We start from the raw sequence: 57671 nt of genomic DNA, 5'->3' as shown, positions 1-57671 counted from the left end.
GGTAGGACAGCGGATCTGCCCGATGCGTTCCTGTACACCCCAGTCGACGATGGCGTCGAAGCTCTTGAGGTAGGCGCGTTTGTCGTTGCGAGCCCAGCGTTGGGCCATGGTTTGACGCAGCTCGGCTTGCTGGGGTTTGGGGAACAGCCGCTCGGCCAGGCCCTTGCCGACCGTTTCGACACTCAGGATGCGCGCCAGGCCCCAGCGCTTGAGCCACCAGATCCAGTCGCTGCGGGTACGGCGCTTGACTTCGGGGGCACTGTTGACGATGCACAGGCTGCGCAGCCATTGCGGATGATCGACAGCGAACTGGAAGCCGACCATGCCGCCCATGGACAGGCCGACGAAATGCACCGGCCCGGTCTGAAGGTGTTCGAGCAGGGCCAGCAGGTCGGCGCTGAAGGTGGCGATCTGGTAGCCGTCGCGGGGTTTGTCGGAGCGCCCGTGGCCCCGGATGTCCATGACAATCACGCGATAATGAAGGCTCAGCACGGGTACCTGCAGTTCCCAGTCCTGGCTGCTAGACCCCAGTCCGTGCAGCAACACCAGGGGGGCGCCCTGGCCATATTCCTCGTAATGCAGTGAGCATCCCTGGTGTTCGAAATAGGCCATGGGCGCGGTCCTCTCAGGCTTGTGGGGGGGCTGCGAAGGGCACGTCCAGTGGCGCGGTATCGAAGTTGCGCAGCAATTCGATGAGGATCTGCGTAGCCGGGCCCAGGGTCTTCTCTTTGCTCGAATAAAGGTAGAACAGTGGATGGCGGCTGCCACCCTGATCCAGTGGCAACGGCTTGAGCACGCCCTCACGCAGCTCCCGTTCGATCATGTGCCGTGGTAGCCAGGCGAAGCCCAGGCCGCTGCTGACGAAGGTCGCGGCGGTGCCCAGGCTGCCGACGGTCCAGCGCTGCTCGGCGCCCAGCCAGCCGACATCGCGCGGCTGGGCGCGCCCGGAGTCGCGGATCACCACCTGCAACTGGCTTTCCAGGTCCTGGAAGGTGATTTCCCGTCCCAGACGATGCAGGCTGTGCTCGGGGTGGGCGACTGCGATGAACTCCACCGCGCTGAGCTCGCTGCCCAGGTAACCACCGATGCTGTAGCTGCTGATGGCGAGGTCGGCAATGCCTTCATGCATGACTTCCTCGACACCGGACAGCACTTCCTCGCGCAGGCGCACCCGGCAACCGCGGCTCTGCGGCATGAAGGCGGCCAGGGCACGCACCAGACGAGCGCTGGGGTAGGCGGCATCGACCACCACGCGCACCTCGGCCTCCCAGCCTTGTTCCATGTGGTGCGCCAGGTCTTCGAGCTGGCTGGCCTGCTTCACCAGGTGGCGGGAACGGCGCAGCAGCACATTGCCCGCTTCGGTCAACACCGCCTTGCGTCCATCAATGCGCAGCAGGGGCACGCCCAATTGTTCCTGCATGCGTGCCACGGTATAGCTCACCGACGACTGCGAGCGGTGCAGGGCCTCGGCAGCCTGGGCGAACCCGCCGTGATCGACCACTGCCTGCAGGGTTCGCCACTGATCCAGGGTCACGCGCGGCGCTTTCATCTTTGGCTCCTGTTGTCCTAAGCTGCGCTCTTTCAAGGAGAGCGCCCCATGAAGAAATGTTGTGCGGCTTTACTGATGTGCCTGCCCCTCGGGGCCATGGCTTATCCCATCGACGTGGAGAAGGAACTGACGGGGGTCAAACTCGACTACACCGCCTACGACACGGCCTATGACATCGGTGCCATTACCCTGAACAACTATGGGCAGGTACCGGCGGCGTGCAAGGTGATGTTTCGCAATGGCCCGGAAGCGCCACGGGTGCGCCGGGTGAACGTTCCGGCAGGTAAAAGCGTGGATGTCACCGCCAAGTTCAACCGGGAGATCATCAAACTGCGCATCACCTTGGACTGCAACGCTCAATAAAACTGATTGTTCGATAGATTGCACCCACTTTTTACGCTTTTTTATCGATAGGTCAAGCCTTAATCTTCCCTCCATCGAATCGCAACCCTTTTTGCCGATGGAGGCACCCCATGTCCCGCGTACTGATCATCGAAAGCAGCGCCCGCCAGCAGGATTCCGTTTCCCGTCAACTGACCCGCGACTTCATTCAGCAATGGCAGGCTGCGCACCCCGCCGATGAGATCACCGTACGCGACCTGGCCGTGACCCCGGTGCCGCACCTGGATGCCAACCTGTTGGGTGGCTGGATGAAGCCCGAGGAGCAACGCAGCGCCGCTGAACTGGAAGCTCTGGCCCGTTCCAACGAACTGACCGATGAGTTGCTGGCCGCTGACGTGCTGGTGATGGCCGCGCCGATGTACAACTTCACCATCCCCAGCACCCTCAAGGCCTGGTTGGACCATGTGCTGCGCGCCGGTATCACCTTCAAATACACCCCGACCGGCCCGCAAGGCCTGCTGGCTGGCAAGCGCGCCATCGTCCTGACTGCCCGTGGCGGCATCCATGCCGGTGCCCTCAGCGACCATCAGGAACCTTACCTGCGCCAGGTGATGGCCTTCATCGGCATCCATGACGTGACCTTCATCCATGCCGAAGGCCTGAACATGAGCGGTGACTTCCACGAGAAGGGCATCAACCAGGCCAAGGCCAAGCTGGCCTCGGTGGCCTGAGTCGTAGCGCATTCCCAACCCTGACACCTTTGTTGCTCCTTTGGGTGTACCTGCCCGGCCTCGATGGCCGGGTTTTTTTTGCGCCCGTCATGACATTATCGTCGTTCGTCAGATCGAGCCCCCTCAGTTTCGGATCGTAGGCGTGAGCCTTACTCGCGATAGGCCGATTGACGCGCCCCCCTCAAGACCTGGGCCAGGCACCTTCCTCACATTCCTCATGGTTGAACTCACCGGCTGCAACCCGCTAAGGTCGCCGCCTTGATCCACGAGAGGCAACCATGGGCTACCTGATAATCGTCGCGCTGATCCAGGCGTTTTCCTTCAGCTTGATCGGCGAGTACCTGGCCGGACACGTCGACAGCTACTTTGCCGTGCTGGCAAGGGTCGTGCTGGCGGGGCTGGTGTTCCTGCCGCTGACCCGCTGGCGCCAGGTCGAGCCGCGCTTCATCCGCTCGATGCTGCTGATCGGCGCGCTGCAGTACGGCATCACCTACGTCTGCCTGTACCTGAGCTTTCGCGTGCTCACCGTCCCAGAAGTGCTGCTGTTCACCATCCTCACACCCCTGCATGTGACATTGATCGAAGATGCCCTGAACCGCCGCTTCAACCCCTGGGCGCTGTTTGCTGCCCTGGTCGCGGTGGCCGGTGCCGCAGTGATCCGCTTCGACACCATCAGCGGCGAGTTCTTCATCGGCTTCCTGCTGCTGCAATTGGCCAACTTCACCTATGCCACCGGCCAGGTGCTGTACCGTCACCTGGTTGCTCGACACCCTAGCGACCTGCCGCATTACAAGCGTTTCGGCTATTTCTACCTGGGCGCGCTGATCGTGGTGCTGCCCGCGTTCCTCTTGTTCGGAAATGCCCAGCACCTGCCTAGCACCGACGTGCAGTGGTTGGTGTTGCTGTTCCTCGGCCTGTGTCCGACCGCCTTGGGCCTGTACTGGTGGAACAAGGGCGCGTGCCTGGTTTCCGGGGCGACGCTGGCGGTGATGAACAACCTGCATGTGCCGGTGGGGCTGCTGCTCAACTTGCTGATCTGGAACCAGCACGAGCCGCTGGGAAGGCTGTTCATCGGCGGCGCGATCATCCTGGCCTCGGTATGGATGACTCGCCTGGGCGGGCTCCGCAAGGCGGTTCATCCCTGAAGAGGCGGTGAACGGGTGGGGGCGGCTTGGGTTTGCCCAAAGCCGCCCCCACGGTTTCAGGCGTCGCTCATTTCTCTCAGGCCGTGCACTGCCGGCGCCAGGTGGCTCCGAGCCGCCAGCCCTACCCGCATGTCAGTGCCACTGGGCTGCTGATAAAGGCTCAGGCCGAACTCCGGCAGCACGGCCAGGAGGTAGTCGAAGATGTCCCCCTGGATCCGCTCGTACTCGGCCCACACCGTAGTGGTGGTGAAGCAGTAGATCTCCAGCGGCACGCCTTCGGCAGTGGTCTGCATCTGACGGACCATGCAGGTCATGCCCTGGTGCACGTTGGGGTGATTCTTCAGGTAGGCCAGGGCAAAGGCGCGGAAGGTACCGATATTGGTCAGCTTGCGTCGATTGGCCGACAGCTCAGCCACCGGCCCCAAAGCCTCGTTCCAGGTTTGCAGTTCCTGGCGTTTTCCAGCCAGGTAGTCACCGAGCAGGCGTACCTGGGTCAGGCGCTGTTCTTCCTCGCGTGTCAGAAAGCGCACGCCGGCGGCGTCGATGAACAGGCTGCGCTTGATGCGCCGTCCACCGGATTGCTGCATACCCCGGTAGTTGCGAAACGATTCGCTCATCAGGCGCCAGGTGGGAATCGAGACGATCGTCTTGTCGAAGTTCTGCACCTTGACCGTATGCAAGGTAATGTCCACCACGTCACCATCAGCGCCGACCTGGGGCATTTCGATCCAGTCGCCCACGTGCAGCATGTCGTTGCTGGTCAGTTGCACGCTGGCGACGAACGACAGCAGGGTGTCCTTGTACACCAGCAGCAGAACCGCCGACATGGCGCCCAGGCCGGAAAGCAACAACAGTGGCGAGCGGTCGATCAGGGTGGCGACGATGATGATCACGGAGAAGATCCATAGCATCATCTTGGCCAGTTGCACGTAGCCTTTGATCGAGCGGGTGCGAGCGTGTTCGGTGCGGGCATAGATGTCCAGCAGCGCATCGAGCAGGCACGACAGCGCCAAGGTCATGAACAGCAGGGTGAAGGCCAGGGCGACGTTGCCGAGGAAGTGCTGGGCGGTGTCGGACAGTTCCGGTACCAGTTTCAGGCCGAACTGGATCACCAGCGAGGGGGTGGTCTGGGCCAGGCGCTGGAACACCTTGTTGTGGCGCAGGTCATCGAACCATCTGAGGGCACTCTGGCGCGCCAGCAGGCGTGTGGCGTGCAGCACGAAGAAGCGGGCCAGGCGACCAACCACCAGGGAAGCGATCAGCAACACCACCAGGCCGAGGGCGGCGTGGAGCATGGGGTGTTGATCGAGGGTGCCCCACAGATCGAGGGTATCGCGCCAGATTTGTTGAATATCCATAAGCGTACAAGCAGGTCTTTATTGCAAAACGAAGGGCCATTAGAACGCGCATGACCGCCCTGATGCCAAAAGAAATTCGGCTAAAACGGCAGAAAACGTTACCCTATGCAACTGAATTTCCCCGCACTTGCCTGAGGTTACCTCCGTGTTCTCCCAATTCGCCCTGCACGAACGCCTGCTTAAAGCCGTGGCCGAGCTTAAATTTGTCGAGCCAACTCCGGTGCAGGCTGCGGCCATCCCCCTGGCCCTGCAAGGGCGCGACCTGCGTGTTACCGCACAGACCGGCAGCGGCAAGACCGCCGCGTTCGTCCTGCCGCTGCTTAACCGCCTGGTCGACCTGCGTGCGCCTCGGGTGGAGATCCGCTCGCTGATCCTGCTACCGACCCGTGAACTGGCCCAGCAGACCCTCAAGCAAGTGCAGCTGTTCTCCCAGTTCACCTACATCAAGTCGGGCCTGGTGACAGGCGGCGAAGACTTCAAGGAACAGGCCGCGCTGCTGCGCAAGGTGCCAGACGTGCTGGTCGGCACCCCGGGCCGTCTGCTCGAACACCTCAACGCCGGCAACCTCGACCTGTCTCATGTGCAGGTATTGGTGCTGGACGAGGCCGACCGCATGCTCGACATGGGCTTTGCCGAGGACATGGAGCGCCTGTGCAAGGAGTGCGAGAACCGCGAGCAGACCTTGCTGTTCTCCGCCACCACTGGCGGTGCGGCCCTGCGCGATGTCATTGGCAAGGTGCTCAAGGACCCGGAGCACCTGATGCTCAACAGCGTCTCGCAACTGGCCGAGGGCACTCGCCAACAGATCATCACCGCCGACCACGACCAGCACAAAGAGCAGATCGTTCAGTGGTTGCTGGCCAACGAGACCTTCGACAAGGCGATCATCTTCACCAATACCCGTGCGCTGGCCGACCGCATTTACGGCCACCTGGTGGCCAAGGATGTGAAGGCTTTCGTCCTGCACGGCGAGAAGGACCAGAAAGACCGCAAGCTGGCCATCGAGCGCTTCAAGCAGGGCAGTTCCAAGGTCTTGGTTGCCACCGATGTGGCGGCCCGCGGCCTGGACATCGAAGGCCTGGACCTGGTGATCAACTTCGACATGCCGCGCAGTGGTGACGAGTACGTTCACCGCGTGGGCCGCACTGGCCGTGCCGGTGGCGAAGGCCTGGCGATCTCGCTGATCACCCACAACGACTGGAACCTGATGTCGAGCATCGAACGCTACCTCAAGCAGCAGTTCGAGCGCCGTGTGATCAAGGAAGTGAAAGGCACCTACAACGGGCCGAAGAAGGTCAAGGCATCGGGCAAGGCGGCTGGTACCAAGAAGAAAAAGGTCGAGAAGAAGACTGGCGACAAGAAGGCCGCTGCCAAACGCAAGCCGGCCGCCAAGCCGAAGGCCAAGGCACCGCTGGCCAGCAGCGATGGCATGGCGCCGCTGAAAAAGCGCAAGCCTGTGGCTGAGTAACGCGGCTGCACTGACCTCTTCGCGGGTGGTTGGCAGCCGCAATGCTGAACTGCCACGATCCTGATCAGTGCGCGTTTACGGTAGGAGCGTGTTTACCCGCGATGAGGCCGGCTCTGCCGGCCCCGACCGTTACGATTCAGCCTTGTTCTGCGCCTCCTTGAGCTCCTTGATCCGCTTGTCGATCAGCTGACATTTATCGGGCAAGTCCTTGCTCGCCGTGCCCAGGTCCATTCCCTGTAGCTCGTCATTGATCTCTTTGGCCTTTTGCGGGTTCTGTTCGGTCAATCGGCTGACCAGCCCGGCCAGTTCCTCCCGTTTCTGAGTCGCTTCTTCCGGTGTGCAGGCCCAGGCGGGCAGGCTGCAGAACAGGGCAGTCGCACAAACGATGCGCAGCAGCGGTTTCATCCTTTCTCCCTCCGGCGATGGTGGTGCCCGGTGGAGGTATCTGCGCGGCGTTTAGTTCAGCGTCAACGACCGGTGGGTGTGCAAACGGTTGCCTCGGCTGTGGAGCACCGCCACTGATGCAGATAGCCCAAGGTCGTTTTAAGGGTGGCATGAGCGACCATTGAAATCCGATAATCGGTCTTCCGTGTCCACTGCCGAGTTCGAATCCATGACTTTCACAGCAACAGGATCGCGCCCATGAGCGCGACCCGCAAGAATCCCGACGCCTTCGCCTTCCAGGTCATGCTGGGGTTGTGCCTCATCTGGGGCTGCCAGCAAGTGCTGATCAAGACGGCGGCGGTCGACATCGCCCCGGTGATGCAGGCCGCCATGCGCAACTTCATTGCCGCGGTGCTGGTTGGCTTACTGGTCTGCTGGCGTGGTGGCTGGGAGCAGTTGGGAAGCACCTGGAAAGCCGGCGCGGTGGCGGGTGGGTTGTTTGGCCTGGAGTTCCTGTTCATCGCCGAGGGGCTCAAGCTGACTTCGGCGGCGCATATGTCGGTATTCCTCTACACCGCACCGGTATTTACCGCGTTGGGGCTGCATTTCAGGTTGGCCAGCGAGCGGCTGCGGTTGTTGCAGTGGCTGGGCATCCTGTTGGCGTTCGGCGGAATAGCCACCGCCTTTGCCGGTGGCATGTCGTTCGAGCAGATGGATGGACGCACCTTGTTGGGCGACGCCATGGGGGTACTGGCCGGACTGGCTTGGGGCGCGACCACGGTGGTGGTGCGCTGCTCTCGGTTGTCGGAGGCGCCCGCGACCCTGACGTTGTTCTATCAATTGGCAGTCGGCTGTGTCGGGTTGGTGCTGATCGCCTTGCTCAGTGGGCAAATCGCGGCAGTGACGTGGACCCCGTTGGCACTTGGTAGTGTGCTGTTCCAGGGGATCGTCGTGTCGTTCATCAGTTACCTCACCTGGTTCTGGTTGCTGCGCAAGTACCTGGCCTCGAACCTGGCGGTGTTCTCGTTCATCACCCCGTTGTTCGGGGTGACATTCGGGGTGGTGCTACTGGGTGAGCCATTGAGTGCCAATTTTGTACTGGGGGCTGTCATGGTCTTGCTGGGCGTGATCCTGGTGAGTGCCGAGCCGTGGGTGAAGCTGCAATTGCGCAAGTGGGTCGGGTAGCGGTTGGCGGTACGGGCTCCATCGCCGGCAAACCGGCTCCTAGAGGTATTCCGACTCGGGTCTTAGGAGGCTGTCTGGGCCTTCGGCGGGCAGGATGGCAGACGCCGGCCCTCCATCAGCACCAGTACCCCCGCCAGGCCCAGCCCCGTCGCTGCCAGCACCAGTGCTGGCGCCAGGCTGGCGCTGTAGTGGCTGCTGACCGCTGCCAGCAGAGGTCCGCTCAACTGGCCCAAGGCGAAGCACGCCGTGAGCAGACCGGCATTACGCTGCGTCGCTTGCGGCGCCAGCTCGCGGGAACGTTGCATCACCAGTTGCATGCAGGCCAGGAACGGGGTGCCGCACAGCACCACGCCCAGTGCCAGGCCGATTCCATCGCCCAGCAGGCATGCAAGCACACCGAACCCCTGCAACCAAAGCGTGGCCGTTAGCCAGGCCGAGGTCCGCCCAGGGCGACGCAAGCTCACCAGCAGCACCCCCAGTGCCGCGGCCAGGCCGAACGCTGGCCAGAACAGGTCGGCCATCCAGTGTCCGCGAAACTGCTGGCTGGCCATTTGCGACAAGAAGGTGGCCGGGAGGATGTATCCGATGCCATACAAGGCATAGACCAGGCCGAGTCGGCCAATGCCAGCGCTGCGGTTGGCTCCTGGTTGAGGCACCGCGGGCGCTAGCGCCGGTTGCAGCGCCTGGGGTAGCCAGGGCCGGGCGGCCAGCAACATGATCAGCGCAGCCACGGCATAGATCATCCACAACGCTGCCGAACCGAGTCCCGACAGGTGCGCAGCCAGTGCCAGCAGACCGGTCAGGGCGATCCCCAGGCCTGGCCCTGCGAACACCAGAGCCCCGTACCGTTGCTGCCCGTGCGCATTGGCGACCTGTTGGCTGAGGCTGGTGATCATCACCAGCACCCAGGCGCTGGCCACGCCGGTACCAAAGCGCAATGCCAAGTGGCTCCAGAACCCATCGGCGGCCCATGAGGCCAAGGTCAGCAGCACGCACAGCCACAGCCCGCCGTGCAGGCGCAGGCGAACCTGTGCAGGCTTGCGGGCGAACATCGCATCCACCGCGCCGAGGAAATAGCCCAGGTAGTTGGCGGCGGCAACCAGCCCGGCGGCGGTGAGGTCGAACTGGCCTTCGGCGATCAGTTGCGGCAGTTGCGGGGTGAGGGCGAAGCGGCCAATGCCCATGGCCATCATCAGGGCCACGGCACTGGCCAGCAGTTGTACGAGCGGCGACATGAGGATACTCCTGCGCGAATGTAAGCGATGGATGGCAGGGTAGGGCTGATTGACTTTCAATAAAATTGAATAATGATGATGAAGTTATTCTGTTTTGGAGAATGCAATGGAGTTCAGCCAATTGCGCATCTTCCAGGCTGTGGCCGAGGAAGGATCGGTGACCCGTGCCGCCGAGCGTCTGCATCGAGTGCCTTCGAACCTGTCCACGCGCCTGCGGCAACTCGAGGAGCAACTGGGTGTGGAGCTGTTCCTGCGCGAGCGCCAGCGCCTGCAACTGTCGCCCGCCGGTAAGGTGCTGCTGGACTACGCCAACCGCCTGGCTGCGTTGCATGACGAAGCGCTGTCGGCGGTGCAGGGCGGGCAGCCGGCCGGCGACTTCGTGCTGGGGACCATGTACAGCACGGCGGCCACCCATCTACCGGCGCTGCTGGCCCGCTATCACCAGGCCTACCCGGCGGTGAACCTGCAGGTACGAGCTGCACCCAGTGGCGAGTTGTTCGAAGGACTGCTTAGCCATCGCCTGGACGCCGCGCTGGTAGACGGCCCACTGAACCTGGCCGGGTTGGACGGTATACCGCTGTGCGAAGAAGAGTTGGTGCTGATCACCAGCCCGGAGCACCCCGTGGTGCACACCGCCAAGGACGTTGCTGGCAAGGCGGTGTTCACCTTCCGCCAGGGCTGCTCCTACCGCATGCGGCTGGAGGCGTGGTATGCCCATGCCCACACGCCGATGGGGCGCGTGATGGAGATCGAGTCGTACCAGAGCATGCTGGCATGCGTAATTGCCGGGGCAGGGGTGGCCATGATGGCCCGCTCGATGCTCGACAGCCTGCCAGGGCGCGACCGTGTGCGGGTGCACCGCTTGCAGGCGCCATTCGATGAGGCGGTCACCTGGTTGATGTGGCGTCAGGGCATGCGCGGCGCGAATTTAGAGGCGTGGATCGATTTGCAACAAAGCGAAACGATTAACCAGTCGTCGGAATACGGCATTTCGGCTTGATCCGGGTCAAACTGGCCCTTATCTGTAAGGGCAGAGGCATGCGTAATACAGGACATCGGACTATGATCTGTATGAAACATCGCAAGATTTGAAATTGCCGTGAGGCTGACCCGTAAAAGGGGGCATTTATGAACGACCGACTTTACAACTGGCTCCACGACCTCGCTGTCGCCTTGGGCTTGCTCCCTCCGCCGCTGCAGCCAGTGCCGATCCCGACCGACGAAGAACAACGCAAGCGCCAACCGCGTCGTCGCTGAATGAAAAAAAGGCCGCTGCATCACTTGCCGATGCCGCGGCCTTTTTGATTCTGGGGGGGCGTGGTGTTCGTAGTGGCCGTGTCGCCGGTCCCTGCAAGCACCAACCTTGCAGGAACCGGCTTTCCGGCGATCGCGGCCAACCCGCGTTACAGGCTCACGCCAGCTTTGCCGCCGCCACCGACTTGCGCGACATCAGGCTCACCACCACGAAGCTCACCAGACCGACGGCCAGGCTGTAGTAGATCGGCGTGTTGGCATCCAGACCATCCTTGAACATGAAGAACAGTGCGGTGGCAAAGCCCAGCGACATGCTGGCGATGGCCCCTGCGGTGGTCGCACGCTTCCAGAAGATGGCACCGATCAGCGGGATCAGCATGCCGCCGACCAGCAGGTTGTAGGCCAGGGTCAGGGCGCTGATCACATCGTTCACCGCCAGCGCGATAGCCAGTACCACCAGGCCAGTGAGCAGGGTGAACAGGCGGTTGACGCCCAGGCTCGACTGCTTGCCACCACGCAGTTTAGGCAGCAGGTCCTCGGTCAGGGTGGTCGAGGCAGCCAGCAGGCCGGCACTGGCGGTAGACATCATCGCGGCCAGGGCAGCCGCCATCAGCAGGCCACGAATGCCATCGGGCAACTGGCTCTTGATCATTTCGGCGAAGGCGTTGTTCGGGTTCGCCAGGTCCGGCATCAGCACATGGGCGGCCATGCCGATCAGCGCGCAGGCCAGGCCGTACAGCACGCAGTAGACACCAGCAGTGGTACCGGCGCGCTGGCAGACTTTCTCGTCCCGGGCGGTGAACACCCGCTGCCAGATGTCCTGGCCGATCAGGATGCCGAAGAAGTAAATCAGGAAGTAGGTGATGATGGTGTCCCAGCCGATGGTGGTCCAGCTGAAGCTGGCTGCCGGCAGCTTGGCTACCAGAGTGTCCCAACCACCGGCCTTGTACAGGCACACTGGCAGCAGGATGAACATCAGGCCTACGGTCTTGATCACGAACTGGACGATGTCGGTCAGGGTCAGCGACCACATGCCGCCGATGGTCGAATACACCACCACCACGCCACCACCGAACAGCAGGGCCATCCAGAACGGCACGTCGAGCAGCACCTGCAACACGGTGCCCATGGCCAGGGTCGAGGTGACGCCGATCATCAGCGCGTAGGCCAGCATGATCGCCGCGCTGGCCTGGCGCGCCATCGGGTTGTAGCGGCGCTCCAGAACCTGGGTCACGGTGAAGATCTTCAGGCGCAGCAGCGGTTTGGCGAGGAACAGGTTCAGGGCGATGATGCCCAGGCCCAAGGCTGCACACAGCCAGAAACCGGAGATACCGTGGACATAACCCAGGCGTACGGTGCCTACGGTCGAGGCGCCGCCGAGAACGGTGGTTGCCATGGTGCCCATGTACAGGGTCGGGCCGAGGTTGCGCCCGGCCACCAGGTAGTCTTCGTGGGTTTTTGCACGGCGCATGCCGTACCAGCCCAACCCGAGCATGCCGGCGGCATAGATCAGTACAACGATGATGTCCAAGGCCATTGGGGGTCTCCCGATTATCTTTATTATGGCGAGATCGACCACGCGGGCGGGTTCACGGCGCCCGGCGGTCTTGTCTTGTGTTGGCGGGCCTCTATGGCCCTCCCAGATGGCTCCTGCCAGTTCTATCAGTCCATCGCCGCGTGCTGTCCGCTCCCACGATCCAGCAGTGCAGCGTTGATCAGCGACGCACGACGCCCGGCAGCACGCAGAGCATTTCGAACAGCAGGTTGGCACCGAGCAACGAGGTGTTGCCGGTGGTGTCGTAAGGCGGGGAGACTTCGACGAGGTCACAGCCGATCAGGTCGAGGCCGTGGCAGCCGCGAATGATCTCCATCGCCTGGATGGTGGTCAAGCCGCCGATTTCCGGCGTGCCGGTACCTGGCGCCCAGGCCGGGTCGATACCGTCGATGTCGAACGACAGGTACACCGGGCCACCGCCGACCTTTTCACGCACCTCGGCCATGAGCGGTTCCAGCGATTTGTGCCAGCACTCTTCGGCCTGCACCACGCGAAAGCCCTGGCGACGGCTCCAGTTGAAGTCGTCGGCGGTGTAGCCTTGGGCGCGCAGGCCGATCTGCACCACGCGGTCGCAATCGAGCAGGCCTTCTTCCACGGCACGGCGGAACGTGGTGCCGTGGGCGATCTTCTCGCCGAACATGTGGTCGTTGACGTCAGCATGGGCATCGATGTGCACCAGGCCGATCTTGCCGTGCTTCTTGTGCAGTGCGCGCAGGATCGGCAGGGTGATGGTGTGGTCGCCGCCCAGGGTCAGCGGGATGATGTTGTGCTCGAGGAGTTCGTCGTAGGCCTCTTCGATGATGCGCACGGCGTCAAGCAGGTTGAAGGTGTTGATCGCTACGTCACCGATGTCGGCCACCGACAGCGAGTCGAACGGGGCGGCACCGGTGGCCATGTTGTACGGGCGGATCATCACCGACTCGGCGCGGATCTGCCGTGGGCCGAAACGGGTACCGGAGCGCAGCGAGGTGCCGATGTCCAGCGGTACGCCGATGAACGCGGCATCCAGGCCTTCGGCGCTTTGCAGGTGGGGAAGACGGAGCATGGTGGCGATGCCGCCGAAACGCGGCATTTCGTTGCCGCCCAGTGGTTGGTGGAGAATCTTGTCCACGGTGGGCCTCATCAGTCGGTCGATTGTTCTGTTTGTTCGAACCTGTGCCGCCGCGCGCCTCGATAGTGTGGTTCTGCTGGCGGGCAGGGACATTTCGGCCAAGTCTGCTCAAGGCTGTGCGCGGGAAGAATCGCTACCGGCAAATACTTACTTCAGGAATTTCTGAACTAATGGCCGCAAGACCGGTTAGACTGCGCGAAAATTCTCCTGCGGAACCGTTGCACCATGGCCTCGACACTGCCCGACCTGAAACTGCTGCGCATCTTCGTGAGCGTCGTGCGCCACCAGGGCTTCGCCAATGCCCAGCGTGAGCTGAACCTGTCGACATCAGCCATCAGCACCTACATGAGCCAACTGGAAGGGGCGTTGGGGATCGTGCTGTGTCACCGCGGGCGAGGCGGTTTCAGCCTGACCAGCAAGGGCGAGCTGTTCCATCAGGAGACATTGCGCCTGCTGGCCGAACTGGATGGATTCGAGCAATACGCCGCCGCCCTCAAGGGCGAACTGCGTGGCACGCTCAACCTGGGGGTGATCGACTCGACCGTCGGCGATCGGGCGCTGCCGTTGGCCGAAGCGATCGGCGCCTACAGCCAGGAGCACCCGGCGGTCCACCTGCACCTGTCGGTTTCCAGCCCTTACGAGCTGCAACTGGGGGTGCAGGACAACCGCCTGGACCTTGCCATTGGCGCCTTTTCGTCGCGCATGAGCGGCTTGGTCTACCAGCCGCTGTACCGCGAGCAGCACTGGCTGTACTGCAGCAGCCGACATCCGTTGTTCGCCGAACGGCGCATCCCCGAGCAGGTGGTGACCCAGCAGCGCATGGTCGGGCGTGGCTACTGGAGCCAGGCGGAGCTGGCCCGCCATGGCTTCAAGCACAGTGCGGCAACGGTAGAGAGCATGGAGGCGCAGCTGATTCTGATTCTCTCAGGCGCCTACATCGGTTACCTGCCCGAACATTACGCCCAGGCCTGGGTGGACAAAGGCGACCTGCGGGTATTGTCGCCGGCGACCTTTGGCTATCAGGCGCCATTTTCCTTGATCATTCGTCGCGGTCGCAGCCGCGAACCCTTGATCCAGACGTTCCGTGACCTGCTCAAGAGCCAGCTCATCGTCGGCTGAGTCAGACGACATTTCGGACATTCCGTCGGGACGAGCCATTTTCCTGCACAACCTGGCCACTACCATGGTGGCGCTCTGTTAAACCTCTACTTGCTTTGATGATTTTCCCCTTCATCTACACAAGCAAGGATCGCCCAAGATGCGCATGAATTTGCCCGTCACTGAGCATGAAAGAACTTTCCCCAGCGAACAGCGCCTGATCTCCACCACGGACCTAAACAGCCGAATCACCTACTGTAACGACGCCTTCGTAGCCATCAGCGGGTTCACCTACGATGAACTGGTCGGGCAACCGCACAACTTGGTGCGGCACCCGGACATGCCGCCTGCGGTCTTCGGGCATATGTGGGACACCATCAAGCAAGGCAAGCCCTGGATGGGCGTGGTCAAGAACCGCGCCAAGAACGGCGATTTCTACTGGGTCAGCGCCTATGTCACGGCGATTTACGAAAATGGCCGGGTCAGTGGTTATGAGTCGGTGCGCTCGGTGCCTACCCGTGAGCAGATCCGCCGCGCCGAAGCGCTGTATGCGCGACTGCGCGCAGGCCGTTCGCCCGTGTCGTGGGCGGCGCGTTTGGGGCATGGGTTGGGGCATGGCTGGCCATTGATCGGAGCCGGCGTGCTCTCGGCTGCCGGTTACCTCTGGTTGCCCACCTACGCCGCATTAGGTGTTCTGATGGCCAGCCTGCTGGTTGCCTGGTACTGGGTCGAGCATCGACAAAACCTGGCCATACGCCGCACCCTGGACGAGCATCCCAAGGCCTTTACCAGCCCGTTGGTGGCGTTGACCTACAGTGACAATCCAGGGCTGCAGGGGCAGCTGGACCTGGCAATCATCAGCGAGGAGGCGCGCCTGCAGACCGCCTTGACCCGGCTGGTGGATGCCGGGGTCGGGGTCAAGTCACGGGCGGCCCAGTCCGCCGACCTGTCCGATGCCCAGGCGCAGATGCTCGACCGCCAGCGTAGCGAAACCGACCAGTCGGCCACGGCCATCGCGCAGATGGCCGCGACCATCCAGGAGGTCACCCATAACGTGCAAAGCACCGCCCATGCCGCCGGCGATGCCGACCAGCTGGCCCAACAGGGCAGCGAGCTGGCGCAGCAGAGCCTCAAGGCCATGGGCAGCATGAGCGTTGCGGTAAGCGACATCGGCCAGGCCGTCAATGCCCTCGCCGAGCAGACCCAGAGCATCGGCAGCGTGGTGGACACCATCACCTCGATCGCCGAGCAGACCAACCTGCTGGCGCTCAATGCGGCCATCGAGGCGGCCCGCGCTGGCGAGCAAGGCCGGGGGTTCGCCGTGGTGGCCGATGAGGTGCGCTCCCTGGCCCAACGCACGCGGTCGTCCACGGATGAAATCCACCACATCATCGCGTCGCTACGAGCTGGCGCCGAACGCGCGGTGAGCACCGCCAGTCGTGGCGAGCAAATTTCCCGTGACAGTATGCAGAGCGTCGAAGCGGTGCAGTCTGCGTTGGCCGGGATTGTCCAGGCGGTCAGCCGCATCACCGGTATGAGTCAGCAGATGGCAACCGCGTCGGAGCAGCAAAGCCACGTCGCCGAAGACATCAACCAGCAGATCGTGCGTATCGCCCAGTTGTGTGACCAGAGCGCCGGGCAGGCCAAGCAAGGTGCCGAGATCAGCCAGGACCTCGAACGCATGGCCGAATACCTGCACAGTCTGGCGGAGCGTTTCAACCGCTGAACCCACGACTCTCCCACAGGGATGTGGGCCTTTTATCGGGTGGCTATGGCACACTGGCGCCAGCCAGGAGAACCCGATGTCCAGACCCCGCTGCGAACGCTGCCTGCGTCCGCAAGACCATTGCCTTTGCTCACTGATCCCTCATCTCGACAGCCGCACCCGCGTCCTGGTGTTGCAGCACGCGAGCGAAACCACCCACGCCCTCAATACAGCCCGATTTGTCGCATTGGGGCTGGCGAACGCCCAATTACGGGTCGGCGAGGTGTTCGAGGATCTGGCCGATTTGCTCGCCACTCCCGGTTACCGGCCGGTAATACTGTTTCCAGGGGATGGCGCCGAAGCGCTGAGCGCCTATGGCGATGCACAGGACACGCCGCTGCTGCTGATCGTTCCGGACGGTACCTGGCGCAAGGCGCGCAAGCTGCTCTACCTCAACCCATTGCTGCAGGCCTTGCCGCGTGTGACGCTGGGGCAGGTGACGCCTTCACGCTACCGGTTGCGCAAGGCGCCGGAGCCTGGGGCGCTGTCGACCATCGAGGCGGTGGTGCAGGCGTTGAATGCACTGGAAGCACCAGAGTGTTTCGACCCGTTGCTGCAACCGTTCGAGGCACTGATCGAAGGGCAGATAGCTGCAATGGGCCGGGAGACATTCCAGCGCAACCATGGTCAAGACCAATAGGCCAGGAGCGCGCCTGAAGGCGCCGGCTTGCCGGCGATAAGCGGCCCACTTACTACTTGCATTCCAAGGCCTGTATTCCCTGTTTTGGTTCACGCCTTATTCAATACGCTACAACGAGCCCTTATTGAGTGCGTTTACCTTGACAACCTAGGTGAACCTGCACCGCGAGAGGCCACGGTTTGCGGGGTGGCGCCTGTTTCGGCATCGCTATTGCTAGGTAACGACTGCAGGGATAACAGTTGTACTTAGTGTGTGGGGAGTTGCGTATGCCTCGGGCCTTTTTCAATGAAATGTATGATGCGGCCGGTGAGTGTCGTCCGCATTATCAAGAGTTTGCGCGTTGGCTGGCGAATACCCCCTTGGAGTTGCTCGATCAGCGTCGTCGTGAAGCGGACTTATTGTTTCATCGCGCAGGCATTACGTTCACGTTGTATGGGGATGAACAAGGCACCGAGCGGTTGATTCCGTTCGATATCATTCCTCGCAGTATCAAGGCCAGTGAATGGCGAACCGTGGAGCGCGGTTGTATCCAGCGTGTCCAGGCACTGAACCTGTTCCTTGACGATATCTACCACGGGCAACGGATTCTCAAGGAGGGCATCATTCCACCCGAGCAGGTCCTGGCGAACGATGGTTACCAGGTGGCCATGCAAGGCCTGGATTTGCATCGCGGTATTTATGCCCACATCGCCGGCGTCGACCTGGTGCGTGATGGCGATGGCAGTTACTACGTACTGGAAGATAACTTGCGAACCCCAAGCGGCGTGAGCTACATGCTCGAAGACCGCAAGATGATGATGCGTCTGTTCCCCGAGTTGTTCGCTGCTCAACGCGTCGCAGCCATCGACCATTATCCCAACTTGTTGCTCGATACCCTGAAGAGTTCGAGCCCGCTGGATAACCCGACAACCGTTGTACTGACCCCCGGTCGATTCAATAGCGCCTACTTCGAACACGCTTTCCTGGCCCGTGAAATGGGTGTGGAATTGGTCGAAGGCGCTGACCTGTTCGTGCGCGACAACCATGTCTTCATGCGCACGACTTCTGGTCCGCGTGCGGTCGATGTCATCTACCGACGCCTCGACGATGCCTACCTCGACCCGCTGTCCTTCAATCCCGACTCCCTGCTTGGCGTGCCAGGGCTCGTTACGGCCTACCGTGCCGGCAATGTGGTGCTGGCCAACGCGGTGGGTACCGGGGTGGCTGATGACAAGTCGATCTACCCCTACGTCGACGACATGATCCGCTTTTACCTTTCAGAGGAGCCGATTCTCAAGAATGTGCCGACCTGGCAGTGCCGCAAGCCTGCCGAACTGTCCCATGTGCTGGCCAACCTGCCGGAACTGGTGGTCAAGGAGACCCAGGGCTCGGGCGGTTACGGCATGTTGGTCGGGCCGGCCGCGAGCAGAGCGGAGATCGAAGAGTTCCGTGCCAGGATCAAGGCCCGGCCGGAGGCTTACATCGCCCAACCGACGCTGTGTCTGTCGACCTGCCCAACCTTCGTGGAAAACGGCATCTCGCCAAGGCACATCGACTTGCGCCCGTTCGTGCTGTCAGGCAAGGAAACCCGCCTGGTGCCAGGCGGATTGACGCGGGTGGCCTTGCGCGAAGGCTCGCTGGTGGTGAACTCGTCCCAGGGCGGCGGCACCAAGGACACCTGGGTTGTGGAGGACTGAATCATGCTTTCAAGGACTGCCTCGGACCTGTATTGGATGTCCCGTTACCTTGAGCGCGCGGAGAACCTGGCGCGCATGCTCGAGGTCAGCTATTCGCTTTCGCTGATGCCCCAGGCTGGGCGCAGCGATGGGCGGCCTGAGCTGGCGATGTCATTGCTGGCAGCGGGCACGCTGGACGACTACAACCGCCGTTACGGCGAGCTCAATGTCGAGCACATGCTGCATTTCTTCGCCCTGGACGAGACCAACCCCGGCAGCATCTATTGCTGTCTGCGGGCCGCGCGCAGCAATGCACACGCGGTGCGTGGGCGAATTACCGCCGACATGTGGGAGAACATCAACGCCACTTGGCTGGAGATGCGCAACATCGCCAACAAAGGCCTGGCACGCTACGGTATCAACCACTTCTGCGAATGGGTCAAGGAGCGGTCGCACCTGTTCCGGGGTGCCACCGCTGGCACCATCATGCGCAATGAGGCCTATGGGTTCATCCGCCTGGGCACCTTCCTGGAGCGGGCGGACAACACCCTGCGTTTGCTCGACGCGCGCTACGAAATGTTCGGCGAGGAATCGGAAGAAGTCAGCGACAACTCCGCACGCGGCTACTACCAATGGAGCGCCTTGCTGCGCGCGCTGTCCTCCTTTGAAGCGTTCAACGAAATCTACCGCTGCGCACCGGCGGCCGAGCAGGTCTCCGAAATGCTATTGCTGCGCGCGGATGTACCACGCTCGCTGCATGCCTGCGTCGAGGAGCTGGCGCAGTTGCTGGCCGGTTTGCCGGGTGAAAACGGGCGTCCGGCGCAACGTCTGGCAGCCGAACTCAGTGCCCGTCTGCGCTTCACTGGTATCGAAGAGATCCTTGAGTCTGGGCTGCATCAGTGGTTGACCCACTACATCGGCCAGATCAATCACTTGGGACAGAACGTTCACGAATCCTACCTGGAGGTAGTATGAGACTGTCTATCCGCCACGACACCACCTACCACTACTCCAACGACGTGTGCATGAGCATCCAGTTGCTGCGCCTCACACCCAAGAGCAGTGAACGCCAGCAGATACTGGAATGGCATCTGGATCTGCCACGTCCGGTAGGTAGCCAGCTGGATCCCTATGGCAATGTCCTGCATTTGCTGACCATCGACGAACCCCATGACGCCCTGATGCTCAGTGCCCATGGGGACGTGGACATCGACCAGACGCTGGAAGTGGAGCACGACACGCAGTCCGCGCTGCCATTTCTGCGTTCGAGCAAACTGACCGCCATCGACGATGCACTGCGGGGCTTCGCCATTCGACACTGTGGCGCCAGACGCGACCGGACGGCGCTGATCGATCTGATGAACGGGTTGGCCGATCACATTGCCTACACCCCTGGCGCAACGGCGGTGGACACGGTGGCGGCGGAAGCCTTCGCCAACCGCGCCGGCGTCTGTCAGGACCATACCCATGCGTTCCTGGCCTGCGCGCGTAGCCTGGGCATCCCTGCGCGCTACGTGTCGGGCTACCTGTGCACCGAGGACGAAAGCCACCTGGCAAGCCACGCCTGGGCCGAAGCCTGGCTGGGCGATGGCTGGTACAGCTTCGATGTCACCAACCGCCTGGCCAGGCCGGAACGGCACCTGAAGCTGGCGGTGGGGCATGATTATCTCGATGCCTGCCCGGTGCGTGGCATGCGCCGTGGCGGCGGGGCGGAGTCGATGCTGGCGCGGGTGCAGGTCAGCTCGCTACCACAGGCACAACAGCAATGACCTATTGCGTTGCGATGCACCTGGCGGACGGGTTGGTCTTCATATCGGACTCACGGACCAATGCCGGAATCGACCAGATCTCCACGTTCCGGAAGTTGTTCGTGTTCAATGTGCCGGGTGAGCGCCTGATCGTGCTGCAAACGGCCGGCAACCTTGCGACCTCGCAGTCGGTGGTGAGTTTGCTCAGGCAGCGTTGTGACAGTGAGGGCGCGCATCTGTTGAACGTACCGACGCTGTACGACGCCACGGCGCTGGTGGCCGACACCATTCGAGAGGTGATCAACCGGGACTGCACCAAGCTGTCTGGCAAGGTGGACCTGAGCTGTTCGTTCCTGGTGGGGGGGCAGATCCTGGGCCAGCCCATGGGCGTGTACAACATCTATCCGCAAGGCAACTTCATCCAGGCAACGGAGGACACGCCGTTCATGCAGCTGGGCGAGAGCAAGTACGGCAGGCCGATACTCGATCGCAACCTGCTCTACCACACGCCGCTGGGCGAGGCACTGCGCTGCGGCCTGATCTCGTTCGACTCGACCATGCGCAGCAACCTGTCGGTGGGTATGCCGCTGGATCTGCTGGTGTACCGCAAAGACTGCCTGGATGAGGTGAAATGCCACCGTATCACGGCCCATGACCCTTACTTTCAGCGTATCCGGTCGCAATGGTCCGATGGCTTGCGGGATTTGCTCGCAGCGTTGCCGGACCCGCCTGCGGCATACGTCCAGTAGAGCCTGGGCCGGTTCCTGCATGCAGCGCTGTAGGAGCCGGCCTGCGGGCGACTCAACGCTCGCGCATCGCCTCTGTCCGCGCCTTGAGCACTGGCTTCAAGAGATAGTCCAGCACGCTTTTCCGGCCGGTGATGATGTCCACCGTGGCCACCATCCCCGGGATGATCCGCAACGGTTTGTTGTCCCTGCCGAGGTGATTCTGCTCGGTACGAACCTGGATCAGGTAGAACGCATTGCCCTTGTCATCGGTCACCGTGTCGGCACTGATCAGCCCGAGCTTGGCCTTCAACCCACCGTAAATCGTGTAGTCATAGGCACTGAACTTGACCATCGCCGGCTGCCCCGGATGCAGGAACGCCACATCCTGCGGCCGCACCCTGGCCTCGATCAGCAGGTTGTCCTCGACCGGCACGATCTCCACCAGGTCACTGCCCGGCTGCACCACGCCGCCAATGGTGTTGACCTCGAACGCATGGCCGAATACCTGCATAGTCTGGCGGAGCGGTTTAACCGTTGAGGCCGTTGGGGCTGCTTGGCAGCCCATCGCCGGCAAAGCGGGCCCAGCATATCGGCATATGGCAAAATACTCCGCCAACGGAGAACACCATGCCCAGACCTCGCTGCGAACGCTGCCAGCGCCCGCTTGACCATTGCCTCTGCCCACTGATTCCCAGCCTCGACAGCCGCACCCGCGTGGCCCTGCTGCAGCATCCCAGTGAAACCGACCACGCGCTGAACACCGCGCGACTGGCCGCCTTGGGCCTGGTCAATGCCGAGCTGCGGGTTGGGGAAGTGTTCGCCGATCTTGCCGAGCTGTTGGCCAAACCGGGCTATCGGCCCGTGCTGCTGTTCCCGGGCGAGCAGGCACAAGCGCTGGCAGCCTACGATGAAACGGACGATAGGCCATTCATGCTGATCGTCCCCGACGGCACCTGGCGCAAGGCCCGTAAGCTGCTGTACATGAACCCGTTGCTGGAGGCGCTGCCCAGGGTGACACTGGCCGAGGTCGCGCCCTCTCGCTACCGCCTGCGCAAGGCACCGGAGCCGGGCGCGGTGTCGACCATCGAGGCAGTGGCACAGGCGTTGAACGTGCTGGAGCAGCCAGCCAGTTTCGATGAGCTGCTACGACCATTCGAGGCGTTGATCGAAGGGCAGATCAAGGCGATGGGTGTTGATGTATTCGAGCGAAATCATGGTTGCTCAAGCAGCACGCCGCCCCGATCATGAAATGCGACTTCCCATGACAAGGACGGTCGTGCCTCTGGCTGACGGCCTCAGGGCATCATTTTTTCAATGCCAAGCTGATGCCTTCGTCGTCGCTCTCGTATCGGCAAATGATTGAGGTCGTGGTCTCTTTCTGATTTAGCAGTTTGAATTCATCGGCCTTCGATTCTTTTGCATTGGGTGTGAAACCCGACCATTGACCATCCTCATTCGTGGCGCTGTAAGCGATCCCATCCATGTCGTCTTGTGTATCAGCTTTTTGGCTGATGCTGGATGGCTCCGGACATGTAGCCGCAAGTGCGTTCCCCACAGCCAGAACGCCTGCAATACCTACAATCGCAAAAAATCGCATGTGATCTGCTCCTTCAGGTAATTGGAGCCTTCAGGATGTAATCCTTCGCCATTTGTTTCTACTGGCAAAAATGCTAGGCCTTCAGCAACACGACACGGCAGCAAGGCTGCCGTTATCAGGAGTGGAGAGGGCGAATTCCCACAGGTTTTGTGGCTAATAGAAGAGGACTTGCCGCTTGCGGTTCCCGGGCCAATCACTCCTGTGGAGGCTCCACTGTCCGCCGTGTTTGCTCGTTTCGATATTGAGGTGGGCGCAACCGCTTTTCATCAGTCTTCAGTCATGCATCAAGGCGGCCAGCCTAACTGGCACAGGAGAGACTCGCCCGAAACAGACTGTGGGAGCCTTGCTCGCGATGCTCTTTTTGTTCGCCGATATGGGGCCGGTGTAGGATCAAGCGCCGCTTACGCGACGCATCGCGAGCAAGGCTCGCTCCTACGGTTGTTTCACACCAATCAAGGTAGGGGCGGGCTTGCCCGCGATGCGCCGCGCCGGCGGCGCTCGATCTCACAGGCGCTGAAAATGTGGCGACATCACGCAATCCAAACCCTTCACCGCTCGCGTAGCGCCTCGGTCCGTGCCTTGAGCACCGGCTTGAGCAGATAATCCAGCACGCTTTTCTGGCCGGTGATGATGTCCACCGTGGCCACCATCCCCGGGATGATCAGCAACGGTTTGTTGTCCCCACCCAAGTGATTTTTGTCGGTGCGCACCTGGATCAGGTAGAACGCATTGCCCTTGTCATCGGTCACCGTGTCGGCACTGATCAGCTCGAGCTTGGCCTTCAACCCACCGTAAATCGTGTAGTCATAGGCACTGAACTTGACCATCGCCGGCTGCCCCGGATGCAGGAACGCCACATCCTGCGGCCGCACCCTGGCCTCGATCAGCAGGTTGTCCTCGATCGGCACGATCTCCACCAGGTCACTGCCCGGCTGCACCACGCCGCCAATGGTGTTGACCTTGAGCAGCTTGACGATACCACGCACCGGCGACACCACGGTGGTGCGGTTGACCCGGTCGTCGATGGCGATGCTGGTGGCGGTGATCTTCGACAGTTCAGTGCGTTTGTCGTTGAGCTCCTTGGCTGCTTCGGAGCGGAAGGTGGCGTCGGACTCCTGGATCTTGCTCTTGATTTCCGCCACCGCCGCCTCCGCCCGGGGAATGGCCAGGCTGGTGGCATTGAGCTGGCCGCGCGCCTCGACGGTACGTTGTTTCAGACGCAGGATTTCCACCGGCGAGATCGCCCCAGTGCCCACCAGCGGTGTCGACATGTTCAGCTCCTGCTGCAATAGGCCCAGGGCCGAGCGGTACTGTTCGACCTTCGAGCGGAATTCGGCGAGCTCCTGGGTCTTTTGCCGCAGCTGTTCGTTGAGCGTCTGTTTTTCGCTGGCCAGGCGCCGTTGGCGGGATTCATACAGCGCGATTTCGTCTTCGGCAACTTGCGGAGCCTTGGCCCGCACTTCATCCGACAGCTCGAAGGGGCGCCCCTCGGACTCGGCGGCGAGGCGCTCGACCTGGGCGGTCAACGCATACCGATCCGCTTCGCTCTCGCCTTTGTTCGACTTGAAACGGGTGTCATCCAGGCGCAGCAGGGTGGCGCCTTTCTCGACCATTTGACCTTCACGTACGAAGATCTCGGTGACGATACCGCCTTCCAGGTTCTGCACGACCTGTACCTTGCTCGACGGGATAGCCTTGCCTTCGCCTACCGTCACTTCATCGAGCACCGCCAGGCTGGCCCAGGCCAACGCCACCAGCAGCAGTGCGGCGGCCAGCCACACGGTCAGGCGCGACAGGCGGGGTGAGTCCTGCAAAGTGGCGCCGGCCAGCTCCGGCATATAGTCGCGCTCGGCTCGTTTGTCGTTGCCCTGGTTGCTGCGCACGCTTTGCATGAGAGGCATGGTGAACTCCTACATTGCCGCGCCAATGCGGCCTTTGCGCAGGGCGTCGATGACCGCGTCCTTTGGCCCGTCGGCGACGATCTTGCCGTTGTCCAGCACCAGTAGACGGTCCACCAGGCTGAGCATCGAGGTGCGGTGGGTCACCAGCAGTACCGTCTTGCCTGGCACCCAGGCCATCAGGCGCTGGCGCAGTTGTTCCTCGCTGCTGTTGTCCATGTGGCTGGTGGGTTCATCGAGAATCAGGATCGGGGGCTCCAGCAGCAGGGCCCTGGCCAGCAACACGGCCTGGCGCTGGCCACCGGACAGCAGCTGGCCTCGTTCGCCCACCGGGCGGTCGAAGCCACTGGGATGTTGCCTGGCCAGCTCGCTGACGCCGGTCAGTTCGGCCACTTCGAGCATGCGTGCATCGCTGACGTGACGTGCGCCGAGGGTGAGGTTATCGCGCAAGGAACCGGCCAGCAGCGGCAGGTCATGGGCCACGTAGCCGATCTGGCCACGCAGGTCGGCAATATCCAGTTGGCGCAGGTCGAGGTTATCCAGCAGCACCTGGCCTTCGTCAGGGTGATGAAAGCCCATCAACAGGCGTGCCAAGGTGCTCTTGCCCGAGCCGCTGCGGCCGATGATGCCAATGCGCTCGCCAGGGCTGAGGCTGAGGTTGACGTCATGCAGCGCGGCATGGGTTTGCCCTGGGTAGCGGAAGCTGACGTGGCTCAGTGCCAGGCCACCCTTGAGCGTGGTGTGCTCCAGCGCTTGCTGTTCGGCCTGGCGCTCCTGAGGCAGGGCCATCAGCGCGTCGGTGCTGCGCATGGTGAGCTGAGCCTGCTGGTAGCGGGTGATCAGCCCGGCGATCTGCCCCAGCGGTGCCAGCACTCGGCTGCCGAGCATGTAGCTGGCCACCAGGGCGCCGACACTGAGGTTGCCGGCGAAGATGCTGTAGACCCCGGCCACGATGGTGGCCATGCCGCAGAACTGCTGGATGAACAGGGTGCCGTTGCTGGCCAGGGAGGAGAGGTTGCGGGCGTGGGCATCGAGGCGGGCGATGGCGCCGTTGGTGTGTTCCCACTGGTACTGGCGTTCGCTTTCGGCGCCGCAGGCTTTGAGAGTTTCCAGGCCACCCAGGGTTTCGATTAGCAGCGCTTGGCGCACCGCGCCCAGGCTCAGGCTCTTTTGTACGGTGTCACGCAGACGAGCCTGGATCAGCAGGGCGAAGCCCACCGCAACGGGGAAGGCGATCAAGGGAATCAGCACCAGCCAGCCGCCGAGCAGGCCTATCACCAGAAGCATCAGGGCAACGAAGGGCAGGTCGATGATGCTGGTCAGGGTCACGGCGGTGAGAAAATCGCGTAGCCCCTGAAAGTCGTGGATGCTTTGGGCGAAGCCGCCAATGGTGGCGGGCTTGGCCTTCATCGCCATGCCGGTGATGCGCTCGAACAAAGTCGCAGACAGAATCAGGTCGGTTTTCTTGCCGGCTTGATCGAGCAAGTGGGCGCGGACCATGCGCAGCACCAACTCGAACGCAGTGCCAATGAACAGGCCAGCGACCAGTACCCACAGAGTCGATACAGCCTGGTTGGGCACCACGCGGTCGTAGGTCTGCATGACGAACAGCGGTACCATCAAGCCGAGCAAGTTGATCAGCAGGCTGGCCAACAAGGCATCGCCATACAGCCAGCGTGAGTGACGCAGTGTGTCGCGGAACCAGGCGTTGACCCTGGGTAGCAAGGGCGAGCGCAGGTCTTCCAGGGTGTGTCGGGGGCGAGCGAAAAGGGCGTTGCCACTGTAGGCCTGGTCCAGCGTTTCACGCTCGACCCATTGCTCACCGCCTTCGGCTTCGCAGGGCAGGATCAGCGCACGGCCGTCATCGCCCCAGCGCTGCAGCACGGCGCTGCGGCCGTCGTTGAGCAACAGCAACACCGGTAGGTTGAGGGGCGAAATGTCAGCCAGGCCACGGGGCAGGACGCGCGCCTGTAGGCCAGCCCTGGCGGCTGCTCGTGGCAGCAGTGCCGGGCCCAGGCGCTGCTGGGCCAGGGGCAAGCCGCTGCACAGACTGGCACGGCTGGCCGGGCGACCATGCAGGCGACACAGGATCAGCAGGCCATCGAGCAGTGGGTCATCGACATCCGGGCGCGGCTGCGCGCTTTGCATACTGGTCACGATGGACTACTCCCGCGACGTTGGATGGGGTGCAACGCCTTGCGAACCGGATCTGCCTGCGGCTGTACCTAGCGCATGTCGGGCAGTCTTGCCTCGTTGCGCACATCGCTCTTGGCAATGGCCTCTGGCGGCAGCGAGATGCGTTGCTTGCTCAGCAGTTCGCCCATGGTCGCCAGGACCCGATACATCGAGAACTCCTCGGTGTACCGTACTTCGGTGTAGCGGCGGTTGGCGTTGTACAGCTCGTTTTCGCTGTCCAGCACGTCCAGCAAGGTTCGCTGACCCAGGCCGAACTGGTCCTGGTAGGCGGCTCGTACTCGCTGGGTGGTTTCGGCGTATTCACGAGCGGTCGGGGCTTGCTTGCGGGCGTTGTTCATGGCGTTCCAGGCCAGGGCCAGGTTCTCGTTCAGCTCGCGTAGGGCATTGTTGCGGATGTCCATGGCCTGGTTGATCTTGTGCGCATCCGATTGCAGCCGGGCCTTGTCGCTACCGCCGCGGAATAGGTTGTAGCTGAGCTCTACGCCGGCCTGCCAGTCGTTGTTGCTGTGGCCTTTTTCTCCACCCAGGTTGTTATTGGCGCCGGTGGCCAGCACAGCGTCCAGGCGCGGATAGAAAGGCGACTTGGCCACTTCGTACTGCTGCTCGGCGGCATTCACATCGGCCTGGGCCGATTTCAGGTAGGGGTTGTTCTCCAGCAAGCCCTTGCGTGCCTCATCCAGATTGGCAGGTACCTGGCCCTTGATCGTGGACGGGGTTTCCAGTTCGTCGGGCATGCGACCGATGACGCTGTAGAAGTTGGCCTCGGCGTCCGCCAGGTCGACTTCGGCGGTGTCCAGGTTGTTCTCCGCCAACGCGCGACGGGCCCGGGACTGGTCGAGGTCGGCGGTGCTGCCGACGCCACGCTCGCTGCGCAGGCCGATCTGGTCGTTGACCCGCAGATGGGCCTGCAGGTTGTTTTTCGCCAAGGTCACCAGCTCACGGCGCTTGAGCACCTCCAGGTACACCTCGATGGCGCGTAGGGCAACCGTCTCGGCGGTGGCCTGGGTGTAGTAGGCCCGCGAGTTGGCCACCGCCTCGGTGCGGCCTACCTCGTTGGGGGTGTTGAAGCCATCGAACAGCATCTGCCGAAGACGCAGTTCCGACTGGGTGTAGTTGAGCGTTTCCTTGCGGTGGTTGCTGGTGCCGTCAGCGTTGAGTCCACGAGTATTGAGGTTGTCGGAACGTTGGCGGCCATAACCGGCCACCAGGTCGACAGTTGGGTAGTACCCCCCGCGAGCGAACTTCACATCCTCGTCTGCCGACAGTCGACTATTGCGGCTGGCGCTGATCTCGGGATGTTGGTCCACGGCGTTCTGGACGGCCTCGTTGATTGACATCGCCTGAACGTTGGCACACGCCATGGCCAACAGCACTGCACTGGTGATGGGGGTTAACACGCGCATGGGGTACATCTCCCTGGTCCAAAAAAGTCCTGCTTTTCGCCAAAAAAATGACGATATTTATGCTTCAAACCGTTTCAAGTTTGTAACAACAGAGCTAAGAACATTTAGGGCGCGAGCTAAGAAGATTTTTTCATAATACCTATGCGAAAAAAAACTTATGCGGTCTATGCAAACCAAGACATTGTTTCTTTCAGGTGAATTTGAAACTCGTGGTAGGCCACGGTTTTCAGGCATCGCGGTGAGTTCCAGATTTTTTACAGCTAAAGACGCAGGACGGTTAGGCAAAGGTGGTATTTGGCGACAATTTTTTGGCACAAAATGATGGCCAACTTACATTAATACTATCGCCAAAGTAGTCACCTGAAGGATCGATGCTCACCGCGACCACGCTTGAGCTCGACTCCTTGATCTGCGCTGCGCCCTGTCATTGGCTGTAAAAGCCTATCGGTTAGGGGAGGCGTGCGCTCATGGCTAAGTTAGTCGGTGTGGTCAGCAAGGTGGTCGGGCAGGTGTTCGCGGTCGGCAGCGACGGTGGGCGACGGCCCTTGGTGGAGGGCGACCGCCTGTTTGCCGGCGAGCAATTGGAAACTGGCGCAGCCGGGGCCGTGGCCGTGCGTTTGCACAATGGCGCCGAGCTGACCCTGGGGCGTGACAGCAGCCTGACCATGACCTCCGACCTGCTGGCCAACCAGGCGCCTCACGCCCAGGACCACGGCACGGCGCCGAGTGATGCGCAGCTCAGTGATGTAGAACGCATTCAGCAGGCCATTGCCGCAGGCGATGACCCTACCCAGTCCGCCGAAGCCACGGCTGCTGGCCCATCCAGTAGTGGCGCACCCGGCGCCCTGGGCGGCGGCCACAGCTTCGTGATGTTGACCGAGGTGGCCGCGCGGGTCGACCCAACGGTCGGCTTCCCAACGGCAGGTTTCAATTTAATTCCCGAGCTGGCCACGCGCGAGATTGCCGGGACGGATCCCAGCAGTGATGACAATGGTGATGTGCTGCGGCCCACGCCGCCGCAGGATGAGAACAATCCTGTCGAACTGCAGGGGTTGGATCTTGCACCGAGCGAACTGACTTTCAGCGAAGCCAACCTCGCCGACGGATCGGCCAGTGACCCTTCCGCGTTGACCCAATCCGGCAGTTTCACCGTGGTGGCGCAGGATGGCGTGTTCAATCTCAGTGTGGGTGGCATCAATGTCGTGACCGCTGGCGTTGTCACAGGCGTTGGCCAATCCATCATCACCGCTCAGGGGAACCTCCTGACCATTACCGGTTACAATCCTACCACCGGTGTGGTGACCTACAGCTACACCCTTACCGGGGCCGAGCAGCATGGCACTGGCGAAGGGGTTCGCACGGTGCACGAACATTTCCCGGTTCTGGTGAGTGACCGCGACGGCGACATTGCGCAAGGTTCGTTGGATGTGAACATCCGTGACGATGCGCCCAAGGCTCATGACGACAGCAACGCCGTCACTGCCACCGAGCAGCACACCGCGCTGACCGGCAACGTGCTGGGCAACGACGTGCAAGGTGCCGACCGTGTGGTCGGCGGCCCGGTCATCGCCGGTACCTTCACCGGTACCTACGGCACGTTGGTACTGGCCGCAGACGGCTCCTACACCTATACGCTCAACACCAACGACCCGGACTTCAAGAACCTGGGGGGTGGCGGTAATGGTCTCGAGCACTTCACCTACACGATCAAGGACGCCGACGGCGACACCAGTTCCGCGACTTTGACCCTGAACATCAGCAACCTCAACGACCCGGTGACACTCGATGGATTGGAGGTACAGGGTGGTGAGCTGAACGTCTACGAGAAACACCTGGGCGATGGCTCGGCGCCCAATGCGTCAGAACTGACCCAGCAGGGCACGTTCAAGGTCACGGCGCCGGATGGCCTGCAGAGCCTGAGCGTGGGCGGTATCGCCGTGGTCACCGGTGGCGTGCCTGCCGGCTTCCCGCAATCGGTGGTGACCCCGGAGGGGCATACCCTGACCATCACCGGCTATGATCCCGCTACCGGTGTAGTCAGCTACAGCTACACCCTGACGGACAATGAAAGCCACGCCAATGGCGATGGCACCAACAGCTTCAGCGAGCACTTCCAGGTCATCGCCAAGGACGTCGATGGCAGCACCGCCACTGGCAGCCTGGATGTGAACATCGTCGACGACGTGCCCAAGGCTTATGACGACAGCAACGCCGTCACTGCCACCGAGCAGCACACCGCGCTGACCGGCAACGTGCTGGGCAACGACGTGCAAGGTGCCGACCGTGTGGTCGGCGGCCCGGTCATCGCCGGTACCTTCACCGGTACCTACGGCACGTTGGTACTGGCCGCAGACGGTTCCTACACCTATACGCTCAACACCAATGACCCGGACTTCAAGAACCTGGGGGGTGGCGGTAATGGTCTCGAGCACTTCACCTACACGATCAAGGACGCCGACGGCGACACCAGTTCCGCGACTTTGACCCTGAACATCAGCAACCTCAACGACCCGGTGACACTCGATGGATTGGAGGTACAGGGTGGTGAGCTGAACGTCTACGAGAAACACCTGGGCGATGGCTCGGCGCCCAATGCGTCAGAACTGACCCAGCAGGGCACGTTCAAGGTCACGGCGCCGGATGGCCTGCAGAGCCTGAGCGTGGGCGGTATCGCCGTGGTCACCGGTGGCGTGCCTGCCGGCTTCCCGCAATCGGTGGTGACCCCGGAGGGGCATACCCTGACCATCACCGGCTATGATCCCGCTACCGGTGTAGTCAGCTACAGCTACACCCTGACGGACAATGAAAGCCACGCCAATGGCGATGGCACCAACAGCTTCAGCGAGCACTTCCAGGTCATCGCCAAGGACGTCGATGGCAGCACCGCCACTGGCAGCCTGGATGTGAACATCGTCGACGACGTGCCCAAGGCTTATGACGACAGCAACGCCGTCACTGCCACCGAGCAGCACACCGCGCTGACCGGCAACGTGCTGGGCAACGACGTGCAAGGTGCCGACCGTGTGGTCGGCGGCCCGGTCATCGCCGGTACCTTCACCGGTACCTACGGCACGTTGGTACTGGCCGCAGACGGTTCCTACACCTATACGCTCAACACCAATGACCCGGACTTCAAGAACCTGGGGGGTGGCGGTAATGGTCTCGAGCACTTCACCTACACGATCAAGGACGCCGACGGCGACACCAGTTCCGCGACTTTGACCCTGAACATCAGCAACCTCAACGACCCGGTGACACTCGATGGATTGGAGGTACAGGGTGGTGAGCTGAACGTCTACGAGAAACACCTGGGCGATGGCTCGGCGCCCAATGCGTCAGAACTGACCCAGCAGGGCACGTTCAAGGTCACGGCGCCGGATGGCCTGCAGAGCCTGAGCGTGGGCGGTATCGCCGTGGTCACCGGTGGCGTGCCTGCCGGCTTCCCGCAATCGGTGGTGACCCCGGAGGGGCATACCCTGACCATCACCGGCTATGATCCCGCTACCGGTGTAGTCAGCTACAGCTACACCCTGACGGACAATGAAAGCCACGCCAATGGCGATGGCACCAACAGCTTCAGCGAGCACTTCCAGGTCATCGCCAAGGACGTCGATGGCAGCACCGCCACTGGCAGCCTGGATGTGAACATCGTCGACGACGTGCCCAAGGCAGTTGCCGACTCTGCCGCCGTTCACGAAGGCGGCACGGTGACCGGCAACGTGCTGTACAACGACACTTTTGGCGCCGACACCCTGGGCGATGGCAAGTACGTGGTCGGTGTGCGCGCCGGCAGCGATACCTCCACCTCGGCCAGTGGTGGACTCGGTTCCAACATCAACGGCCAGTACGGTTACCTGACCCTGGATGCCAACGGCAATGGCGTCTACCACGCTTACCCCGACAGCGTGGCAGGCTCTGGAGCGACGGATACCTTCGTCTACACCATCCGCGATGCCGATGGCGATGAAAGCACTGCGACCATCACCATCAACGTGCAGGGCGTTTGCCTGGTGGCGTGCAAGGATGGCGACATTACGGTGTACGAAAATGCCTTGGACACCAGCAAGGACGGCAACGATCTTGCCCCCGGGACAGTCATTGGCAGCCATCCGAGTTCAACTGGTGAAACAGCATCCGGCACCCTGGTCGGCTCGGTCAGCGGTGGCATTGGGGCATTGACCTACAGCCTGGTTGGCAATGCGTCAGGGCAGTTCGGCCAGATCCAGATCAACCCGGACGGCACCTACACGTACACCCTGACGTCACCCGCCAATACGCCCGGTGCTGAGCAAACGGTCGAGCACTTCACCTACAAGGCTACCGACGCGCTGGGCAACAGCGTCACCAGCACTATCGCAATCACAATCGTCGACGACCTACCCAAGGCTTATGACGACAGCAACGCCGTCACTGCCACCGAGCAGCACACCGCGCTGACCGGCAACGTGCTGGGCAATGACGTGCAAGGTGCCGACCGTGTGGTCGGCGGCCCGGTCATCGCCGGTACCTTCACCGGTACCTACGGCACGTTGGTACTGGCCGCAGACGGCTCCTACACCTATACGCTCAACACCAACGACCCGGACTTCAAGAACCTGGGGGGTGGCGGTAATGGTCTCGAGCACTTCACCTACACGATCAAGGACGCCGACGGCGACACCAGTTCCGCGACTTTGACCCTGAACATCAGCAACCTCAACGACCCGGTGACACTCGATGGATTGGAGGTACAGGGTGGTGAGCTGAACGTCTACGAGAAACACCTGGGCGATGGCTCGGCGCCCAATGCGTCAGAACTGACCCAGCAGGGCACGTTCAAGGTCACGGCGCCGGATGGCCTGCAGAGCCTGAGCGTGGGCGGTATCGCCGTGGTCACCGGTGGCGTGCCTGCCGGCTTCCCGCAATCGGTGGTGACCCCGGAGGGGCATACCCTGACCATCACCGGCTATGATCCCGCTACCGGTGTAGTCAGCTACAGCTACACCCTGACGGACAATGAAAGCCACGCCAATGGCGATGGCACCAACAGCTTCAGCGAGCACTTCCAGGTCATCGCCAAGGACGTCGATGGCAGCACCGCCACTGGCAGCCTGGATGTGAACATCGTCGACGACGTGCCCAAGGCAGTCGCCGACTCTGCCGCCGTTCACGAAGGCGGCACGGTGACCGGCAACGTGCTGTACAACGACACTTTCGGCGCCGACACCCTGGGCGATGGCAAGTACGTGGTCGGTGTACGCGCCGGCAGCGATACCTCCACCTCGGCCAGTGGTGGACTCGGTTCCAACATCAATGGCCAGTACGGTTACCTGACCCTGGATGCCAACGGCAATGGCGTCTACCACGCTTACCCCGACAGCGTGGCAGGCTCTGGAGCGACGGATACCTTCGTCTACACCATCCGCGATGCCGATGGCGATGAAAGCACTGCGACCATCACCATCAACGTGCAGGGCGTTTGCCTGGTGGCGTGCAAGGATGGCGACATTACGGTGTACGAAAATGCCTTGAACACCGGCAGCAATCCGGCGTCGACCGCCGAAACGGCGTCCGGCAGCCTGGTCGGGTCGGTCAGTGGTGGTGTCGGCCCATTGACCTACAGCCTCGTTGGCAACGCCACCGGCCAGTACGGCCATATCCAGGTCAACCCGGATGGCACCTATACCTACAACCTGACGTCCCCTGCCAATACGCCCGGTGCCGAGCAAACGGTCGAGCATTTCACCTACAAGGCCACCGATGCGCTGGGCAATAGCGTGACGAGCACCATCGTCATCACTGTCGTCGACGATGTACCGAAGGCAGTTGCCGACTCTGCCGCCGTTCACGAAGGCGGCACGGTGACCGGCAACGTGCTGTACAACGACACTTTCGGCGCCGACACCCTGGGCGATGGCAAGTACGTGGTCGGTGTACGCGCCGGCAGCGATACCTCCACCTCGGCCAGTGGTGGACTCGGTTCCAACATCAATGGCCAGTACGGTTACCTGACCCTGGATGCCAACGGCAATGGCGTCTACCACGCTTACCCCGACAGCGTGGCAGGCTCTGGAGCGACGGATACCTTCGTCTACACCATCCGCGATGCCGATGGCGATGAAAGCACTGCGACCATCACCATCAACGTGCAGGGCGTTTGCCTGGTGGCGTGCAAGGATGGCGACATTACGGTGTACGAAAATGCCTTGAACACCGGCAGCAATCCGGCGTCGACCGCCGAAACGGCGTCCGGCAGCCTGGTCGGGTCGGTCAGTGGTGGTGTCGGCCCATTGACCTACAGCCTCGTTGGCAACGCCACCGGCCAGTACGGCCATATCCAGGTCAACCCGGATGGCACCTATACCTACAACCTGACGTCCCCTGCCAATACGCCCGGTGCCGAGCAAACGGTCGAGCATTTCACCTACAAGGCCACCGATGCGCTGGGCAATAGCGTGACGAGCACCATCGTCATCACTGTCGTCGACGATGTACCGAAGGCAGTTGCCGACTCTGCCGCCGTTCACGAAGGCGGAACGGTGACCGGCAACGTGCTGTACAACGACACTTTCGGCGCCGACACCCTGGGCGATGGCAAATACGTGGTCGGTGTACGCGCCGGCAGCGATACCTCCACCTCGGCCAGTGGTGGACTCGGTTCCAACATCAACGGCCAGTACGGTTACCTGACCCTGGATGCCAACGGCAATGGCGTCTACCACGCTTACCCCGACAGCGTGGCAGGCTCTGGAGCGACGGATACCTTCGTCTACACCATCCGCGATGCCGATGGCGATGAAAGCACTGCGACCATCACCATCAACGTGCAGGGCGTTTGCCTGGTGGCGTGCAAGGATGGCGACATTACGGTGTACGAAAATGCCTTGAACACCGGCAGCAATCCGGCGTCGACCGCCGAAACGGCGTCCGGCAGCCTGGTCGGGTCGGTCAGTGGTGGTGTCGGCCCATTGACCTACAGCCTCGTTGGCAACGCCACCGGCCAGTACGGCCATATCCAGGTCAACCCGGATGGCACCTATACCTACAACCTGACGTCCCCTGCCAATACGCCCGGTGCCGAGCAAACGGTCGAGCATTTCACCTACAAGGCCACCGATGCGCTGGGCAATAGCGTGACGAGCACCATCGTCATCACTGTCGTCGACGATGTACCGAAAGCCCACTGCGACACTGTCTCGGTGTACGAAGGTAGCTCGGTGACGGGGAACGTGCTGTGGAATGATGTAGTCGGTGCCGATACCTTGGGCGACGGCAAGTATGTGGTTGGCGTGCGTGCAGGCCACGATACCTCCACCTCGGCCAGTGGTGGAGTGGGGACCAACGTCAATGGCCAATATGGCTACTTGACCCTCGATGCCGATGGCAATGGCGTCTACCACGCCTATTCCAACAGCGTCTCAAAAGCCGGCGCTACTGACACCTTTGTCTACACCATCCGCGACGCCGACGGTGATGAAAGCACCACGACCATCACCATCAACGTACAGGACAAGAACGGGCAGGTGTGCGGGGATGAAGGCGTCCAAACGCTTGGCAATGGCTCGGGTCAAGACAAGAATGGCAACAACAGCCTGGTGTTCGAAAGCCAGGTCAAGGCTTTGGATCGCAGTGCGTTCATCACTACGCCTGGCGTCATGACCGCTGCACTGGTGGTGCTTGGCTACCTGGGCCCGGTTGGCAATGCTAACGCCGAAGATGTGTTTACCGTCAGCTTGCGCAAGGGCGAAACCCTGAAGCTGGACCATGACCGCCCGGACGGCAACTTGACCATGGAATGGAAGGATGCCGGCGGCAGCTACCAGCCTGTTGCCGACGGCGGCAGCTTTACTGCCAGCCATGACGGGGTTTACAGCATCCACCTGGTCAACCCATCCAACGCGTCTGGCAACAGCAAGGCGGCCGAAAATTACAAGCTGAGCCTGGTGGTCGACTATGCCAATGCTGAAAACGGGGCCCAGCACAGCGGATACACGATGAGCGAGCACCACGGCAGTGGTGCCAGCGGTACGCTCGACCTCACCTACCAGGGCAACGCGACGCACAATGGGTCGTCAGCCAACGATGTGTTGTTGGCCGGGGAGGGCAACAACACCCTGAACGGCAACAACGGGCACGATGTGCTGGTGGGCGGGGCAGGCAATGACAGTCTGTACGGAGGTAATGGCGATGACCTGTTGATCGGCGGCGCGGGCAATGACGTGCTCGATGGCGGCAATGGTATCGACACCGCCAGCTATGCCAGCGCTACCGGACCGATCACTGTGAACCTGAGCATGGATGGTGCCCAGAACACAGGTGGGGCTGGGGTCGATACCCTGGCGCGTATCGAGAACCTGATTGGCTCGGACTATGGCGATACGCTGATCGGCAGCAGCGGTGACAATGTGCTGGATGGAGGTTTGGGCAACGATATGCTCAACGGGGGCAGTGGCCAAGACACCCTCATCGGCGGCCCAGGCAACGACACGCTGACGGGCGGCATTGGCAACGACACCTTCGTCTGGCACAAGGGCGACGCAGGCCACGATACGGTCACCGACTTCACGCCGGGCAGTGACCATCTCGACCTGTCGCAGTTGTTGCAGGGCGAGCATGCTACTGCGGCGTCACTGGATGACTACTTGCACTTCAAGGTCAGTGGTACGGGCACGAATGTGGTTTCAACCATCGAAGTCAGCAGTGTGGCGGGGGCGCCACCCACCCAGACCATCGATTTGGCGGGGGTGGATCTGGCCCAGCATTATGGCGTGACAGCGGGGGCGGGCGGCGTGATTTCGGCGGGGCCGGACACAGCGACGATCATCAATGGCATGCTCAATGATCATTCGCTGAAGGTGGATACCGTGTGAAATGACTGGCGTGGTCGGATTGCTGGGGCCGTTTGGGTCCCACAGACAACAGTGCGGTGCTTGGCGGGCGCATTCGCTGTCGGTACGTGCGCGGCGGTAATGACGGGATGGTGGGCTTGGCTGTTTCTCGTGGGAGCGGCCTTGCGTCGCGAAAGGGAGCGCGCAGCGGTCCTCGGGAGCCAGCCACGCAGTCCTCAACCAGGCCGGCGCAGGGTCTTCTGTTTGAGGATGTACACGCTGACCAACACCGCGCTGGTCAGCATGAAAGCGCGTGCCCAGAACAGCGGTACCAGGTAACAGGACAGGCTGATGCTCGCCCACATCAAGCCGATCGCATAGACCTTGCCCTTGAGCGGAATGCCTTCGCCGCTCAGGTAATCTCGAATCCACGGCCCCAGCGTAGGATGGTTGATCAGCCAGTCGTGAAAGCGCGGCGAACTACGGGCGAAGCAGGCTGCTGCCAGCAGGAGGAACGGGGTGGTGGGCAGCACCGGGAGGAAGATCCCCAACACCCCGAGCGCAACGCTGAGCCAGCCAATGGCCAGCAGCAGGTAGCGCATGACCGACTCAGTGGTGGCGTGGCTTGAGCAGTGCCGGCTTCTCGTCAGGTGCGTGCAGCAGCAGGAACAATGCACTCAGCGCCTCGGGAATCTGCACGATCATGTCGTCCTGCAGGTTGGCGTTACTGGCAATGTCGCTGAACTCGGGCTGCTCGTCGAACAGGCCAGAGCCGACCATGATCGGCAGCAGCATCTCGCTGACTTCTTCTTCGGCGTTTTCGAACCAGGCTTCCTCGCGCAGGAAGACGCCTTCCATGAACCCGATGCACCAGCCACGCAGGTCGGAGTCATCCGGCTCATCGGTCAGGTCCAGGTCGCACGGCAGGTCGAACTCTTCGTCGCTGGCCAACTGGCGGGCGATGTGGGCCTTGAGTGCCACCAGGGTCGCCTCGATCTCGGTGCGCTGGGCATCGCTGGCGTAATGGGGCTCTTCGGCGAACAGCGCGTCGATCCATTCGCGCTCGGGCACTTCTTCCGAGCAGATCGACAGCGCGGTCAGGTAGCCATGGGCGGCGACGTAGTCCAGCGCTTCTTCGTGCAGCTCATCGGCGTCGAGGAAGGCTTGCAGGCGGGTCAGTTGCTCGGCGAAGGACATTACAGGGCTACCTTGGGGAATAAACGATAGTGAATTCTAGCACCTTGCAGCGGCGACGGTGCAAAGGGAACGTCTGTCACCAGGGCACCCTGTGCCACGATGCACTGCGGTATACTCCGCGATTTTTCATCCAGGGGCGGGTTTTCCCGGTCATCTGGCAAAAGCCGCTTACGCATTTGCTGTGTGCGCAGCGGGTTTTTCGTCCAGCCTGTGTCCAGGATGGTACGGCGATTGGTGGAGTTGCACATGCTCGAACAGGCTCAGCGCGTTCTCAAGGATATCTTCGGCTACGACAGTTTCCGCGGGCGTCAGGCCGCGATCATCGAATGCGTGGCCAAAGGTGGCGATGCCTTGGTGCTGATGCCCACCGGTGGCGGCAAGTCGCTGTGTTTCCAGGTGCCCGGATTGCTGCGCACGGGCTTGACTGTGGTGGTGTCGCCCCTGATCGCGCTGATGGACGATCAGGTCGCTACTCTCGATGAGCTGGGCGTTGCGGCCGCCGCGCTGAATTCGACCTTGAGCCCCGAGCAGCAGCGCGACCTGGCCGGGCGTTTGCGCCGCGGCGAAGTGAAGATGCTCTACCTGGCGCCTGAACGTCTGGTACAGCCGCGCATGCTGGAGTTCCTGCGAGGCCTGGACATCGCCCTGTTCGCCATCGACGAGGCCCATTGCGTTTCGCAGTGGGGCCATGACTTCCGCCCTGAATACCTGCAACTGGGCCAGTTGGCCGAATTGTTCCCGCATGTACCGCGCATTGCGCTGACGGCCACCGCCGACATGCGCACCCGGGAGGAAATCGTCCAGCGCCTGCACCTGCAGGGGGCTGAACGTTTCCTGTCGAGTTTCGACCGGCCGAACATCTTCTACCGTATCGTCCCTAAGGAGGCGCCGCGCAAGCAGCTGATGGCATTCCTGGGCGAGCGTCGTGGCAACGCTGGCATCGTCTACTGCCTGTCGCGCAAGAAGGTCGACGAAACCGCTGCCTTCCTGTGTGAGCAGGGCTTCCCGGCGCTGCCGTATCACGCCGGCCTGGCTGCCGAGACACGGGCAGCCAACCAGCACCGCTTCCTCAACGAGGAAGGGTTGATCATGGTCGCCACCATTGCTTTCGGCATGGGCATCGACAAGCCCAACGTGCGTTTCGTGGCTCACCTGGACCTGCCAAAGTCGCTTGAAGCCTACTACCAGGAAACCGGCCGCGCCGGCCGTGACGGGTTGCCGTCCGACGCCTGGATGGCGTACGGCCTGCAGGACATGGTGATGCTCAAGCAGATGCTGCAGAACTCCGAGGGCGACGAACGCCACAAGCGCATCGAGCAGCACAAGCTCGACGCGATGCTGGCCCTGTGTGAAGAAACCCGCTGCCGGCGTCAGGCCCTGCTGGCTTATTTCGATGAAATCCTCGAGCAGCCATGTGGCCATTGCGACAACTGCGTCGACCAGGTTCAGACCTGGGATGCCACGGAACCGGCGCGCCAGGCGCTGTCGACGGTATTTCGCACAGGTCAGCGCTACGGTGTCGGTCATCTGGTGGATGTCTTGCTGGGCAAGGACACCGAAAAGGTGCGCAACTTCGGCCACGAGAAACTTTCGGTGTTCGGGGTAGGCAAGGCGCTGGCCGAGGCCGAGTGGCGTTCGCTGTTCCGTCAACTGGTCGCACGCGGGTTGGTGGACATCGACCTAGAGGGTTATGGCGGTTTGCGTCTGTCCGACAGCTGCAGGCCCCTGCTGCGCGGCGAAGTGACCTTGCAGTTGCGCCGCGACCTCAAGCCCCAGACGGTGGCCAAGACGTCCTCCAGCGCTGGCAGCCCTGCCAGCCAACTGGTGCGCGCCGAGGAGCGCGAGCTGTGGGAAGCGCTGCGCACGTTGCGGCGCAAGCTGGCCGAGGAGCACAGCGTGCCACCTTATGTCATCTTTCCCGACTCGACGCTGCTGGAGATGCTGCGCAGCCAGCCTGCCAGCCTCAGCGACATGGCCCAGGTCAGCGGCGTCGGTGCGCGTAAACTGGAGCGCTACGGCCAGGCCTTCCTCGAGGTGCTCAATGGCGCGGGCGGCACGGCTGAGGCGCCGAAGGTGGTGCTCGACTTGCGCCACGAACTGGTCAGCCTGGCCCGTGCCGGCATGACACCTGCGCAAATCGCCGGCCAGCTCAACTGCAGCGAGAAGAACGTCTATAGCCTCCTGGCCGAAGCGCTGGGTCGTCAGGAACTGAGCCTGGAGCAGGCCCTGGATCTTCCCGAAGACCTGCTCATGGAAGTTCAGGACGCCTTTCTCGACGGTGAGGGCGAGTTGCCTCCGGTGTCTGCGATTGCGCCAATGTTCGGGGCGCGGGTGCCGGAGGGGGTGCTCTATTGCGTCCGGGCGGCGCTGGCGGCGGAGTTCGAACTCTGATCGCAGGCATTTCGCCCAACGGCTGACCTTTGTCATGCTTTTTGACGATAATCGGACGTTTCCGCGCGGCGCAGCCTTGCTTGATGGCAGCGAGCATGGTTAGCTGGCTAATAATTAGTTCTAGTCAATGAGTTGCTTATGCCCCTGACCGACAACCAACACCGTTTTGGCATGCAGCTGGCCCAGATGTCCCGGGGTTGGCGTGCTGAACTGGACCGCCGCCTGGCCGGGCTCAACTTGTCCCAGGCTCGGTGGCTGGTGTTGCTGCATCTGGCGCGTTTCGACGAAGCTCCCACCCAGCGTGAGCTGGCCCAGAGTGTCGGGGTCGAAGGGCCGACCTTGGCGCGTCTGCTCGATAGTCTGGAAAGCCAGGGGCTGGTGCGCCGTCAGGCGGTGATGGAGGACCGGCGTGCGAAGAAGATTCTGCTGTGCCCACCGGCCAAACCGCTGATCGACCAGATCGAAACCATCGCCAATGCCTTGCGCCAGGAGCTGTTCACCGGGGTGGAGGAAGCGGACCTGGAAGTGTGCATGCGCGTGCATGCGAAGATTCTGGCGAACCTCGAAAAGTCCTGACCCCTAGGTAAATGCAGGCGCCGGCTTGCTGGCGATTGGGCTGCAGCGCGGCCCTGGCGCGTCAGAAGGTATGCCCCAGGTTCAGATACACCGCCTTCTGATGCGCATCGTTCGCCCCGTAACTCAAATTCAGCGGCCCCAGCGGCGTCTCCAGCCCCAGGAAGATGCTCGCCGCATTGATGTAGCCACTGTCGAATTCATTGTCGTTGTTCCAGGCTCGGCCACGCTCCAGCGAGCCGCCGATGTACAGCGGGAAATCCAACGGCACATAGGCCCTGGGCGTCAGGCGACGGTAGTAGACCATGCGCAGGAGGCTGATGTTCTGCCCTGACACCGAGTCCTGCCGAAAGCCCGAGAGCTGTCGCGCACCACCGATGACGAAACTCGAGGTGACCACTTCGGCGTCATCCAGCGTGCGCCCGTAGCGGCCGCCCAGCACCCAGGTATTCGGCCCGCTGCTCATGGCTTTGTCCAAGTTGAACTGCCATTGCCTGTAGTCCTGGTCCGAATCCAGCGAGGCATCATACTTGCGCAAGGTCAGGCCAATATCTTCGCCGTGGTGAGGGAAGTACACATTGTCGAGTGTATCGAACGAGTACTTCAGTTCATAGAAGCCCTCGTTGAAGCTGACCTTGGGCAGGTCCTGGTCGCCGACGCGCACGTCAGCTTCGCCCCAGGCCTTGCCCACGCCCAGGCGCACTTCGCCATTGGTGCTGATCTGACGGCCGACATTCAGGCCGAAACCATAACGTTCGAGGCGGTATTCAGCGATGGGGTCGTTGTCCAGCGTCGCCTCGATGTTCTGCGAGCCGAAGTCCAGGTACGGCGCCACGAAGTAACGTGAACCCACGTCCAGCGGTTGGTAGAACTCACTGTAAAGCTCCTGCAGGTCGCCGATCTGTGCGCGGGTCAGCCATTCGGCACCCAGGCTGTTGATACCGTTGACCCGATAGCTGGCGCCCAGGTTGAAGGCACTGTCGCCACGCAGGTCATCCGACAGGTTAAGGCCCAGGCGCAGGTAGTCGGTGCCGCTACGTTTCCCGCGGGCGTTGATCACCAGGGTATTATCGTCGCCCTTGTGCACCACGCGGTACTGCACCCGGTCGAAGTAGTCCAGGCCATACAAGGTGCCCATGTCGGTTTGCAGACGGTCCAGCTCCAGAGGTGCGCCGATCGGCTGGCGGATGTAGGAACGAATGACCTCGTCGCTGACCTTGGCGTCGTTCTCTATCCGAATCCGGGTAATGACCGGCGTGCGCTGGCGGGGCGAGCGGGCCGCGGCCAGGCCTGCATCGCCGTCGGGCTGGCGTAGGCTGGCCAGGCGCGAATCGAGCAGGCGGGTGGCGCGGTAGCCCGCGTCGATCATGTCATGGGCGCGGCCGAAGTCGGTGACGCCATAGGCAGCCAGCGGCGGCTGGATCAGGATGTCGTCGCGGTGCAGGCTGGCCAGTTGCTCCTCGGAATTGCGCCGGGTCATCAGGGTGATCGACTGGTTGAGCACATCGACCACCGTGGCCAGCTGTTTGCGGTCACGTAGTGGAGTACCGATGTCCACGACGATGGCCAGGTCCACGCCCATGTCGCGGGCCACATCCACGGGGATGTTGTCGACCATGCCGCCGTCCACCAGCAGGCGTCCGTCCAGCTCGACAGGCGCGAACACCGCGGGTATCGACATGCTGGCACGGATCACCTGGGGCAGATGGCCACGGCGGAACACCACTTTCTCGCCGCTGGCGATGTCGGTGGCCACGGCGCGGAAAGGGATCGGCAGTTTGTCGAAGTCGCGGGTGTCGGCAGTGTGGGCCAGTTTGCTTTCCAGCAGCAGGGACAGGTTCTGGCCCTGGATCACGCCCAAGGGCAGGCCGATGCTACCGTCGTCGCGAAAGCTCAGTTTCTGTTTGACCAGAAAGTCGCGGTCGTCCTGTTTGCGGCGAAACGGCACGTCCTTGCGCGGTGGGGCGTCGGACAACGCCTGTTGCCAGTCGAGTGTGGTGGCCAGTTTCTCCAGCTCCTGAACGCTGTAGCCCGAGGCATACAAACCGCCGATCACCGCGCCCATGCTGGTGCCGGCAATGGCATCGATGCGTACACCCTGTTCCTCCAGGGCCTTGAGTACGCCAATGTGAGCCAGGCCACGGGCGGCGCCACCGGAGAGCACCAGGCCAACCTTGGGCCTGGCTTGCTCGGTGGCGAGGGCGGTAACGGAGGTGAGCATCAGCAAAAGGCAGAACAGCAGGCGGCGCATCGTGAGTCTCAAATACTGGCGTAAAGACCGCTAGTATAAGCGGCCCCTTACCTGGAGATGCCTCGCCATGGCCAACAGCAAACCGGAAATCGTTATCAACTATTGCACACAGTGCCAGTGGCTGCTGCGCGCCGCCTGGTTGGCCCAGGAGCTGCTCACTACGTTTTCCGACGACCTGGGGCGGGTGGCGTTGGAGCCGGGTACCGGTGGGGTGTTCCGGATCACCTGCGATGGCGTGCAGATCTGGGAGCGCAAGGCCGATGGTGGCTTCCCCGAGGCCAAGGTGCTCAAGCAGCGGGTCAGGGATCAGATCGACCCGCAGCGTGACCTGGGCCACAACGATCGTTGATCAAGTGCTTTCGGCCAGTGGCCGCTGCCTTGCCGGCTGTTGCGCAGCGAGGCGGCTGGACAGCACGATGGCGAAGATGATCAGTGCGCCGCCCAGCAACATGCGGGGTGTGGGTGTTTCGGCGAAGATCGCCCAGGCCACGGCGATGCCATAGACCGGCTCCATGCCGAACACCACGGCAGCGGTGCGCGCCTTGATCACTGCCAGGCTTGCGACGAACAGGCTGTGGGCGACCCCTGTGCAGAAGATGCCGAGCAGGGCGATCCATAGCCAGTCCATCGGTGCCACGGCAGCCAGGCCTGGCAGTGCCACCGGTAGCAGGCACAGGGTGACCACCAGGTTTTGCCACAAGGCCGCCTGGACCGCTGGCAAGCGCCCCGAGCCGGCCCGATTGGTCAGTGACAGCAGCGAGAACAGCAAGCCCGACAGCAAAGCCCAAAGCAGGCCCCCGGTGGCCTCGCTGGCAAGGTCGAACGATGGGGTGACCAGCACCAGTCCGATACTCACTAAAAGCACCAGTAGCGTTTCGTTGCGGCGGATACGTTCGTGAAACAGCAGGCCTTCGAGTATCACGGTGAACGCCGGGAAGCTGGCGAAGCCCAGTGTCGCGATGGCCACGCCCCCGACCTTGACCGCGATGAAGAAGCTTACCCAGTGGCCAGCCAGCAAAACGCCGCCGAGCAGCAGGCGGCGGATGTCCTGGCCTTTGAGCGAGTACCAGCCCTGGCGGGCAAGGCTGGCGAACAGGGCGAGGGCGAGCACGGCAAAGGCGGCGCGACCGAACACGATGATCGCCGGGCTGGCGCTGGCAGCGAGCTTGCCGAATACGCCAGTCAGACCGAAGAACAGCGCGCCAATGTGTAGGGCGCCGAGGGCGGTGCGGTGGTTCATGATGGTCCTTGAGCAATTGAAAAGTCAGCCCCGGCCCTATCGCTGGCGAGCGGGGTCCTACTGGTGACGTGCAGTCCTTGTAGGCATTGGAACAGGTTCAGTGTAAGACGCCAGACTCTCGCTAGTCTGTCGCGACCCTCGCGTCATTTGTCGCCAGGCTCTCGCCGCAAGGCCAGGGGCGTGCACCCGAACATCCGCAGCACGGCTGCCGAAAACGCGCTTTGCGAGCCGTAGCCAACCCGCGCCGCGATTTCGCCCACCGCGAGCGAACTCTGCTTGAGTAATTGCCGCGCCATGAGCAACCGGCGCTGGCGAATGTAGTCCATCGGTGTCATGCCGCATTCGGCGATGAAGCGTGCGTGCAGCCGGGCGCTGGACAGCCCGGCCAGGCGCGCCAAGTCGGCGACCTGCAGCGGATAGGCCGCGTGCTGCTCGATGTGCGCGTCGAAGGCCGCATAAGGTAGTCGGTGGCTGGGTGCGATGGCCGCTGCCGCCGTGGGGTTGAGGCTGGCCAACAGCAGCACCGCGCCCTGCCGGGCAATGAGCGGATCGTCTACCGGGCTGTTGGCCAGCCAGTCCACCAGTTGCTGCTGGCGGGCATCGAGGTTCCGCGCGCCGGGATTGTCCAGCAGGCGCCGGCTGGCATCGGCGTGTTCACCGAGCTGCTCGTGCAACCAATGATCCCCGGGTACATCCAGCACCAGGCAATGGCTGCCGGCATCGCTGCCGCAGGCATGGTGGGCACCGGCAGGTACCACCATCAGGCCTTGGCGGTCGATTCGCGCGCCATGCCCCTGGACCTCGAAATCAAGACGGCCGCGCAGGCCGAACACCAATTGTGGGTGCTCGTGGCTATGGGCGATCAGGTCGTGCCGGTAATGGCGCAGGGAAAGAATGCGGCCGACGGTCATGGGTGGTCCTCGCGGGGCAGGGTTTCATTGTGCCTGATTCACGTCGCACCATCACTCGTCATGCCGTTGCCACCAACCTGTCATCTGCGCCTGCCAGTCTCCAGCAAACAGCGCCGGAGCCAGCCCCATGACCCCTGTCGAACTCTCTCGCCCGTCGCGTAAACAGCGCGTTCGCACGTTGTGGATCTCCGATGTCCACCTGGGCACCCGGGACTGCCAGGCCGAGCACTTGTCGCAGTTTCTCAAGGGCTACCAGGCTGACAAGGTCTATCTGGTCGGCGACATCATCGATGGCTGGAAGCTTCGTGCAGGCATCTATTGGCCGCAAGCGCACACCAACGTCATTCGCCGGCTGCTGACCATGAGCAAGCGCGGTACCGAAGTGGTCTACGTGACCGGCAACCACGACGAATTTCTGCGCCGCTACTCCAAACTGTTGCTGGGCAATATCCAGCTGGTGGACGAGGCTGAGCACCTGACGGCGGATGGTCGGCGACTGCTGGTGATTCATGGCGATCAGTTCGATGTCATCACGCGTTACCACCGTTGGCTGGCTTTCCTGGGTGACCGCGCGTACGAAACCACCCTGGTGCTCAACCGCTGGCTCAATCACTGGCGGGCGCGATACGGCTATGGTTACTGGTCGCTGTCGGCGTACCTCAAGCACAAGGTCAAGGGGGCGGTGAACTTCATCAGCGATTTCGAGGATGCGATCGCCCACGAATGCACGCGGCGCGGTTTTCACGGGGTAGTGTGCGGGCATATCCACCATGCCGAGATCCGCAAGGTGGGAGAGGTGGAGTACCTCAACTGTGGGGACTGGGTCGAGTCGTGTACAGCGCTGATCGAGCACTGGGACGGCAGCATTACGCTGTATCGGCTGGCCGAGGCGCAGCAGAACGCCCGCATGGCGGTGTCGCGCGAGCCAGCGTGAGTGGCAGCCGATCGCCGACGAGCCGGCTCCAGCAGGTGCGTCGGGGTATGGCCTGGAGTTCTAGAAGGTGATCCGGCCTAGAAGGATGTCGCGGAACATCACGAAGTCGCCGATCAGGCTGTAGAAGGGGTGGCTGAAGGTCGCCGGCCGATTGTGCTCGAAGAAGAAATGCCCGACCCAGGCAAAGCCGTAGCCCGCCACGGGTACCGCCAACAACAGCAACCATTTGCCGCTGCCGATGGTATACGCCAGCAAGGCGATCACCAGGCTGGTGCCGACAAAGTGCAGGCGCCGGCAGGTGGGGTTGCTGTGCTCGCCCAGGTAGTAGGGGTAGAACTCGGCAAAACTGCGAAACTGCGCTGTGCTGGTCATGGCTATGCTTCCAGGATTAACACTTCTTGACAGGATACACGGCGTGGAGCCTGAATCGAGTCTAGAGTGATTGGCGGGGCCGGCCAGTGACAATAGGCGCCATTTGAGTATCCTTGGAGTTCACCGCACGAAGCGGTCAGCATAAGAAGCCTGTCATGAGTGAACGAACCACGTCAGCCAGCTGGGCATCAGGGATTGTGAAGGCACTTGAGCTGGAAGGGCTCGATTGTCAGGCCATGTTCAAGCAGCTCGGACTGGATTTTGCCGCCCTGGACGACCCTGACGCACGCTTTCCTCAAGATTCCATGACCCGACTCTGGCAGCTGGCCGTGGAGCTGTCCGGCAATGAAGCCATTGGCCTGAACATGGCGCGGGTCGTGCGCCCGGCTTCATTTCACGTGGTGGGCTATGCGCTGATGTCCAGTCGCACCCTGGCCGAGGGCTTCCAGCGACTGGTGCGTTACCAGCGAATCATCGCCGAGAGTTCCGACTTGAGCTTCGTCCTCGGGCCCGAGGGCTATTCACTGATTCTTACCGTACACGGTGACCACCTGCCTCCGACCCGGCACAGCGCCGAAGCGTCGCTGGCGTGCGCCCTGGCGCTGTGCAAGTGGCTCAGCGGGCGGCCAATCCAGCCGCGACGGGTATTGATCCAGGGGCCGCAGCCAAAAGATGTCGAGCCGTACAAGGTGGCGTTCCATTCACCGCTGGTGTTCGGCGCGCCCCATGATGCGCTGGTGTTCGAACGCGCCGACATGGAAGCGCCCCTGCCGACAGCCAATGAAGCGATGGCGGTGCTGCATGATCGCTTCGCCGGCGAATACCTCGCGCGCTTCTCGGAGAGCCGGGTGACGCACCGTGTGCGCCAGGTGCTATGCCGCATCCTGCCGCAGGGGGAACCCAAGCGTGAAACCCTTGCCCAGGCCCTGCACCTGTCGCAGCGCACCTTGCAGCGGCGGCTGCAGGAGGAGGGCACCAGTTTCCAGACCTTGCTTGACGACACTCGCCGCGAGCTGGCCGAACAGTACTTGGCACAGCCGGGCATGACGTTGTTGGAAACTGCCTATCTGCTGGGCTTTGCCGACCCCAGCAACTTTTACCGGGCATTTCGCCGTTGGTTCGACACCACGCCGAGCGAGTATCGCGCCCGGCTAGGAGCGGAAGGCGAACCTTTCAGTGACGCCAGAACGCCGGCATACACAACACCAGCACCGTAATGATTTCCAGGCGCCCCAGCAGCATGCCGCCGGCCAGGATCCACTTGGCTGCATCCGGCAGCGAGGCATAGTTGCCGGACGGGCCGATCACCTCGCCCAGGCCAGGCCCCACGCCGGATACGGTGCCCGCTGCACCGGTCAGTGCGGTCATCCAGTCCACTCCCAGCAGCGACAGCAACAGGGCCATGACGCAAATGGTGATGGCGAAGAAGAACGAGAACGTCAGGATCGAGCGCACGATTTCTTCGTCAAGGCGGTGGCCGTTGTACTTCTGCTTGATCACCGCACGCGGGTGGATCAACTGATTGAGGTTGGCCTTGAGCAGGATGTAGGCAACCTGGAAGCGGAAGATCTTGATGCCGCCGGCCGTCGAACCGGAGCAGCCGCCGACGAAGCCCAGGTAGAAGAACAGCATCAGCGAGAAATTACCCCACAGGCTGTAGTCGCCCAAGGCAAAGCCGGTGGTGGTAACCACCGAGGTCACGTTCAGCGCCACATGGCGCAAGGCATCCAGCCAGTGCAGGTTGGTGGTGGCCCAGTACCAGGTGCCCAGCACCAGCCAGGTGACCAGCAGCATTCCCAGCAGTCCTTGGACTTGCTGGTCGCGGATCAACGCTTTGCGGTTGCCGCGCAGGGTAGCGACGTAGAGGGTGAAGGGCAGACTGCCGAGGATCATCACCACCACCGCCACCCAGTGCACGGCCGGAATATCCCACTTGGCCAGGGACTGGTCAGAGGTCGAGAACCCGCCGGTGGAGATGGCCGACATGGCATGGTTGATCGCGTCGAACGGGCTCATGCCGGCCCACCAGAATGCCAGGCCGCCCAGCACCGAGAAGCCGACGTACACCATGACGATCGACTTGGCCACCATGTGCGAACGCGGCATTACCTTTTCGGAGCGGTCCGAAGACTCGGTCTGGAACAGGCGCATGCCCCCGATGCGCAGCAGCGGCAGGATCGCCACTGCCATGGCGATGAAGCCGATGCCGCCGAGCCAGTGCAGCATTGAGCGCCACATCAGGATGCCCGGCGACATCGTGTCCAGGCCGCTGAGGACCGTGGCGCCGGTGGCGGTGATGCCGGACATGCTTTCGAAGAAGGCGTCCGTGTAGCTGATGTGCTGGGTCAGCAGGAAGGGCAGGGCTGCAAATACGCACACCACCAGCCAACTGCTGACCGTCAGCAGGTACATGTCGCGCGGGCGCAGGTGCACATGCTCAGGGCGGCCTTGGATGACCATGGCCAGGCCGGCGATGAAGGTAATCAGGCTCGACCACAGGAATGACGGCAGGTCGCCTGTGCGATCGAAAATCACCAGGGTCGCCATGGGGACGACCATGCTGACCGCCAGGGTGATGAGGAAGATGCCGATGATGAAACCAATGATCCTTAAGGTCGGCAACGCCATGTGATCTGCTCTGACTCTGAACGGAAGGGCGCCATTCTACCTATGGGTCTGGTGATGTAAACGCTAGAATGGCCGCACATTTAACTGCCAGGAGGGTAGCCGATGGAGGCTCTCGACGCATTGCTCAACCGTGTTTCCGTGCCACGCCTGACTGATCCGGCGCCCAACGCCGCCCAGCGCGAGGCACTGTTCCAGGCCGCGCTGCGCGCCCCGGACCACGGCCAGCTGCGCCCATGGCGCTTCCTGACCATCGAAGGTCAAGGCCGGGACAAGCTGGGCGAACTGTTCGCCGAAGCCTTGCAAATCAAAGGTGACGCCAGCCAGGCGGCCTTGGACAAGGCTCGCGCCATGCCGCTGCGCGCGCCGCTGCTGATCGTGGTCATCGCCAAGCTGCAGGACCATTTCAAGGTGCCCAAGTCCGAGCAGCGGCTGGCGGCCGGATGCGCGGCCCATGGCATCCTGATCGCCGCTCATGCCCAGGGAATCGGTGCGGTGTGGCGCACCGGTGACATGGCCTTCGATGCCCACGTGCACAAAGGGCTGGGGTTGGCCGAGAACGAAGAGTTGGTCGGCTACCTGTATGTCGGTACCCCGATGACCGAGCCGCGTACCGCGCCGGTGCTGGAAACGGCCGACTTCGTCAGTGCCTGGGGTGAGTGAAGTCGGCCTGGCTGGCCCTGTGCAGTGAGACTTCCGGCCTCTTCGCGGGGTTACCCACGACGAGGCCGGGACAACCAGCCCCGACTCAGTTGCCGTTCACCTCGGCCACCGGCAGCTCCAACCGGGCCACGAAGCCCCCCAGTGGATGATTGGCCAACACCAGCGTCCCCCCGTGGCGCTCCGCTGCCTTGCGCGCAATGGCCAGCCCCAGGCCATGCCCCGCTGCGCTCTGTCCTGGCGCCCTGAAGAATGGCTCACCCAGCTGTGCCAGATGCTCCTGTGCCACCCCAGGCCCGTGGTCGCGCACAGTCAGCACGATACGGTCCTGCTCACGCTCGGCATGAATCTCGATCGGTTGCCCCACTGGATTGAAACGCAAGGCATTGCGCAGCAGGTTGTCCAGCGCTCGTTCGATCAGCGTCGGCCAGCCTTGCAGTGTCAGGCCTGGCTGGGCTTCGAGCTTGACCTCCTGCTCCGGTGCGCTGAGCTGGGCATCCTTGCGCACGCTGCCAAGCAATGCATTCAGGTCGACCGGCTCGGCATGCGCCTGCTCGGCATCGACGCGGGCCAGGGCAAGGATCTCGCTGATCAGGTCTTCCAGACGGTCGCATTCGCGGGTCAGACGTGGCCACAAGGTTTCGCGTTGCTCGGGTTCGGCACGTTCGGCCAGGGCCAGGGCAATGCGCAGGCGTGCCAGAGGCGAGCGCAGTTCGTGGGACACATCGCGCAGCAACTGGCGCTGGCTGCCGATCAGGCTTTGCAGGCGGGCGCCCATCTTGTTGAAGTCGTTGGCCAGCACACCGAATTCGTCGCGGCGGGCCGCCAGCCGCGCCAGGCTGTTCTGCTGATAGCTGGTCTGCCCCAGGTCATGCACCGCACCGCGCAATCGGCTCAATGGGCGGGTGATGGACAGGGTCACCAGCAGGCTGAACAAGGTCAGGACCACGAGGGCGATGCCCAGTGCGCTGAGCGGCCAGAGCAGGCTCTCGCGGTGCCAAGCGTCCAGCTCCGGGTGTGGAATCCGGTAGATCAGCAGATAGGTTTCGCCGCTCTGGGGGCTGGTGTACTCCTCGGTGAGCCGTCGCCAGGGCAGGCGGCGGTCGTCGTTGTGCTGGCGAGCCTCGAAGGCCGCCGCACGGCGGGGGAAAGTGCCGGGCACTACCGCCTCGCCGCTGTCATTGAGCACTTGTACGTCGATTTTGAAGCGCTGCTTGCGCCGCTCCAGAAAGCGCTGCGCCGATTCCATGCCTTCTTGCTCGTAGTGCTGGGCCCAGTGGCTGGCCAAGGTGTTCAGGCCTGGGTGGCGGCTGAGAATCCAGGCGTCTTGGTTGAGCATATGGCCCAGCAGGATCGACAGCCCGGCGACCAGTGTGATGGCCAGCCAGAAACTGGCCAGGATGCGCCAGAACAGTGAACGCAAGTGCACCTCCTACAAGCGGGAAAAGCCCGGCCCGCATGAGAGCGGGCCGGGCATCGGTGGGACAGCTTACTGGGCCTTGGCGTCTTTTTCAGCTTTCCAGGCCTGGAACTCCTGCCACTCAGCCTGCTTCGCGGCGCGCTCTTTCTTCAACTCGTCGAACTGCTTCTGCTGTTCTGGCTTGAGCAGGGCGCGGATCTGGCTATCAGTCTTGTCGTGGCTGGCCTTGATTTCATCCTTCATGGCTTTTTGATCGGCGGCTGGCAGCTTGTTCAGGTAGCGCTCGGTGATGTCGCGACGTTGCTTCATCTGCTCGCCCATCAGCTTGCCGATCTGCTGGCGTTGGTCGCGGCTCAGGTCCAGTTGGGCGAAAGGCGCGTCACCGCGATGATGCGGGCCGTCGTGGCGCGGGCCGCCTTCAGGCATGGCCATGGCTACGGTCGGCAGGGCGGCGGCGAACATCAGGGCGATAAGGGTCTTGCGCATGGTGTTTCTCCTTTCAGGGGCCGGTGGTTACCGGATGAGCTCAGTCTAGGGAGATCAAGGTCAAGCGCAGTCAGTGGAGGGTAAAGACTCGGTAAAGAGGGGCGGCCGTGCTTTGCGCGAGCGGGGCGTTGCAATTGGGGCCGCAAAGCGGCCCCGGCGTGCTTACAGACTGTAGTAGTAGCCCCGGCTGCGCAGCGCCACGATCCGCGGACGGCCGTCGGGGTGCGGGCCGATCTTCTTGCGTAGGTTGCTGACATGCATGTCCAGGCTGCGGTCATACAGGGTCAGCTTGCGACCCAAACCGATCTGCGCGAGGTCCTGCTTGTCCAGCGGTTCGCCGGGTTGGCGCAGCAGTGCTTCGAGGATGCGGCTTTCGGAGAGGGTCAGGGTCATTTCGCGTTCGTCGATGCTGACCACGCCACGCGCCGGGCTGAAGGTCAGGTCGCCAATTTCCACCTGGGTGGTGGTGGCCGTCGGGTGGCTGCGGCGCAGCACTGCCCGCAGGCGCGCCGTGAGTTCACGCGGGTCGCAGGGTTTGGCCAGGTAGTCGTCGGCACCCAGTTCGAGGCCGAGGATGCGGTCCAGCGGCTCGCCACGGGCCGAAAGCATCAACACCGGCAGTTCAGCGTGGTCGCTGCGCAATTGCTTGAGCAGTTCCAGGCCACTGCCATCGGGCAGCATCACGTCGAGCACCACCGCTGCCGGCGAATGCTCTGCCAGCGCCTGACGCGCGCTCTGGCCATCGTGGCAGGCGCGGACAGAGAACCCTTCCTGGGTCAGCCAGCTGCCGAGCAGCTCGCAGAGTTCCTGGTCATCATCAATCAGTAACAGCTCGCTCATGACTCACTCAATTCAACCATTGACGGCGTCTTCTATGTCCGCCACTGGCAAAGATACCGCAGACTGCCGACAAGAGTGCAACGGCTGAACCAATCAGAAACCATTGTTGCTGGTCGGTAAGCAGGCGGGGCTGGGGACTGGCCTGCAATTCCCGGATCGCCATCTTCAGCCGCTGGTTGTCCTGGCGCAGGCGCGCCAGCTGGGCGCTTTCCCGTTCGCTGTCGGCGTCCTGCAGTTGCTGGGCAAGGATGGCACGTTGCTTTTCGCTGTCGTCCAGGCGCTGCTGAAGCTCGGTAATGCGCGCACCGGCCTCCAGTGACAACGGTTGCTCGGCGTAGGCGAAGCAGGGGACTAACAACAGGCAAAACAGCAGGGCGATCTGACCTTGGCGCATGGGAACTCCTGATTCCTATCGATTCTGGAGGTTGTCGGCCGTTGGTCGGAATTGCTTAGCGTTCGCGCCAGCCCGTTCGCGGGTGAACTCGCTCTCATGGGCCACTTGCACGCTTCAGGGCCTGTGCAGTGCCTGTAGGAGCGGGTTCACCTGCGAAAAAGGCGACGCTGTTTAGATCAGGGCAACACTTGCTTGAACGGCTTGACGATGACCTTTTCGTACACGCCGGCGGCGATGTACGGGTCAGCGTCGGCCCAGGCCTGGGCATCGGCCAGGGAGTTGAACTCGGCGACGATCAGGCTGCCGCTGAAGCCAGCCTCACCTGGATCATTGCTGTCGATGGCCGGGTGCGGGCCGGCCAGTACCACGCGGCCTTCGGCCTTCAGTTGCTGCAGGCGCTCGATGTGTGCCGGGCGTGCGGCCAGGCGTTTTTCCAGGGAGTTCGCGACGTCGCTGGCGATGATGGCGTAGAGCATGTCATTCCTTGGTCTTGGAGGTGGAAGGTTCGTCGTGCAGGTGGCGGGACAGGTAGACACCCTGTGCCACCAGGAAAATCACGGTCATGCCGAGGCTGCCGAACACCTTGAAGTCGACCCAGAAGTCCTGGAAGGTGAAGGCGACGAACAGGTTGGCGGCACCACAGAACAGGAAAAAACCGATCCAAGCGATGTTCAGGCGGTTCCAGATGGCATCGGGCAGGCTCAGGGCATGGCCCATGATGCGCTTGATCAGAACCCGGTCACCGATGAAATGGCTGCCGGCGAAGCCCAGGGCGAACAGCCAGTTGACCACGGGTGCCTTCCACTTGAGGAATGTCTCGCTGTGGAAGGTGAGGGTCAGGCCGCCGAACACCAGGCAGGCGATCAAGGTCAGCCACTGACCTTTTTCGAGCTTGCGCTGGCGCAGGAACAGGGCGCCGTACACCACCAGCGAACTGAGGATCAGCATCGCCGTGGCGCTGTAGATACCGCCGAATTCGAAGTTGTGACCGGCCACTTCCATGGGGCGCGGGTCGAGCTTGTAGACGATGAAGAACAGCAGCAGCGGGATGAAATCGATGAATTGTTTCACAATGGCAGCCAGAATCGGGATGTGACGGCATAATAACAAACATCGATTCCAGCGAAAGCGCTCCTCCATGAATGTTGATCTGCACTGTCACAGCACGGCCTCCGATGGCGCCCTGTCGCCGTCGACCCTGGTCGCCCGGGCCTTCGATCACGGGGTGCAAGCACTGGCGCTGACCGACCACGACACCATCGAAGGCCTGCCAGAGGCCCGGCAGGCCTGCCATGCACGAGGGATGCGCTGGATCAGCGGGGTGGAGCTTTCCTGCACCTGGGGTGGTGCGACCATCCATGTACTGGGCTATGACTTCCCGCTCGATGCGCCGCCGCTGCTGGCGGCCATCGAAGCTTTGCACCGGGGGCGCTGGCTGCGCGCCGAGGAAATCGACAAGCGGTTGGCGGCCAAGGGCATGCCCGGCGCACTCGACGGTGCGCGGGCGGTGCAGCAAGAACTGGGTGACAGCGGCAACGCTCCCGCGCGTCCGCACTTTGCCGAGTTCCTGGTGCGTGCGGGCCACGTCAAGGACCGCGGCGAAGCGTTTCGCAAGTGGCTTGGCGCCGGCAAGCTGGGCGACGTCAAGCTGCATTGGCCGACGCTTGAGGAAACCGTCGCGACCCTGCGCCAGTCCAATGCCTGGGTGAGCCTGGCTCATCCCATGCATTACGATCTGACCCGCAGCAAGCGCAGAAGGCTGATAGCAGACTATATTCAGGCAGGCGGGCAGGCACTTGAGGTGGTCAATGGGATGATGCCGGCCGAGCAAGTGGGCACGATGTCCATCCTTACCCGAGAGTTCGGCTTGCTGGCGAGCGCCGGCAGTGATTTCCACGGCCCTGGCACCTGGGGCGAGATCGGTGCCTACCGGCCATTGCCCGAGGACCTGCCACCTCTGTGGCGCCGATTCAGCCATGAACAGCCTTTGGCGGTATGAACAGGACGACTACGTGAGCCAATTTTTCCAGATTCATCCGGAGAATCCGCAGCCGCGGCTGATCCGCCAGGCGGTTGAGATCATCCGCAAGGGTGGCGTGGTGGTCTATCCGACCGACTCGGCCTATGCCCTGGGTTGCCAGATTGGCGACAAGAGCGCGGTGGAGCGGGTGCGACGCCTGCGTGGCCTGGACAAGAGCCATAACTTCACCCTGATGTGCTGCGATATGTCCCAGCTCGGTCTTTACGCCAAGGTCGACACCGGTACTTTCCGCCTGCTCAAGGCCCATGTGCCCGGCCCCTACACGTTCATACTCAATGGCACCCGCGAGGTGCCACGTCTGCTGCTGCACGAAAAGCGTCGCACCATCGGCCTGCGGGTACCGGATCACGCGATCACCCTGGCCCTGCTTGCCGAGCTGGGCGAGCCACTGATGAGCGTGAGCCTGATCCTGCCAGGTGACACCGAGCCGATGACCGACCCGTACGAGATTCGCCAGCGACTGGAGCACCATGTCGACCTAGTCATCGATGGCGGTTTTGGCGACCTCAAGGCTTCCACCATCATCGATCTGTCCGGCGAGTCGCCTGAGCTGATTCGCGAAGGCTGTGGCGACCCAGCGCCGTTCATGGTCCACGCGTGAGCCAAGTAGACGCACCGCAGGCACAGGTCAGCGAAGTCGCGTTGCCCCAGCAATTGCAGCTGGCGCTGGTCTATGGTGAAGCACTTACAGAGATGCCGGTGGACCTCTATATCCCGCCGGATGCGCTGGAAGTCATCCTCGAAGCCTTTGAAGGCCCGCTGGACTTGCTCCTGTACCTGATCCGCAAGCAGAACATCGACATCCTCGACATCCCGGTAGCCGAGATCACCCGTCAGTACATGGGTTATGTCGAACTGATGAAGAGCGTGCGCCTCGAGCTGGCCGCCGAGTACCTGGTGATGGCCGCAGTGCTGGCCGAGATCAAGTCGCGCATGCTGTTGCCGCGCTCGTCGGAGGTCGAGGAAGAAGAGGGCGACCCGCGCGCCGAACTGATTCGCCGTCTTCAGGAGTACGAGCGCTTCAAGGCCGCTGCCGAAGGCATCGACGAGCTGCCGCGGGTTGGCCGCGATATCGTCGTGCCGCGCCTGGACGCCCCCCAGGCCAAGGTGCGCAAGCTGTTGCCCCAGGTCAGCCTGGAGGAGCTTCTGGTGTCCATGGCCGAGGTCATGCGCCGCAACGACCTGTTCGAAAGTCACCAGATCACCCGCGAGGCCCTGTCTACCCGCGAACGCATGAGCGAGGTGCTGGAGCGCCTCAAGGACGGTGGCTTCGTGCCATTTGTCGAATTGTTCGGCGCCGAGGAGGGCAAGCTGGGTGTGGTGGTGACGTTCATGGCGATTCTGGAGCTGGTCAAGGAATCGCTGATCGAACTGGTGCAGAATGAGCCTTTCGCCCCGATCCATGTCCGAATGCGGGCCGAAACTGTCGAAGAATCCGATGAATCTGAATGACCCACGCGACTTGGCGTCGCTGATCGAGGCGTTTTTGCTGGCCTCGGGCAAGCCACAATCCCTGGAACGCTTGTATGAACTGTTCGAAGAGGCCGAGCGCCCCGAACCCAAGGTGTTCAAGAAGGCCCTGGAGGTGCTGGGCAAGTCCTGCGCTGGCCGTGCATTCGAACTCATGGAGGTGGCCAGCGGCTACCGCCTGCAGATTCGCGAGGACTTCGCGCCCTGGGTAGGGCGGCTGTGGGAAGAGCGCCCGCAACGTTATTCCCGTGCGTTGCTGGAAACCTTGGCATTGATCGCTTACCGCCAGCCCATCACCCGTGGCGAGATCGAGGATGTGCGGGGTGTGGCGGTGAACAGCAATATCATCAAGACCTTGATGGAGCGGGAGTGGATACGCGTGGTCGGCTACCGTGAGGTGCCCGGTCGACCAGCGATGTTCGCCACCACCAAGGGATTTCTCGATCACTTCAATCTCAAGAGCCTCGAAGAGCTGCCGGCGTTGGCGGAGTTGCGCGAGATGGAGCCTGCACCCTTTCTGGACCCCGACGATGCGCCAGTGCCAGCGCATTTGCAGGCGTTGGCCGATGCCAGCCTGGGTGAGGAAGCGGTTGTCGAGCCGAAGGAAGAGACCAGTTTCCGCAGCTTGTTGGTGGAACTCGATGCCATGGAGGAGGGGTTGAAGACTGACTTCGAGGATTTGCGTGAGGAAGAGGGCAAGCTCGAACCCTGAAGTCGTCTGCGCTGACGCCACCGCTGGCAAGCTTCGGGTCCCGTGTCGTTGCCGACTTGCCGGCAATCAGGCAGCTTCGGTCAGCGCATAAGCCATTGGGCAGAAAACCCACTGCGCTACAGTGCGCTCGCGTCCGGAACCGCGTATGATACGCGCCCTTTTGGCACGTTCGTCGCCAAACCCTGATTCATTCCTACACCGGGAGGTGCCCAGATGAGTGAGCAAGACCTGCAAGACAGCCAACCCACCCCTCCATCCGGCGAAAAGCTGCAGAAAGTGCTGGCGCGCATTGGCGTCGGCTC

General features: G+C 62.4%; 50 protein-coding genes and 3 pseudogenes (2 of these 53 cut by a window edge). 28 read left to right on the top strand and 25 right to left on the bottom strand.

The window, feature by feature from the left end:
• Together IF103_RS17405 and IF103_RS17400 are read right to left on the bottom strand one after the other, a co-directional pair.
• On the bottom strand, window positions 1–612 hold the 5' portion of the coding sequence (locus IF103_RS17405; protein WP_023381695.1) for an alpha/beta fold hydrolase. The gene continues 201 nt to the left of window position 1, outside the view; only the first 612 of its 813 coding nucleotides appear in the window; the start codon lies at window positions 610–612; its stop codon lies beyond the left edge, outside the window.
• 13 nt (window positions 613–625) lie between these two features.
• Window positions 626–1549, bottom strand: coding sequence for a LysR family transcriptional regulator (locus IF103_RS17400; protein WP_023381694.1), 924 nt, complete (start codon window positions 1547–1549; stop codon window positions 626–628).
• A 48-nt stretch (window positions 1550–1597) separates the two neighbouring features.
• Here IF103_RS17400 and IF103_RS17395 point away from each other — a divergent pair, with 48 nt between their 5' ends.
• The 3 genes from IF103_RS17395 (at window position 1598) to IF103_RS17385 (ending at window position 3767) form a co-directional block, all read left to right on the top strand.
• Window positions 1598–1912, top strand: coding sequence for a hypothetical protein (locus IF103_RS17395; protein ID WP_023381693.1), 315 nt, complete (start codon window positions 1598–1600; stop codon window positions 1910–1912).
• 110 nt (window positions 1913–2022) lie between these two features.
• Window positions 2023–2622, top strand: coding sequence for an FMN-dependent NADH-azoreductase (locus IF103_RS17390; protein ID WP_023381692.1), 600 nt, complete (start codon window positions 2023–2025; stop codon window positions 2620–2622).
• A 278-nt stretch (window positions 2623–2900) separates the two neighbouring features.
• A complete protein-coding gene (locus IF103_RS17385) occupies window positions 2901–3767 on the top strand; it encodes a carboxylate/amino acid/amine transporter (RefSeq protein ID WP_023381691.1) in 867 nt (288 codons plus the stop codon).
• Between the two features lie 56 nt (window positions 3768–3823).
• Here IF103_RS17385 and IF103_RS17380 read toward each other — a convergent pair whose 3' ends face one another.
• The gene (locus IF103_RS17380) at window positions 3824–5125 is read right to left on the bottom strand and encodes a mechanosensitive ion channel family protein (protein WP_027907443.1); all 1302 of its coding nucleotides are present in this window, start codon (window positions 5123–5125) and stop codon (window positions 3824–3826) included.
• A gap of 145 nt (window positions 5126–5270) precedes the next feature.
• On the opposite strand from IF103_RS17380, the gene IF103_RS17375 reads away from it, so the two are divergent.
• Window positions 5271–6593 (top strand): DEAD/DEAH box helicase, encoded by a 1323-nt coding sequence (locus IF103_RS17375; RefSeq protein WP_023381656.1) that lies wholly within the window; start codon window positions 5271–5273, stop codon window positions 6591–6593.
• 129 nt (window positions 6594–6722) lie between these two features.
• Here the strand turns inward: IF103_RS17375 and IF103_RS17370 are convergent, their stop codons facing one another.
• The gene (locus IF103_RS17370; RefSeq protein WP_023381655.1) at window positions 6723–6998 is read right to left on the bottom strand and encodes a hypothetical protein; all 276 of its coding nucleotides are present in this window, start codon (window positions 6996–6998) and stop codon (window positions 6723–6725) included.
• Between the two features lie 237 nt (window positions 6999–7235).
• Between IF103_RS17370 and IF103_RS17365 the strand changes: the two genes are divergently transcribed.
• Window positions 7236–8162 carry a DMT family transporter gene (locus IF103_RS17365; protein WP_023381654.1) on the top strand — a complete coding sequence of 309 codons (927 nt, stop codon included), beginning with the start codon at window positions 7236–7238 and terminating at the stop codon, window positions 8160–8162.
• Between the two features lie 62 nt (window positions 8163–8224).
• Here the strand turns inward: IF103_RS17365 and IF103_RS17360 are convergent, their stop codons facing one another.
• Window positions 8225–9397 carry an MFS transporter gene (locus tag IF103_RS17360; RefSeq protein ID WP_023381653.1) on the bottom strand — a complete coding sequence of 391 codons (1173 nt, stop codon included), beginning with the start codon at window positions 9395–9397 and terminating at the stop codon, window positions 8225–8227.
• Window positions 9398–9503: 106 nt separating this feature from the next.
• Between IF103_RS17360 and ptrR the strand changes: the two genes are divergently transcribed.
• Together ptrR and IF103_RS25135 are read left to right on the top strand one after the other, a co-directional pair.
• Window positions 9504–10397 (top strand): putrescine utilization regulator PtrR, encoded by an 894-nt coding sequence (ptrR, locus tag IF103_RS17355; protein WP_023381652.1) that lies wholly within the window; start codon window positions 9504–9506, stop codon window positions 10395–10397.
• A 128-nt stretch (window positions 10398–10525) separates the two neighbouring features.
• A complete protein-coding gene (locus tag IF103_RS25135) occupies window positions 10526–10654 on the top strand; it encodes a PA1414 family protein (RefSeq protein WP_023381651.1) in 129 nt (42 codons plus the stop codon).
• A 154-nt stretch (window positions 10655–10808) separates the two neighbouring features.
• Here the strand turns inward: IF103_RS25135 and IF103_RS17350 are convergent, their stop codons facing one another.
• Window positions 10809–12188: a sodium:solute symporter family protein gene (locus IF103_RS17350; RefSeq protein ID WP_023381650.1), complete on the bottom strand. Its 1380-nt coding sequence runs from the start codon at window positions 12186–12188 to the stop codon at window positions 10809–10811.
• Between the two features lie 178 nt (window positions 12189–12366).
• A complete protein-coding gene (gene speB / locus IF103_RS17345) occupies window positions 12367–13317 on the bottom strand; it encodes an agmatinase (protein WP_023381649.1) in 951 nt (316 codons plus the stop codon).
• Between the two features lie 225 nt (window positions 13318–13542).
• Between speB and IF103_RS17340 the strand changes: the two genes are divergently transcribed.
• The 8 genes and pseudogenes from IF103_RS17340 (at window position 13543) to IF103_RS17310 (ending at window position 20972) form a co-directional block, all read left to right on the top strand.
• Entirely contained in the window at window positions 13543–14436 is an 894-nt protein-coding gene (locus IF103_RS17340) for a LysR family transcriptional regulator (protein WP_023381648.1), read from the top strand.
• Between the two features lie 139 nt (window positions 14437–14575).
• Window positions 14576–14881 (top strand): annotated as a pseudogene (locus tag IF103_RS25450) (PAS domain-containing protein); the annotation flags it as partial.
• A 285-nt stretch (window positions 14882–15166) separates the two neighbouring features.
• Window positions 15167–16141: pseudogene (locus tag IF103_RS25445) on the top strand (methyl-accepting chemotaxis protein); the annotation flags it as partial.
• 76 nt (window positions 16142–16217) lie between these two features.
• Window positions 16218–16820: a tRNA-uridine aminocarboxypropyltransferase gene (locus IF103_RS17330; protein ID WP_023381646.1), complete on the top strand. Its 603-nt coding sequence runs from the start codon at window positions 16218–16220 to the stop codon at window positions 16818–16820.
• Window positions 16821–17086: 266 nt separating this feature from the next.
• The gene (locus IF103_RS17325; protein ID WP_023381645.1) at window positions 17087–18496 is read left to right on the top strand and encodes a circularly permuted type 2 ATP-grasp protein; all 1410 of its coding nucleotides are present in this window, start codon (window positions 17087–17089) and stop codon (window positions 18494–18496) included.
• A 3-nt stretch (window positions 18497–18499) separates the two neighbouring features.
• Entirely contained in the window at window positions 18500–19450 is a 951-nt protein-coding gene (locus tag IF103_RS17320; protein WP_023381644.1) for an alpha-E domain-containing protein, read from the top strand.
• Window positions 19447–20244: a transglutaminase family protein gene (locus IF103_RS17315; RefSeq protein WP_023381643.1), complete on the top strand. Its 798-nt coding sequence runs from the start codon at window positions 19447–19449 to the stop codon at window positions 20242–20244. Before IF103_RS17320 ends, IF103_RS17315 begins: the two co-directional genes overlap by 4 nt.
• Window positions 20241–20972 (top strand): proteasome-type protease, encoded by a 732-nt coding sequence (locus tag IF103_RS17310; protein ID WP_023381642.1) that lies wholly within the window; start codon window positions 20241–20243, stop codon window positions 20970–20972. The genes IF103_RS17315 and IF103_RS17310 overlap by 4 nt, the downstream gene beginning before the upstream one ends.
• 52 nt (window positions 20973–21024) lie before the next feature.
• Here IF103_RS17310 and IF103_RS17305 read toward each other — a convergent pair.
• A pseudogene (locus IF103_RS17305) lies at window positions 21025–21438 on the bottom strand (beta-barrel domain-containing protein); the annotation flags it as partial.
• A 140-nt stretch (window positions 21439–21578) separates the two neighbouring features.
• On the opposite strand from IF103_RS17305, the gene IF103_RS17300 reads away from it, so the two are divergent.
• Complete coding sequence (locus tag IF103_RS17300) at window positions 21579–22199, top strand: tRNA-uridine aminocarboxypropyltransferase (RefSeq protein ID WP_023381640.1); 621 nt, start codon at window positions 21579–21581, stop codon at window positions 22197–22199.
• Window positions 22200–22254: 55 nt separating this feature from the next.
• Here the strand turns inward: IF103_RS17300 and IF103_RS17295 are convergent, their stop codons facing one another.
• The 4 genes from IF103_RS17295 to IF103_RS17280 form a co-directional block, all read right to left on the bottom strand.
• A complete protein-coding gene (locus IF103_RS17295; RefSeq protein ID WP_023381639.1) occupies window positions 22255–22548 on the bottom strand; it encodes a DUF3757 domain-containing protein in 294 nt (97 codons plus the stop codon).
• Window positions 22549–23096: 548 nt separating this feature from the next.
• Window positions 23097–24449: an HlyD family type I secretion periplasmic adaptor subunit gene (locus tag IF103_RS17290; RefSeq protein ID WP_081669692.1), complete on the bottom strand. Its 1353-nt coding sequence runs from the start codon at window positions 24447–24449 to the stop codon at window positions 23097–23099.
• Between the two features lie 9 nt (window positions 24450–24458).
• Window positions 24459–26594: a type I secretion system permease/ATPase gene (locus IF103_RS17285; RefSeq protein WP_202676176.1), complete on the bottom strand. Its 2136-nt coding sequence runs from the start codon at window positions 26592–26594 to the stop codon at window positions 24459–24461.
• Window positions 26595–26671: 77 nt separating this feature from the next.
• Window positions 26672–28045, bottom strand: a complete 1374-nt coding sequence (locus tag IF103_RS17280; RefSeq protein WP_023381636.1) for a TolC family outer membrane protein — start codon at window positions 28043–28045, stop codon at window positions 26672–26674.
• Window positions 28046–28512: 467 nt separating this feature from the next.
• Between IF103_RS17280 and IF103_RS17275 the strand changes: the two genes are divergently transcribed.
• A complete protein-coding gene (locus IF103_RS17275) occupies window positions 28513–36894 on the top strand; it encodes a retention module-containing protein (protein ID WP_202675507.1) in 8382 nt (2793 codons plus the stop codon).
• 194 nt (window positions 36895–37088) lie between these two features.
• Here the strand turns inward: IF103_RS17275 and IF103_RS17270 are convergent, their stop codons facing one another.
• The gene (locus IF103_RS17270; RefSeq protein WP_023381634.1) at window positions 37089–37454 is read right to left on the bottom strand and encodes a YbaN family protein; all 366 of its coding nucleotides are present in this window, start codon (window positions 37452–37454) and stop codon (window positions 37089–37091) included.
• Window positions 37455–37461: 7 nt separating this feature from the next.
• Window positions 37462–38049, bottom strand: coding sequence for a YecA/YgfB family protein (locus IF103_RS17265; RefSeq protein WP_023381633.1), 588 nt, complete (start codon window positions 38047–38049; stop codon window positions 37462–37464).
• A gap of 246 nt (window positions 38050–38295) precedes the next feature.
• On the opposite strand from IF103_RS17265, the gene recQ reads away from it, so the two are divergent.
• Both recQ and IF103_RS17255 read left to right on the top strand, forming a co-directional pair.
• Window positions 38296–40440, top strand: coding sequence for a DNA helicase RecQ (gene recQ / locus IF103_RS17260; RefSeq protein WP_023381632.1), 2145 nt, complete (start codon window positions 38296–38298; stop codon window positions 40438–40440).
• A gap of 138 nt (window positions 40441–40578) precedes the next feature.
• Window positions 40579–41016, top strand: a complete 438-nt coding sequence (locus IF103_RS17255) for a MarR family transcriptional regulator (protein WP_023381631.1) — start codon at window positions 40579–40581, stop codon at window positions 41014–41016.
• A gap of 61 nt (window positions 41017–41077) precedes the next feature.
• Here the strand turns inward: IF103_RS17255 and IF103_RS17250 are convergent, their stop codons facing one another.
• Entirely contained in the window at window positions 41078–43264 is a 2187-nt protein-coding gene (locus IF103_RS17250; RefSeq protein ID WP_023381630.1) for a patatin-like phospholipase family protein, read from the bottom strand.
• Window positions 43265–43331: 67 nt separating this feature from the next.
• Here IF103_RS17250 and IF103_RS17245 point away from each other — a divergent pair, with 67 nt between their 5' ends.
• Window positions 43332–43613, top strand: a complete 282-nt coding sequence (locus tag IF103_RS17245) for an Rdx family protein (protein ID WP_023381629.1) — start codon at window positions 43332–43334, stop codon at window positions 43611–43613.
• On the opposite strand, the gene IF103_RS17240 is transcribed toward IF103_RS17245, so the two are convergent.
• Together IF103_RS17240 and IF103_RS17235 are read right to left on the bottom strand one after the other, a co-directional pair.
• Window positions 43614–44504: a DMT family transporter gene (locus tag IF103_RS17240; protein ID WP_023381628.1), complete on the bottom strand. Its 891-nt coding sequence runs from the start codon at window positions 44502–44504 to the stop codon at window positions 43614–43616.
• A 143-nt stretch (window positions 44505–44647) separates the two neighbouring features.
• Window positions 44648–45415: a helix-turn-helix transcriptional regulator gene (locus IF103_RS17235; RefSeq protein ID WP_027908214.1), complete on the bottom strand. Its 768-nt coding sequence runs from the start codon at window positions 45413–45415 to the stop codon at window positions 44648–44650.
• A gap of 127 nt (window positions 45416–45542) precedes the next feature.
• Here IF103_RS17235 and IF103_RS17230 point away from each other — a divergent pair, with 127 nt between their 5' ends.
• On the top strand, window positions 45543–46349 hold the full coding sequence (locus tag IF103_RS17230; RefSeq protein ID WP_023381626.1) for a UDP-2,3-diacylglucosamine diphosphatase: 807 nt from the start codon (window positions 45543–45545) through the stop codon (window positions 46347–46349).
• A gap of 60 nt (window positions 46350–46409) precedes the next feature.
• Here IF103_RS17230 and IF103_RS17225 read toward each other — a convergent pair whose 3' ends face one another.
• Window positions 46410–46721 (bottom strand): Mpo1-like protein, encoded by a 312-nt coding sequence (locus IF103_RS17225; protein ID WP_023381625.1) that lies wholly within the window; start codon window positions 46719–46721, stop codon window positions 46410–46412.
• 155 nt (window positions 46722–46876) lie between these two features.
• On the opposite strand from IF103_RS17225, the gene IF103_RS17220 reads away from it, so the two are divergent.
• Window positions 46877–47938 carry an AraC family transcriptional regulator gene (locus tag IF103_RS17220; RefSeq protein WP_023381624.1) on the top strand — a complete coding sequence of 354 codons (1062 nt, stop codon included), beginning with the start codon at window positions 46877–46879 and terminating at the stop codon, window positions 47936–47938.
• Here IF103_RS17220 and IF103_RS17215 read toward each other — a convergent pair.
• On the bottom strand, window positions 47895–49349 hold the full coding sequence (locus tag IF103_RS17215; protein WP_023381623.1) for a TrkH family potassium uptake protein: 1455 nt from the start codon (window positions 49347–49349) through the stop codon (window positions 47895–47897). The two genes, IF103_RS17220 and IF103_RS17215, sit on opposite strands and share 44 nt — an antisense overlap.
• Window positions 49350–49451: 102 nt before the next feature.
• Between IF103_RS17215 and IF103_RS17210 the strand changes: the two genes are divergently transcribed.
• Window positions 49452–50009: an NAD(P)H nitroreductase gene (locus IF103_RS17210; RefSeq protein WP_023381622.1), complete on the top strand. Its 558-nt coding sequence runs from the start codon at window positions 49452–49454 to the stop codon at window positions 50007–50009.
• An 85-nt stretch (window positions 50010–50094) separates the two neighbouring features.
• Here the strand turns inward: IF103_RS17210 and IF103_RS17205 are convergent, their stop codons facing one another.
• The 6 genes from IF103_RS17205 to IF103_RS17180 all read right to left on the bottom strand — a co-directional run bounded on the left by IF103_RS17205 (window position 50095) and on the right by IF103_RS17180 (window position 54217).
• Window positions 50095–51435, bottom strand: coding sequence for a sensor histidine kinase (locus IF103_RS17205; protein ID WP_027908215.1), 1341 nt, complete (start codon window positions 51433–51435; stop codon window positions 50095–50097).
• Window positions 51436–51495: 60 nt separating this feature from the next.
• Entirely contained in the window at window positions 51496–51912 is a 417-nt protein-coding gene (locus IF103_RS17200; RefSeq protein WP_023381620.1) for a Spy/CpxP family protein refolding chaperone, read from the bottom strand.
• A 162-nt stretch (window positions 51913–52074) separates the two neighbouring features.
• Window positions 52075–52752, bottom strand: coding sequence for a response regulator transcription factor (locus IF103_RS17195; protein WP_023381619.1), 678 nt, complete (start codon window positions 52750–52752; stop codon window positions 52075–52077).
• A gap of 7 nt (window positions 52753–52759) precedes the next feature.
• On the bottom strand, window positions 52760–53146 hold the full coding sequence (locus IF103_RS17190) for an SH3 domain-containing protein (protein WP_023381618.1): 387 nt from the start codon (window positions 53144–53146) through the stop codon (window positions 52760–52762).
• A 176-nt stretch (window positions 53147–53322) separates the two neighbouring features.
• Window positions 53323–53622, bottom strand: coding sequence for a YciI family protein (locus IF103_RS17185; protein ID WP_023381617.1), 300 nt, complete (start codon window positions 53620–53622; stop codon window positions 53323–53325).
• Window position 53623: 1 nt separating this feature from the next.
• On the bottom strand, window positions 53624–54217 hold the full coding sequence (locus IF103_RS17180) for a septation protein A (RefSeq protein WP_023381616.1): 594 nt from the start codon (window positions 54215–54217) through the stop codon (window positions 53624–53626).
• 67 nt (window positions 54218–54284) lie between these two features.
• Here IF103_RS17180 and IF103_RS17175 point away from each other — a divergent pair, with 67 nt between their 5' ends.
• From IF103_RS17175 to rluB, 5 genes are all read left to right on the top strand, one after another.
• Window positions 54285–55145: a PHP domain-containing protein gene (locus IF103_RS17175; protein WP_023381615.1), complete on the top strand. Its 861-nt coding sequence runs from the start codon at window positions 54285–54287 to the stop codon at window positions 55143–55145.
• Window positions 55146–55158: 13 nt separating this feature from the next.
• Window positions 55159–55788 carry an L-threonylcarbamoyladenylate synthase gene (locus tag IF103_RS17170; RefSeq protein ID WP_023381614.1) on the top strand — a complete coding sequence of 210 codons (630 nt, stop codon included), beginning with the start codon at window positions 55159–55161 and terminating at the stop codon, window positions 55786–55788.
• A complete protein-coding gene (locus tag IF103_RS17165) occupies window positions 55785–56639 on the top strand; it encodes a segregation and condensation protein A (protein WP_023381613.1) in 855 nt (284 codons plus the stop codon). The genes IF103_RS17170 and IF103_RS17165 overlap by 4 nt, the downstream gene beginning before the upstream one ends.
• Window positions 56626–57369, top strand: coding sequence for an SMC-Scp complex subunit ScpB (gene scpB, locus IF103_RS17160; RefSeq protein ID WP_023381612.1), 744 nt, complete (start codon window positions 56626–56628; stop codon window positions 57367–57369). Before IF103_RS17165 ends, scpB begins: the two co-directional genes overlap by 14 nt.
• Window positions 57370–57582: 213 nt before the next feature.
• Window positions 57583–57671 carry the 5' portion of a 23S rRNA pseudouridine(2605) synthase RluB gene (rluB, locus tag IF103_RS17155; RefSeq protein WP_023381611.1) on the top strand. Its footprint extends 976 nt past the window's final position, so the window shows 89 of its 1065 coding nt (coding positions 1–89); its start codon is at window positions 57583–57585; its stop codon lies beyond the right edge, outside the window.

The sequence above is a fragment of the Pseudomonas sp. SK2 genome, from assembly GCF_016772395.1.
GTDB classification, from domain to species: Bacteria; Pseudomonadota; Gammaproteobacteria; order Pseudomonadales; family Pseudomonadaceae; genus Aquipseudomonas; species Aquipseudomonas taiwanensis.
Note: the sequence above shows the minus strand (reverse complement) of the source record. Positions and strands in the feature narration are given on the sequence as shown.

Coding starts and splice junctions, on each gene's coding strand:
- IF103_RS17215 (WP_023381623.1), bottom strand. CDS start 49,349: ATGGCGTTGCCGACCTTAAGGATCATTGGTTTCATCATCGGCATCTTC.
- IF103_RS17310 (WP_023381642.1), top strand. CDS start 20,241: ATGACCTATTGCGTTGCGATGCACCTGGCGGACGGGTTGGTCTTCATA.
- IF103_RS17275 (WP_202675507.1), top strand. CDS start 28,513: ATGGCTAAGTTAGTCGGTGTGGTCAGCAAGGTGGTCGGGCAGGTGTTC.
- IF103_RS17370 (WP_023381655.1), bottom strand. CDS start 6,998: ATGAAACCGCTGCTGCGCATCGTTTGTGCGACTGCCCTGTTCTGCAGC.
- IF103_RS17380 (WP_027907443.1), bottom strand. CDS start 5,125: ATGGATATTCAACAAATCTGGCGCGATACCCTCGATCTGTGGGGCACC.
- IF103_RS17285 (WP_202676176.1), bottom strand. CDS start 26,594: ATGCAAAGCGCGCAGCCGCGCCCGGATGTCGATGACCCACTGCTCGAT.
- IF103_RS17245 (WP_023381629.1), top strand. CDS start 43,332: ATGGCCAACAGCAAACCGGAAATCGTTATCAACTATTGCACACAGTGC.
- IF103_RS17350 (WP_023381650.1), bottom strand. CDS start 12,188: ATGGCCTTGGACATCATCGTTGTACTGATCTATGCCGCCGGCATGCTC.
- IF103_RS17385 (WP_023381691.1), top strand. CDS start 2,901: ATGGGCTACCTGATAATCGTCGCGCTGATCCAGGCGTTTTCCTTCAGC.
- IF103_RS17290 (WP_081669692.1), bottom strand. CDS start 24,449: ATGCCTCTCATGCAAAGCGTGCGCAGCAACCAGGGCAACGACAAACGA.
- IF103_RS17185 (WP_023381617.1), bottom strand. CDS start 53,622: ATGCTCTACGCCATCATCGCCAGCGACGTCGCGAACTCCCTGGAAAAA.
- IF103_RS25135 (WP_023381651.1), top strand. CDS start 10,526: ATGAACGACCGACTTTACAACTGGCTCCACGACCTCGCTGTCGCCTTG.
- ptrR (WP_023381652.1), top strand. CDS start 9,504: ATGGAGTTCAGCCAATTGCGCATCTTCCAGGCTGTGGCCGAGGAAGGA.
- IF103_RS17265 (WP_023381633.1), bottom strand. CDS start 38,049: ATGTCCTTCGCCGAGCAACTGACCCGCCTGCAAGCCTTCCTCGACGCC.
- IF103_RS17210 (WP_023381622.1), top strand. CDS start 49,452: ATGGAGGCTCTCGACGCATTGCTCAACCGTGTTTCCGTGCCACGCCTG.
- IF103_RS17390 (WP_023381692.1), top strand. CDS start 2,023: ATGTCCCGCGTACTGATCATCGAAAGCAGCGCCCGCCAGCAGGATTCC.
- IF103_RS17270 (WP_023381634.1), bottom strand. CDS start 37,454: ATGCGCTACCTGCTGCTGGCCATTGGCTGGCTCAGCGTTGCGCTCGGG.
- IF103_RS17220 (WP_023381624.1), top strand. CDS start 46,877: ATGAGTGAACGAACCACGTCAGCCAGCTGGGCATCAGGGATTGTGAAG.
- IF103_RS17315 (WP_023381643.1), top strand. CDS start 19,447: ATGAGACTGTCTATCCGCCACGACACCACCTACCACTACTCCAACGAC.
- IF103_RS17250 (WP_023381630.1), bottom strand. CDS start 43,264: ATGCGCCGCCTGCTGTTCTGCCTTTTGCTGATGCTCACCTCCGTTACC.
- IF103_RS17360 (WP_023381653.1), bottom strand. CDS start 9,397: ATGTCGCCGCTCGTACAACTGCTGGCCAGTGCCGTGGCCCTGATGATG.
- IF103_RS17225 (WP_023381625.1), bottom strand. CDS start 46,721: ATGACCAGCACAGCGCAGTTTCGCAGTTTTGCCGAGTTCTACCCCTAC.
- IF103_RS17330 (WP_023381646.1), top strand. CDS start 16,218: ATGTCCAGACCCCGCTGCGAACGCTGCCTGCGTCCGCAAGACCATTGC.
- IF103_RS17235 (WP_027908214.1), bottom strand. CDS start 45,415: ATGACCGTCGGCCGCATTCTTTCCCTGCGCCATTACCGGCACGACCTG.
- IF103_RS17280 (WP_023381636.1), bottom strand. CDS start 28,045: ATGCGCGTGTTAACCCCCATCACCAGTGCAGTGCTGTTGGCCATGGCG.
- IF103_RS17340 (WP_023381648.1), top strand. CDS start 13,543: ATGGCCTCGACACTGCCCGACCTGAAACTGCTGCGCATCTTCGTGAGC.
- IF103_RS17325 (WP_023381645.1), top strand. CDS start 17,087: ATGCCTCGGGCCTTTTTCAATGAAATGTATGATGCGGCCGGTGAGTGT.
- IF103_RS17175 (WP_023381615.1), top strand. CDS start 54,285: ATGAATGTTGATCTGCACTGTCACAGCACGGCCTCCGATGGCGCCCTG.
- IF103_RS17320 (WP_023381644.1), top strand. CDS start 18,500: ATGCTTTCAAGGACTGCCTCGGACCTGTATTGGATGTCCCGTTACCTT.
- IF103_RS17400 (WP_023381694.1), bottom strand. CDS start 1,549: ATGAAAGCGCCGCGCGTGACCCTGGATCAGTGGCGAACCCTGCAGGCA.
- IF103_RS17295 (WP_023381639.1), bottom strand. CDS start 22,548: ATGCGATTTTTTGCGATTGTAGGTATTGCAGGCGTTCTGGCTGTGGGG.
- IF103_RS17230 (WP_023381626.1), top strand. CDS start 45,543: ATGACCCCTGTCGAACTCTCTCGCCCGTCGCGTAAACAGCGCGTTCGC.
- IF103_RS17200 (WP_023381620.1), bottom strand. CDS start 51,912: ATGCGCAAGACCCTTATCGCCCTGATGTTCGCCGCCGCCCTGCCGACC.
- IF103_RS17195 (WP_023381619.1), bottom strand. CDS start 52,752: ATGAGCGAGCTGTTACTGATTGATGATGACCAGGAACTCTGCGAGCTG.
- scpB (WP_023381612.1), top strand. CDS start 56,626: ATGAATCTGAATGACCCACGCGACTTGGCGTCGCTGATCGAGGCGTTT.
- IF103_RS17300 (WP_023381640.1), top strand. CDS start 21,579: ATGCCCAGACCTCGCTGCGAACGCTGCCAGCGCCCGCTTGACCATTGC.
- IF103_RS17395 (WP_023381693.1), top strand. CDS start 1,598: ATGAAGAAATGTTGTGCGGCTTTACTGATGTGCCTGCCCCTCGGGGCC.
- recQ (WP_023381632.1), top strand. CDS start 38,296: ATGCTCGAACAGGCTCAGCGCGTTCTCAAGGATATCTTCGGCTACGAC.
- IF103_RS17240 (WP_023381628.1), bottom strand. CDS start 44,504: ATGAACCACCGCACCGCCCTCGGCGCCCTACACATTGGCGCGCTGTTC.
- IF103_RS17255 (WP_023381631.1), top strand. CDS start 40,579: ATGCCCCTGACCGACAACCAACACCGTTTTGGCATGCAGCTGGCCCAG.
- IF103_RS17365 (WP_023381654.1), top strand. CDS start 7,236: ATGAGCGCGACCCGCAAGAATCCCGACGCCTTCGCCTTCCAGGTCATG.
- IF103_RS17190 (WP_023381618.1), bottom strand. CDS start 53,146: ATGCGCCAAGGTCAGATCGCCCTGCTGTTTTGCCTGTTGTTAGTCCCC.